This window comes from Streptomyces sp. CNT372 (genome assembly GCF_000377145.1).
This window is the reverse complement of the sequence record NZ_KB897780.1, coordinates 169,738-226,657: the sequence shown is the minus strand read 5'-3', so window position 1 is coordinate 226,657 and position 56,920 is coordinate 169,738. Positions and strand designations below refer to the sequence as shown.

47 protein-coding genes, 2 pseudogenes and 1 riboswitch (2 of these 50 running past the window's edge) are annotated in these 56,920 nt (G+C 74.1%); of the genes and pseudogenes, 31 read left to right on the top strand and 18 right to left on the bottom strand.

Annotated elements, in window-relative coordinates:
• A protein-coding gene (locus C593_RS0111425; protein ID WP_018847439.1) for a response regulator transcription factor crosses the window boundary here: on the top strand, window positions 1-402 show its 3' portion. It extends 327 nt beyond the left edge of the window; 402 of the gene's 729 nt are visible here — the last part of the coding sequence; the start codon falls outside the window, past its left edge; the stop codon is at window positions 400-402.
• A gap of 181 nt (window positions 403-583) precedes the next feature.
• On the opposite strand, the gene bla is transcribed toward C593_RS0111425, so the two are convergent.
• A complete protein-coding gene (gene bla / locus C593_RS0111420) occupies window positions 584-1,519 on the bottom strand; it encodes a class A beta-lactamase (protein WP_486591122.1) in 936 nt (311 codons plus the stop codon).
• A 171-nt stretch (window positions 1,520-1,690) separates the two neighbouring features.
• On the opposite strand from bla, the gene C593_RS0111415 reads away from it, so the two are divergent.
• Window positions 1,691-2,581, top strand: coding sequence for a LysR family transcriptional regulator (locus C593_RS0111415; RefSeq protein ID WP_018847437.1), 891 nt, complete (start codon window positions 1,691-1,693; stop codon window positions 2,579-2,581).
• On the top strand, window positions 2,578-3,660 hold the full coding sequence (locus C593_RS0111410; protein WP_018847436.1) for a serine hydrolase: 1,083 nt from the start codon (window positions 2,578-2,580) through the stop codon (window positions 3,658-3,660). The genes C593_RS0111415 and C593_RS0111410 overlap by 4 nt, the downstream gene beginning before the upstream one ends.
• Window positions 3,661-3,871: 211 nt before the next feature.
• Here C593_RS0111410 and C593_RS0111405 read toward each other — a convergent pair whose 3' ends face one another.
• Window positions 3,872-4,987 (bottom strand): NlpC/P60 family protein, encoded by a 1,116-nt coding sequence (locus C593_RS0111405; RefSeq protein WP_018847435.1) that lies wholly within the window; start codon window positions 4,985-4,987, stop codon window positions 3,872-3,874.
• Window positions 4,988-5,228: 241 nt separating this feature from the next.
• Here C593_RS0111405 and C593_RS0111400 point away from each other — a divergent pair, with 241 nt between their 5' ends.
• Window positions 5,229-5,582, top strand: a complete 354-nt coding sequence (locus C593_RS0111400) for a hypothetical protein (RefSeq protein WP_018847434.1) — start codon at window positions 5,229-5,231, stop codon at window positions 5,580-5,582.
• A 191-nt stretch (window positions 5,583-5,773) separates the two neighbouring features.
• Here C593_RS0111400 and C593_RS0111395 read toward each other — a convergent pair whose 3' ends face one another.
• The gene (locus tag C593_RS0111395) at window positions 5,774-6,964 is read right to left on the bottom strand and encodes a C40 family peptidase (RefSeq protein WP_018847433.1); all 1,191 of its coding nucleotides are present in this window, start codon (window positions 6,962-6,964) and stop codon (window positions 5,774-5,776) included.
• Window positions 6,965-6,966: 2 nt separating this feature from the next.
• A riboswitch (cyclic di-AMP (ydaO/yuaA leader) is annotated at window positions 6,967-7,129 on the bottom strand.
• Window positions 7,130-7,362: 233 nt separating this feature from the next.
• Here C593_RS0111395 and pcrA point away from each other — a divergent pair.
• A complete protein-coding gene (gene pcrA, locus C593_RS0111390; RefSeq protein ID WP_018847432.1) occupies window positions 7,363-9,846 on the top strand; it encodes a DNA helicase PcrA in 2,484 nt (827 codons plus the stop codon).
• A gap of 97 nt (window positions 9,847-9,943) precedes the next feature.
• Here pcrA and C593_RS0111385 read toward each other — a convergent pair whose 3' ends face one another.
• Window positions 9,944-11,590 carry a M23 family metallopeptidase gene (locus C593_RS0111385; RefSeq protein ID WP_018847431.1) on the bottom strand — a complete coding sequence of 549 codons (1,647 nt, stop codon included), beginning with the start codon at window positions 11,588-11,590 and terminating at the stop codon, window positions 9,944-9,946.
• 219 nt (window positions 11,591-11,809) lie between these two features.
• Complete coding sequence (locus tag C593_RS0111380; protein ID WP_486591121.1) at window positions 11,810-12,754, bottom strand: esterase/lipase family protein; 945 nt, start codon at window positions 12,752-12,754, stop codon at window positions 11,810-11,812.
• Window positions 12,755-13,179: 425 nt separating this feature from the next.
• On the opposite strand from C593_RS0111380, the gene icmB reads away from it, so the two are divergent.
• Entirely contained in the window at window positions 13,180-13,587 is a 408-nt protein-coding gene (gene icmB / locus C593_RS0111375; protein WP_018847429.1) for a coenzyme B12-dependent isobutyryl CoA mutase small subunit, read from the top strand.
• A gap of 179 nt (window positions 13,588-13,766) precedes the next feature.
• Here icmB and C593_RS0111370 read toward each other — a convergent pair whose 3' ends face one another.
• Window positions 13,767-15,401 (bottom strand): DUF5691 domain-containing protein, encoded by a 1,635-nt coding sequence (locus C593_RS0111370; RefSeq protein ID WP_018847428.1) that lies wholly within the window; start codon window positions 15,399-15,401, stop codon window positions 13,767-13,769.
• 98 nt (window positions 15,402-15,499) lie between these two features.
• A complete protein-coding gene (locus C593_RS29460) occupies window positions 15,500-16,633 on the bottom strand; it encodes a hypothetical protein (RefSeq protein ID WP_018847427.1) in 1,134 nt (377 codons plus the stop codon).
• Window positions 16,634-16,789: 156 nt separating this feature from the next.
• Between C593_RS29460 and C593_RS0111360 the strand changes: the two genes are divergently transcribed.
• The 6 genes from C593_RS0111360 (at window position 16,790) to sucD (ending at window position 24,843) form a co-directional block, all read left to right on the top strand.
• Complete coding sequence (locus C593_RS0111360; RefSeq protein ID WP_018847426.1) at window positions 16,790-17,200, top strand: MmpS family transport accessory protein; 411 nt, start codon at window positions 16,790-16,792, stop codon at window positions 17,198-17,200.
• Window positions 17,201-17,419: 219 nt separating this feature from the next.
• Window positions 17,420-18,529 carry an ATP-binding protein gene (locus C593_RS0111355; protein WP_018847425.1) on the top strand — a complete coding sequence of 370 codons (1,110 nt, stop codon included), beginning with the start codon at window positions 17,420-17,422 and terminating at the stop codon, window positions 18,527-18,529.
• The gene (locus C593_RS0111350; RefSeq protein WP_018847424.1) at window positions 18,526-20,997 is read left to right on the top strand and encodes a DUF5682 family protein; all 2,472 of its coding nucleotides are present in this window, start codon (window positions 18,526-18,528) and stop codon (window positions 20,995-20,997) included. Before C593_RS0111355 ends, C593_RS0111350 begins: the two co-directional genes overlap by 4 nt.
• Before the next feature lie 386 nt (window positions 20,998-21,383).
• Window positions 21,384-22,538 carry a VWA domain-containing protein gene (locus tag C593_RS0111345; RefSeq protein ID WP_026277586.1) on the top strand — a complete coding sequence of 385 codons (1,155 nt, stop codon included), beginning with the start codon at window positions 21,384-21,386 and terminating at the stop codon, window positions 22,536-22,538.
• Between the two features lie 217 nt (window positions 22,539-22,755).
• The gene (gene sucC / locus C593_RS0111340) at window positions 22,756-23,937 is read left to right on the top strand and encodes an ADP-forming succinate--CoA ligase subunit beta (protein WP_018847422.1); all 1,182 of its coding nucleotides are present in this window, start codon (window positions 22,756-22,758) and stop codon (window positions 23,935-23,937) included.
• A gap of 21 nt (window positions 23,938-23,958) precedes the next feature.
• Window positions 23,959-24,843 (top strand): succinate--CoA ligase subunit alpha, encoded by an 885-nt coding sequence (gene sucD / locus C593_RS0111335; RefSeq protein WP_018847421.1) that lies wholly within the window; start codon window positions 23,959-23,961, stop codon window positions 24,841-24,843.
• A gap of 191 nt (window positions 24,844-25,034) precedes the next feature.
• On the opposite strand, the gene C593_RS0111330 is transcribed toward sucD, so the two are convergent.
• Window positions 25,035-26,432, bottom strand: coding sequence for a helix-turn-helix domain-containing protein (locus C593_RS0111330; RefSeq protein ID WP_018847420.1), 1,398 nt, complete (start codon window positions 26,430-26,432; stop codon window positions 25,035-25,037).
• Window positions 26,433-26,559: 127 nt separating this feature from the next.
• On the opposite strand from C593_RS0111330, the gene C593_RS0111325 reads away from it, so the two are divergent.
• Window positions 26,560-28,206, top strand: a complete 1,647-nt coding sequence (locus tag C593_RS0111325; RefSeq protein WP_018847419.1) for a cell division protein PerM — start codon at window positions 26,560-26,562, stop codon at window positions 28,204-28,206.
• 245 nt (window positions 28,207-28,451) lie between these two features.
• On the opposite strand, the gene C593_RS0111320 is transcribed toward C593_RS0111325, so the two are convergent.
• The gene (locus C593_RS0111320; protein ID WP_018847418.1) at window positions 28,452-29,252 is read right to left on the bottom strand and encodes a hypothetical protein; all 801 of its coding nucleotides are present in this window, start codon (window positions 29,250-29,252) and stop codon (window positions 28,452-28,454) included.
• A gap of 359 nt (window positions 29,253-29,611) precedes the next feature.
• On the opposite strand from C593_RS0111320, the gene purN reads away from it, so the two are divergent.
• The 3 genes from purN to C593_RS0111305 all read left to right on the top strand — a co-directional run bounded on the left by purN (window position 29,612) and on the right by C593_RS0111305 (window position 32,549).
• Window positions 29,612-30,226, top strand: a complete 615-nt coding sequence (purN, locus tag C593_RS0111315) for a phosphoribosylglycinamide formyltransferase (RefSeq protein ID WP_018847417.1) — start codon at window positions 29,612-29,614, stop codon at window positions 30,224-30,226.
• Window positions 30,213-31,790 (top strand): bifunctional phosphoribosylaminoimidazolecarboxamide formyltransferase/IMP cyclohydrolase, encoded by a 1,578-nt coding sequence (gene purH, locus C593_RS0111310; RefSeq protein ID WP_018847416.1) that lies wholly within the window; start codon window positions 30,213-30,215, stop codon window positions 31,788-31,790. Before purN ends, purH begins: the two co-directional genes overlap by 14 nt.
• A gap of 99 nt (window positions 31,791-31,889) precedes the next feature.
• Window positions 31,890-32,549, top strand: a complete 660-nt coding sequence (locus C593_RS0111305) for a class I SAM-dependent methyltransferase (RefSeq protein ID WP_018847415.1) — start codon at window positions 31,890-31,892, stop codon at window positions 32,547-32,549.
• Window positions 32,550-32,641: 92 nt separating this feature from the next.
• Here C593_RS0111305 and C593_RS0111300 read toward each other — a convergent pair whose 3' ends face one another.
• Complete coding sequence (locus C593_RS0111300) at window positions 32,642-33,190, bottom strand: hypothetical protein (protein ID WP_018847414.1); 549 nt, start codon at window positions 33,188-33,190, stop codon at window positions 32,642-32,644.
• Between the two features lie 257 nt (window positions 33,191-33,447).
• Here C593_RS0111300 and C593_RS0111295 point away from each other — a divergent pair, with 257 nt between their 5' ends.
• The 9 genes from C593_RS0111295 to C593_RS0111255 all read left to right on the top strand — a co-directional run bounded on the left by C593_RS0111295 (window position 33,448) and on the right by C593_RS0111255 (window position 44,894).
• Entirely contained in the window at window positions 33,448-34,317 is an 870-nt protein-coding gene (locus tag C593_RS0111295; protein WP_018847413.1) for a bifunctional methylenetetrahydrofolate dehydrogenase/methenyltetrahydrofolate cyclohydrolase, read from the top strand.
• Between the two features lie 17 nt (window positions 34,318-34,334).
• A complete protein-coding gene (locus C593_RS0111290; RefSeq protein ID WP_018847412.1) occupies window positions 34,335-35,099 on the top strand; it encodes a DUF3017 domain-containing protein in 765 nt (254 codons plus the stop codon).
• A gap of 456 nt (window positions 35,100-35,555) precedes the next feature.
• Window positions 35,556-36,545 carry a malate dehydrogenase gene (locus C593_RS0111285; RefSeq protein ID WP_018847411.1) on the top strand — a complete coding sequence of 330 codons (990 nt, stop codon included), beginning with the start codon at window positions 35,556-35,558 and terminating at the stop codon, window positions 36,543-36,545.
• 192 nt (window positions 36,546-36,737) lie between these two features.
• The gene (locus C593_RS30980; RefSeq protein WP_018847410.1) at window positions 36,738-37,490 is read left to right on the top strand and encodes a hypothetical protein; all 753 of its coding nucleotides are present in this window, start codon (window positions 36,738-36,740) and stop codon (window positions 37,488-37,490) included.
• A gap of 117 nt (window positions 37,491-37,607) precedes the next feature.
• Entirely contained in the window at window positions 37,608-39,095 is a 1,488-nt protein-coding gene (locus C593_RS0111275) for an aldehyde dehydrogenase family protein (RefSeq protein WP_026277585.1), read from the top strand.
• A gap of 22 nt (window positions 39,096-39,117) precedes the next feature.
• Complete coding sequence (locus tag C593_RS0111270; protein ID WP_018847408.1) at window positions 39,118-40,680, top strand: GMC oxidoreductase; 1,563 nt, start codon at window positions 39,118-39,120, stop codon at window positions 40,678-40,680.
• Complete coding sequence (locus tag C593_RS0111265; protein WP_018847407.1) at window positions 40,677-41,768, top strand: glycine betaine/L-proline ABC transporter ATP-binding protein; 1,092 nt, start codon at window positions 40,677-40,679, stop codon at window positions 41,766-41,768. The genes C593_RS0111270 and C593_RS0111265 overlap by 4 nt, the downstream gene beginning before the upstream one ends.
• Before the next feature lie 67 nt (window positions 41,769-41,835).
• Complete coding sequence (locus C593_RS0111260; RefSeq protein WP_018847406.1) at window positions 41,836-43,824, top strand: ABC transporter permease subunit; 1,989 nt, start codon at window positions 41,836-41,838, stop codon at window positions 43,822-43,824.
• A 101-nt stretch (window positions 43,825-43,925) separates the two neighbouring features.
• A complete protein-coding gene (locus C593_RS0111255; RefSeq protein WP_018847405.1) occupies window positions 43,926-44,894 on the top strand; it encodes an ABC transporter substrate-binding protein in 969 nt (322 codons plus the stop codon).
• Between the two features lie 151 nt (window positions 44,895-45,045).
• Here C593_RS0111255 and C593_RS0111250 read toward each other — a convergent pair whose 3' ends face one another.
• The 3 genes from C593_RS0111250 to C593_RS0111240 all read right to left on the bottom strand — a co-directional run bounded on the left by C593_RS0111250 (window position 45,046) and on the right by C593_RS0111240 (window position 47,487).
• Window positions 45,046-45,636, bottom strand: coding sequence for a Uma2 family endonuclease (locus C593_RS0111250; RefSeq protein ID WP_018847404.1), 591 nt, complete (start codon window positions 45,634-45,636; stop codon window positions 45,046-45,048).
• A gap of 52 nt (window positions 45,637-45,688) precedes the next feature.
• A complete protein-coding gene (locus C593_RS0111245) occupies window positions 45,689-46,744 on the bottom strand; it encodes a hypothetical protein (RefSeq protein ID WP_018847403.1) in 1,056 nt (351 codons plus the stop codon).
• Window positions 46,745-47,037: 293 nt separating this feature from the next.
• Window positions 47,038-47,487 carry an ATP-binding protein gene (locus tag C593_RS0111240; protein WP_026277584.1) on the bottom strand — a complete coding sequence of 150 codons (450 nt, stop codon included), beginning with the start codon at window positions 47,485-47,487 and terminating at the stop codon, window positions 47,038-47,040.
• 147 nt (window positions 47,488-47,634) lie between these two features.
• On the opposite strand from C593_RS0111240, the gene C593_RS0111235 reads away from it, so the two are divergent.
• Window positions 47,635-48,498, top strand: coding sequence for a Scr1 family TA system antitoxin-like transcriptional regulator (locus tag C593_RS0111235; RefSeq protein ID WP_018847401.1), 864 nt, complete (start codon window positions 47,635-47,637; stop codon window positions 48,496-48,498).
• Window positions 48,495-48,701: a DUF397 domain-containing protein gene (locus C593_RS0111230; protein ID WP_018847400.1), complete on the top strand. Its 207-nt coding sequence runs from the start codon at window positions 48,495-48,497 to the stop codon at window positions 48,699-48,701. The genes C593_RS0111235 and C593_RS0111230 overlap by 4 nt, the downstream gene beginning before the upstream one ends.
• Window positions 48,702-48,959: 258 nt before the next feature.
• Here the strand turns inward: C593_RS0111230 and C593_RS29445 are convergent.
• Window positions 48,960-49,232 (bottom strand): annotated as a pseudogene (locus tag C593_RS29445) (isocitrate lyase/phosphoenolpyruvate mutase family protein); the annotation flags it as partial.
• 10 nt (window positions 49,233-49,242) lie between these two features.
• Window positions 49,243-49,749: a carboxymuconolactone decarboxylase family protein gene (locus tag C593_RS0111220; protein ID WP_018847398.1), complete on the bottom strand. Its 507-nt coding sequence runs from the start codon at window positions 49,747-49,749 to the stop codon at window positions 49,243-49,245.
• A gap of 46 nt (window positions 49,750-49,795) precedes the next feature.
• Between C593_RS0111220 and pdxR the strand changes: the two genes are divergently transcribed.
• The gene (gene pdxR, locus C593_RS0111215; RefSeq protein WP_018847397.1) at window positions 49,796-51,223 is read left to right on the top strand and encodes a MocR-like pyridoxine biosynthesis transcription factor PdxR; all 1,428 of its coding nucleotides are present in this window, start codon (window positions 49,796-49,798) and stop codon (window positions 51,221-51,223) included.
• Window positions 51,224-51,319: 96 nt separating this feature from the next.
• Here the strand turns inward: pdxR and C593_RS0111210 are convergent, their stop codons facing one another.
• Window positions 51,320-51,886 carry a DM13 domain-containing protein gene (locus C593_RS0111210; protein ID WP_018847396.1) on the bottom strand — a complete coding sequence of 189 codons (567 nt, stop codon included), beginning with the start codon at window positions 51,884-51,886 and terminating at the stop codon, window positions 51,320-51,322.
• Between the two features lie 229 nt (window positions 51,887-52,115).
• On the opposite strand from C593_RS0111210, the gene C593_RS0111205 reads away from it, so the two are divergent.
• The gene (locus tag C593_RS0111205; RefSeq protein ID WP_018847395.1) at window positions 52,116-53,135 is read left to right on the top strand and encodes an NAD-dependent epimerase/dehydratase family protein; all 1,020 of its coding nucleotides are present in this window, start codon (window positions 52,116-52,118) and stop codon (window positions 53,133-53,135) included.
• 405 nt (window positions 53,136-53,540) lie between these two features.
• On the opposite strand, the gene C593_RS0111200 is transcribed toward C593_RS0111205, so the two are convergent.
• Window positions 53,541-54,656 carry a sensor histidine kinase gene (locus tag C593_RS0111200; protein ID WP_018847394.1) on the bottom strand — a complete coding sequence of 372 codons (1,116 nt, stop codon included), beginning with the start codon at window positions 54,654-54,656 and terminating at the stop codon, window positions 53,541-53,543.
• On the bottom strand, window positions 54,649-55,446 hold the full coding sequence (locus C593_RS29440; protein WP_018847393.1) for a response regulator transcription factor: 798 nt from the start codon (window positions 55,444-55,446) through the stop codon (window positions 54,649-54,651). Before C593_RS29440 ends, C593_RS0111200 begins: the two co-directional genes overlap by 8 nt.
• A gap of 123 nt (window positions 55,447-55,569) precedes the next feature.
• Between C593_RS29440 and C593_RS29435 the strand changes: the two are divergent.
• Together C593_RS29435 and C593_RS0111185 are read left to right on the top strand one after the other, a co-directional pair.
• A pseudogene (locus tag C593_RS29435) lies at window positions 55,570-56,265 on the top strand (glycosyltransferase family 2 protein); the annotation flags it as partial.
• Window positions 56,266-56,852: 587 nt separating this feature from the next.
• Window positions 56,853-56,920, top strand: the 5' portion of a protein-coding gene (locus C593_RS0111185; protein WP_018847391.1) for a DUF2064 domain-containing protein. 550 nt of this gene lie beyond the right edge of the window; 68 of the gene's 618 nt are visible here — the first part of the coding sequence; its start codon is at window positions 56,853-56,855; the stop codon falls past the right edge of the window.

Sequence of the window (56,920 nt, the reverse complement as noted above, 5' to 3'; positions counted from 1 at the left end):
GCGCTCTCCGTGTCGGACGCGGCGGAGGACGTGATCGGCGTGATCCGCGGGGGCGCCCGGGGCTATGTCACCAAGACCATCACGGGCGCCGACCTGGTGGACTCGGTCTTCCGGGTCCAGGAGGGGGACGCGGTCTTCTCCCCCCGCCTGGCCGGGTTCGTCCTGGACGCGTTCGCCTCCACCGACGCGGTCCCGGTCGACGAGGACCTGGACCGGCTGACCCAGCGGGAGCGCGAGGTGCTGCGGCTGATCGCCCGGGGCTACGCGTACAAGGAGATCGCCAAGCAGCTCTTCATCTCGGTGAAGACGGTCGAGTCCCATGTGTCGGCGGTGCTGCGCAAGCTCCAGCTCTCCAACCGGCACGAGCTGACCCGGTGGGCGACGGCCCGGCGCCTGGTCTGAGGCTCCTGCCTGCCCCGGCGCCTGGTCCGAGGCTCCTGCCTGCCGCGGCGCCTGGTCCGAGGCTCCTGCCTGCCGCGGCGCCTGGTCCGAGGCTCCTGCCCCGGTGCCGGGCCGTCGCGTCCGGGCGGGGTGCCCGGGCCGTCGCGTCCGGGCCGGACGACGGGCCCGCCCTCCGGGGAGGTCAGCGGCGGCCGAGTCCTTCCAGGGCGACGGTCGCGGCCCGGGCGATCAGGGCGTCCCGGCGCTCGGCGTCCTTCTCGTCGCGGCTGGACAGCACGGTGAAGAGGATCGGGTTGCCGCCGTCGTCCGGCCACACCACGGCGATGTCGTTCCGGCCGCCGTAGCCCGCGGTGCCGCTCTTGTCGGCCACCGTCCAGTCGCGGGGGAGACCCGCCGCGATCAGGGTCTCGCCGGTGGTGTTCGTCGCCATCCAGGTGCGCAGCAGCTCCCGTTCGCGGCGCTCCAGGGCGTCGCCGAGGAGGAAGGCGCGCAGGCCGGCGGTCAGGGCGCGCGGGGTGCTGGTGTCCCGGACGTCGCCCGGCTTCCCCTCGCTGAGGTCCGGCTCGATCCGGTCCATCTCGGTGACGTCGTCGCCGAGTTCCTCCAGCACCTTCTCCAGGGCGTCGGGGCCGCCGAGCTCCCTCAGCAGCACGTTGGCCGCCGTGTTGTCGCTGTACCAGAGGGTGGCGGCGCACAGTTCGCGCAGGCTCATCCCCGTGTCGGTGAAGTCCTCGGTGACCGGGGAGTACTCGACGATGTCGGCCTCCGTGTACGTGACCACCTTGTCGATGCCGTCCATGCCGTAGGCGCGCAGGACCGCGCCCGCGAGCAGGGCCTTGAAGGTGGAGGCGTAGGCAAAGCGGCGGTCCGCGCCGTGTGCGACCTCGCGTCCGGTGCCGGTGTCCACGGCGTGTACGCCGAGCCGGGCGTCGAACTCCTTCTCCAGCGCGCGGAACCGGCGCTCGGTGGTCTTCGCGGACGGGGCGGAGGCCGCCGCCGACGCGGTGGCGGCGGCCGGGGCCGGAGCTCCGGGCGGGGCGGTCGCCTGCCCGCAGCCCGACAGCACGGCGAGGGTCAGGGCACCGGCCATCAGGGCGGTGGCCGGGCGGGTGCGCAGTCGGTGCGGCATGGCGGAATCCTCCGGATCGTCGGAACACGGCAGGGCGGAGCCGGGCCGGGCACGCCCGCGGGGCGGGTCCTCGGCGGCGGGCACCACTCTCCGCCCGGGCGCCCGCCGCCGTCCAAGACGCGCCCGCACGCTCCCATGCTGTTTTGGCATAGTGGGTGCGTGGATCTGGTCGCGGCCTGCCGGGCGTTCGTCGAGGTGAGCGAGCACGGCAGCTTCACGGTGGGGGCCGCGGCGGTGCGCACGGCGCAGTCCGTCGTGAGCCGGCGGGTCGCCGCGCTCGAACGGCATCTGGGCGAGCGGCTGCTGAACCGGTCCTCCCGCGCGGCCACACTGACCCCCTTCGGCCGCGACATGCTCCCCCTGGCCCGGCAGCTCGTGCGGCTCGCCGACCGGCTGGAACACGAGGCGGAGGCCGTGCGCCACCGCCCGCTGCGGCTCGCGGTGCCCGCCGCCCCGACCGGCGCCCTCGCCCGTCTGATCGCCGACGCCCACGCGGCGGACGTGCTGATCGACCCCCGGCCCGCCGCGCCCGCGGAACGCGCCGACCTGGTCCGGTCCGGGCAGGTGCGCGCCGCGCTCCTGGCGGCGCCCCGCGCCGAGGCGGAGTGGACCGTGCCGCTGGGCGTCGCCGCCGCCGGTGACCCCGGCGGCGGGCCCGTCCATCTGGACACCCTGCGGCCCGGCCGGGCGGATGTCGGGCGCCGGCCGCGCCGGCTGTGGCTCCAGCCGGAGGACGACGTCCCCCATGTCCGGGACCCGCTCGCGCGGCTGGGAGACGCGGTCGGGCTGCTCCCGGCGCAGCTGGCCGTGGCCCGGAGCGAGGCGGCCGCGGCGGCGGACGTGCTGAGCCGGGACGACCTGCTGCTCTGCTCGCCGGTCGAGGCGCGGGAACTCGGCCTGTACTGGCGGCCGTTGGAGGATCTGGACCGGGGCCTCGCGCGCGGGTTCGTCCTCACCGCGGCGGACGCGACGGACCCCGGCGCGGCCCGCGTCCGGGAGGTATGCGGCGCGGGCATCGCCCGCTGCCTGGGTGCGGAGGAGCGCGTATGAGCAGGACCGACCCCGCCCGTCCCGCCCCGGCGCCCGCGCCGCCCGGCGGGGCCGTGGGGTCCGGCGGGTCGGTGCGGCCGGGCGGGGCCGTGGGGTCCGGCGGGTCGGTGCGGCCCGTGGAGTCCGTGGGGTCCGCCACGACCCGGCTCCTCGCCGAGCTGCGGCGGAGCCTGCGCGACGGCGGGCTGCACGGCTCCTTCCTGGTGCGGGACCTGGACAGCGGCGAGGAACTGGGCATCGACCCGGACGTCGAACTGCCCGTCGCCTCCCTGGTCAAGGTGCCCCTCGCACTCGCCACCCTGGAACGCATCCGGCTCGGCGAACTCGACGGCGCGACGGCGGTCGAGGTGGCGCCCGGGCGGATCACCACCCCGGGCCCGACCGGCCTGAGCCGCTTCCGGCACCCCGCGCGGATCTCCGTCGACGACCTGCTCTACCTCAGCACCTGCATCAGCGACGGGGTGGCCGCCGACGCGCTCTTCGCGCTGACCCCGCCGTCCCGTGTCGCCGCGATCGTGCACGGCCTCGGGCTGCGCGGCATCTCCGTCCGGCACACCACGCGCCAGCTCAGCGAGACACCGGAGGAACGCTTCGACCGGGCCGACGCGCATCTGGCGCACGCCCTCGCGATCGACGCCGGGACCGCCGGACGCGGCCACCGGGTGCCGCAGCTCGACGTCTCCCGCGCCAACACGGGCACGGCCCGCGCCTATGTGGACCTCCTCCAGGCGATCTGGCCGGCCTCCGCCGAGGGCGCGGACCCGTCGGGCGGGGACCCGTCGGGCGGGGTGCACCCGGAGGTCGCCGCCCGGCTGCGCACCCTGCTCGCCGACAATGTGCTCCGCCACCGTCTCGCCCCGGACTTCGCCTCCGACGCCGCCACCTGGTCCTCCAAGACCGGCACCCTGCTCAATCTGCGGCATGAGGCGGGGGTGGTCGAGCACGCGGACGGGCGCCGGTACGCGGTGGCCGCGCTCAGCGAGTCCCGGGTGGCGGCAGGGACCCAGCCCGGGGTGGACGCGCTGCTGGGCCAGGTCGCCCGCCGGCTCCGCGACCGGCTGCGCGCGGGGCTGGTCTGACCGGGGCCGACAGCCAGGCGACCGCCCGCCCCGTGACGACGTCCGTACGGAACCGAGGGCCGGCAGTCCGGGCACCCTCCCGGGCACGGGCTCGTCGGCCGACTTCGGAACCCGGGTCCGGCGCCCCGCGTGAGGCGACCGCGTTCGGCGGCCCGCGTCAGGCGACCGCGTCCGGCGCCCCGCGTGAGGCGACCGCGTCCGGCGGCCCGCGTCAGGCGACCCGGGTCGCGCCGGCGAACGGCATCTCGGTGATGGGCGCGATACGTACGGGCGCACCCGGCCGGGGCGCGTGGATCATCTTGCCGCCGCCGATGTAGAGGCCCACATGGGTCACCCCCGGGTAGAAGAACACCAGGTCGCCCGGGGCGAGTTGGGAGCGCGGGATCCGCTTCCCCGCGTTGATCTGGGTGTACGTGGTGCGCGGCAGCGAGACGCCCGCAGCCTTCCACGCGGCCTGCGTCAGCCCCGAGCAGTCGTACGCCCCGGGGCCCGTCGCGCCCCACACGTAGGGCTTGCCCAGCGCCCCGTACGCGTACGAGATCGCCTGCGCCGCGCGGCCGCTGCTCGCCGGGGCGACGGGCCCCCGGGGCGCCTCGGTGCGGCCCGCGCGGTCCGGGGCGCGCTCGCCGCCGGAGGCCGGGGAGGTCCCGCCGCTCCGGTAGGCGGTGCGCTCCTCCGCGGTGAGGCGGGCGAGCAGCCGGTCCGCCGCCGCGAGCCTCTTCCGTACCTCGGTTCTGTGCCGGGAGACCTCGTCCCGCTGCCGCTCCAGCTCCCGCGTCCGGTCCGCGGCGCGGGCGCGCAGTCCGGCGAGGTCCAGGAGCCGGCGGCGCACATCGGCGACGGCGGCGGCCTGGCGGTCCCCGACCCGCTCGGCGAGGGAGGCGCGCTCCAGGTACTCCCCGGGGTCGGAGGTGAGGGCGAGCCGCAGGCCGGGGTCGATGCCGCCGGAGCGGTACTGGGCCCCGGCGAAGGAACCGAGGGCGTCACGCGAGGTGTTGAGACGCTCGGTGCGCCGGGCGGCCTCGTCGCGCAGGGCGTCCAGCTGTTCGAGGGACCGGGTTGCCCGCTCCTTCGCGCCGTTGTACTTCTCGGTCGCCGCCTCCGCCTCGCGGTAGAGGGCGTCCACTTTCGCCTTGATCTGTGCGGGGGTCTGGCGGGGCTCGGCCACGGCGGGGGAGTCCAGCGCGGTGGTGGTCGCCGCGCCCGCGAGGGCCAGGGTGGCCGCGGCCCGGACGGCCGGGCCGGTGAGCGGGCGCTGGGTGGGTTTCCGGTGCGCTGCCACGGTGGCGCCGTTCCTTCCGTCGTACTTCCGTCGTCGGTCGTGCATCCGTCGTCCGTCATCCGTCGCACCAGCCGTCGCCGGTGGTGCGTGGGGCAGGACGCTAGACCCGGAGGTCACGGGGAGGTGACGCAAGGTGAGGAACTGTCCGAACCCGCCCGGTCCTGTGCGTTCCGGTCGGGTGTTGTGACCGCTCGATGATCGGCAACCGGCGGTCCGGCGACCGGAGACGGAGCTGAGGGTTACCTGACCAGGGGGCGGTGATCCGGCCCCGCATAGGCTCCGGCCCATGGACGTACTGATCAATGTCTTCGTCGCCCTGCACATCATCGGCATCGCGTCGCTGCTGGGCGGTTTTCTCACCCAGATGAAGGCGATAGGCGCCGGCACCGCGCGCTTCACGCCGGCCATGCTGCACGGCGCCGTCACGATGCTGGTCACCGGAGTCGCGCTGGTGGGCCTGAACCAGGCGGACGACCAGACGGTGAACAACCTCAAGATCGGCATCAAGCTGGCCGTCCTGGTCGTGATCCTGGGCCTGGTCTACGTGAAGCGGGACGAGGAGACGGTCGACAAGGCGCTGTTCGGCGCGGTCGGCGGCCTGACGGTGGCCAACGTCTTCATCGCGACGCTCTGGACCTGAGCGGTCCCCGCGCCCTCCGCACCTTTCCGCGCCTCCACGCCTGTGCACCTTCCCCGCGCCTCCACGCCTGCGCCCCTCCGCGCTCGCTCCGCCCCCGCGCGCCCGTGGCGTGCGCGGGGGGGGGGGGGGGGAGAGAGGTGCGGGTCCGGTGAGCCGGCGGCCCGGTGAGGTGCGGTGAGGTCCGGTAGCGGTCAGGCCGGGCGGACGCTGCCGTGGATCGGCATGGAGTAGATGGACTCCTCGCGGACGTTCGCGCCCGGCTTGGGCGCGTGGATCATCGTGCCGTCTCCGGCGTAGATGCCGACGTGGCTGATGTCGTCGTAGAAGAACACCAGGTCACCCGGGCGCAGATCGGCCGTGGCGACCCGGGTGCCGACCTTGACCTGGTCCCACGTGGTGCGCGGCAGGTCCACGCCGGCCGCCTTCCACGCGGCCTGGGTGAGCCCGGAGCAGTCGAAGGAACTGGGGCCCGTGGCGCCCCACACGTAGGGCTTGCCGATCTGGGCACGGGCGAAGGCGAGGACCTTGTCGGCCTTGGCCGCGTACCCGCCGTCCTCCGTGCCGGAGCCGGAGCCGGTGCCCGGGGCCGTTCCGGTCCCCGTCCCCGTGCCCGTCCCCGGCTGCTGGTCCTCCTGCGCTCGGCGGGCGGCCTCCGCCTCCTCCTCGGCGCGGGCCTCCGCCTCCGCCTTGGCCTTGGCTTCCGCCTTGCGGCGGGCCTCCGCCTCCTTCTCGCGCTCGATCGCGGCGAGCCGCGCCTTCTCCTCGGCGGTCAGCCGGGACAGCAGCGAACGCGCCTCGGCCAGCTTGGTCTGCACGGTCTGCTTGCTGGTGCGCAGGGCCTGCTGCGACTCGGTGAGCGACTGGAGCCGCTTGCCCGCCTCCGCGCGCTGCTTCGCCGCGGCGGCCCGCTCGGTCTCGTAGGCCGCGATCGCCGACTGCTGCTGGTCGGTCATGCGGTCCATGAGCCGCGACTGGTCGAAGTAGTCCTGCGGGCTGTCCGCGAACATCAGGGCGGCCGTCGGGGTCACGGCGCCGGTGCGGTACTGGGCCGTCGCGTAGGTGCCGAGCGCGCGGCGGGACTCGTTGAGCTTCTCGGCCCGGTCGGCCGACTGGTCGAGCAGGGTGTCGACCTCGCGGCGCTTCTCCGCGGTCGCCTCGCGGGCCTTGTTGTACTCCTGGGTCGCGCTTCCGGCCTGACGGTAGAGGTCGTCGACCTTCTTCTGGACGTCCTCGATCGAGGGCTTCGGCTCACCGGGGGCGGCCGTCGCGCTCTGTGTCGACAGCAGTGTGACGCCGGCGAGCGCGGCCGTCGTGAAACCGACGGCGGGGGAGGGCTTGATGGTGCGTGTGCGGGTCCTGCGATGCGACGCCAAGGCCGGCATCTCCTTCTTCCGTGGACCGCCTACCGGGTTAGCTGTCGGGTTCGGGCGAACGGAAGATGCCCTACGGGCGCGAGAAACGCGGCCCGATTCACCCCGGTTGATGCGTTTTTGGGTCCCCGGTTCCGAACTGCCCTGCGAGGAGTACGGATTCGGCGCAGCCGGCCCGTCCGACGCGGTTCGCCGGGAGGGTTGCGGGCCGTCTGATCGAGCACGCTAACCAATTCGTGTGTGTGCTGTGAAGGTTGGTGTTCGATATGTCCGATACATTTTCGTGACCTTTCTCGGGGCGTGTCGTTGTGACCCCGTCCCGGAGGCGTCCGGTCACACACCGTGCACCGGCGGGCATTCCCGGAAGCGCGGCCCGGAGTGTCCGTCCCTCCGCCTAGACTCGGTAGGCGATGAGCAGCCTCTTTGACGACAGCTTCCTGACCGGCCTGACGCCTCCCGACGAGGAGCCGCACGGGGACGAGCACGCTCCGCCGCCGCCCGGGGAAGCGGCCGCGGAGCCGATCCCGGACGACCTCTTCCAGGGCGCGTACGACGTGCCGCCCGCCCGCGACGGCTACTACCGCGACGGCGCCCCCCGCCCCGCCGTGGACGCCGCCGCCCTGCTCGAAGGGCTGAACGAGCAGCAGGGCGCGGCCGTCGTGCACACCGGCTCGCCGCTGCTCATCGTCGCGGGCGCCGGCTCCGGCAAGACCCGGGTGCTCACCCACCGCATCGCCCACCTGCTGGCCGCCCGGCACGTCCACCCCGGCCAGATACTGGCGATCACCTTCACCAACAAGGCCGCCGGGGAGATGAAGGAGCGCGTCGAGCAGCTCGTCGGCCCCCGGGCCAACGCGATGTGGGTGATGACCTTCCACAGCGCCTGCGTGCGCATCCTGCGCCGCGAGTCGAAGAAGCTCGGCTTCACCTCCTCGTTCTCGATCTACGACGCGGCCGACTCCAAGCGCCTGATGTCCCTGGTCTGCCGCGACCTCGACCTCGATCCGAAGAAGTTCCCGCCGAAGTCCTTCAGCGCCAAGATCTCCAACCTGAAGAACGAGCTGATCGACGAGGAGACCTTCGCCGACCAGGCGTACGGGGGTGCCTCCCAGGCAGAAGGCTCCGGCGGAGGGTTCGAGAAGACGCTGGCCGAGGCGTACCGGATGTACCAGGCGCGGCTGCGCGAGGCCAACGCCCTGGACTTCGACGACATCATCATGACCACCGTGCACCTCCTCCAGGCCTTCCCGGAGGTGGCCGAGCACTACCGCCGCCGCTTCCGGCACGTCCTGGTCGACGAGTACCAGGACACCAACCACGCCCAGTACACGCTCGTGCGCGAACTGGTCGGCGAGGGCTACGAGGACCTGGCGCCGGCCGAGCTGTGCGTCGTCGGTGACGCGGACCAGTCGATCTACGCCTTCCGCGGCGCGACCATCCGCAACATCCTCCAGTTCGAGGAGGACTACCCGGACGCGACCACGATCCTGCTGGAGCAGAACTACCGCTCCACGCAGACGATCCTGTCCGCCGCCAACGCCGTCATCGAGCGCAACGAGTCCCGCCGCCCGAAGAACCTGTGGACCAACGCCGGCGCCGGCGCCCGGATCACCGGCTATGTCGCGGACACCGAGCACGACGAGGCGCAGTTCGTCGCCGACGAGATCGACCGCCTCACGGACGCGGGCGAGGCGAAGGCGGGGGACGTCGCCGTCTTCTACCGCACCAACGCCCAGTCCCGAGTCTTCGAGGAGATCTTCATCCGCGTCGGCCTGCCCTACAAGGTCGTCGGCGGGGTCCGCTTCTACGAGCGCAAGGAGGTCCGGGACGTCCTGGCGTATCTGCGCGTCCTGGCCAACCCCGAGGACAACGTCCCGCTGCGCCGCATCCTCAACGTCCCCAAGCGCGGCATCGGCGACCGCGCCGAGGCGATGATCGACGCCCTGGCCCTCCGCGAGAAGATCACCTTCCCGCAGGCGCTCCGCCGGGTGGACGAGGCGTACGGCATGGCCGCCCGTTCGGCGAACGCGGTCAAGCGCTTCAACGTCCTGATGGAGGAGCTGCGCACCATCGCCGAGTCCGGCGCCGGGCCCGCGGTCGTCCTGGAAGCGGTGCTGGAGCGCACGGGCTACCTCGCCGAACTCCAGGCGTCCACCGACCCGCAGGACGAGACCAGGATCGAGAACCTCCAGGAACTGGCCGCCGTGGCCCTGGAGTTCGAGCAGGACCGCGCCCAGGAGGACGGTGCGGGCACCCTCGCCGAGTTCCTGGAGCGGGTCGCCCTGGTCGCCGACTCCGACCAGATCCCCGACGAGGACGAGGACGGCTCCGGCGTCATCACCCTGATGACCCTGCACACCGCCAAGGGCCTGGAGTTCCCGGTGGTCTTCCTGACCGGCCTGGAGGACGGCGTCTTCCCGCACATGCGGGCCCTCGGCCAGACCAAGGAGCTGGAGGAGGAGCGGCGGCTCGCCTATGTGGGCATCACCCGTGCCCGGGAGCGGCTGTACCTGACGCGCTCCGCGATGCGCAGCGCCTGGGGCCAGCCCTCGTACAACCCGCCCTCGCGCTTCCTGGAGGAGATCCCGGCGGCGCACCTGGACTGGAAGCGCACCGGGCCGATGGCCGCGCCAGCCGGGCCGACGGCCGGAATCACCTCCTCCCTCTCCTCCTCCCGCTCGCGCGGCGGCGCCTCGGGCTTCGCGACCCGGCGCACCACCGACAAGCCGGTGATCGCGCTTTCGGTCGGGGACCGGGTCACCCACGACCAGTTCGGCCTGGGCACGGTCGTCGGCGTCACGGGCTCCGGCTCGGACGCGCAGGCGACGATCGACTTCGGCGACGAGAAGCCGAAGCGGCTGCTGCTGCGGTACGCGCCGGTCGAGAAGCTCTGACGGACACGGCGCTCCGACGGGCGCGACGGACACGACGGAGGGGGAGGACCGCGGGTGCGGTCCTCCCCCTCCGTCACGGGTGCGTGCGGGGTGTCCGTCAGGTCGGGTCGAGCCCGTGGCTGCGGAACCAGGGCAGCGGGTCGATCGCGGAGCCGCCGCCCGGACGCACCTCGAAGTGCAGGTGCGGGCCGGTCGAGTTGCCCGAGTTGCCCGAGTACGCGATCACGTCACCGGCCTTCACCGAACCGCTGCGGATCTTGGTGCTGCTGAGGTGGCAGTACCAGGTCTCGGTGCCGTCGGCCGCCGTCACGATGGCCATGTTGCCGTAGGCGCTGTTCCACTGGGTGCGCACGGTGCCGTCGGTGGCCGCCATGACCGGCGTGCCGTACTGGACGGGGAAGTCGATACCGGTGTGCAGGGACATCCAGTTGACGCCGGACTGCCCGTAGTAGGCGCTGAGGCCGTCCTGCTTCACGGGGAGGACGAACTTGGGGCGCAGCGCCTCACGGCGGGCCGCCTCCTCCTCGCGCTTCTTCTTCTCGGCGGCCTGGCGTTCCTTCAGGTCGATGCGCTCCTGGGTGCGGGAGGCACGGTCGCCGAAGTCGCGGGCGTCGGCGCTGAGGGCGGCGAGCTGGGTGTCCATCTTGCTGTTGGCCTCGACCGCCTTCACCGCGCCGGGGTCGGCGGCGGCCAGGCTGGTCTTCTCGTCCGCCTTCTTCTCGGTGCCGCCGAGTTCGCCGACCGAGGCGGCCGCGATACCGGCGGCGCCGAGGACGCAGGCCGAGGGGACGGCGACGGTGAGGAGGGCGGAGCGCTTCGCGGGCGTCCGGCGCCGGCCGCGGCTGCCGCCGCCGGAGCGGCGGACGGGGCGGGCGGCCGCGGAGGCGGTGGGGAGCGCGGTCATGGTCTGGGTGAGGGCGCTGTGGTGCTCGGCGCCCGCCTCGTCGTCGCCCTCGTGCGCCGGCTCGTGGGCGCCCTGGGCCTCGTGGGCGTCGTCCGCGAGGTGTGTCCCGGCGGTCTCGTAGCCCTCGTGCGCGTCACCCTCGTGCGTGTCGTAGGCCTCGTGCGCGTCGGCGGCGGGGGCGTCCTCGTCCGTGCCGCCGTTGCCGGCCGCGTAGTCGGCGTCGTACGCGGTCTCGTACGCGTAGCCGGAGTCGTAGGCGGCGGGGTCGACCTGGCCGAGGTCGTAGGCGTCCGCGTCGTAGGCCGTGGCCTCGTGGTGTACGGCCTCGTGCCCGGTGCCGTACTCGGCGGAGGTGAACTCGTGCTCCGGCGTGAACTGTTGGGGGACCAGGGCTTCCGGCGCGACCGTGTTCTCCGCGTTCCACGCGGTGGCGTCGTACGCGCCCGTCTCGAACGAGGCGTCGAGGGAGGTGGTGGCCCACTGGCCGGTGGTGCCGTAGCCGAACGCGGCGGCCGCGGCCTCGTACTGGCCGGTGCCGGTGGCCTGGTTCCAGGCGGTGGAGTCCCACTGGCCGGTGGCGTCGTACTGCGGGTACCGCTCGTACTGCTCTCCGTACGCGGCCTGTTGCTGCACCTGCTGGTACTGCTGGTGCTGCTGTTCCGACGATCCGTAGACGTCGTGTGCCGCGGTCGGGTGTGCGCCGGTGTCCCACTGGGAAGAGTCGTACTGACCGCTGTGGCCGGACTCGTAACTGCCCGGGAGGTTCCCGAAGAGCGGGTCGGATTCGTAGCTGCCGGTGGTGTAGCCGGCGTACCCGGCGTGGGCGTGCTGGTCGTTCACCAACTTCTCTCTCGCCTCGGCAGCAGGACCTGCGTCCGGGGCGGGCCGCGTGCGGAGCCCCGGGGGGAAGCAGTGGGCGCGACTGTACCCGGCGGTATGCGATGGCGACAATCTTCGGCGGTATCTCCGCCATGAGGAAACGGGCATTCGGCCGCCTTTCGGCGGACTGCGGGCGCAGCTTTGGCTCTACGTTCGATAACCGTTCGATGAACGGTTCGCCTAGGCGACCGAAATGGCGTCCCGGTGAAGGGAACCGGGCGCTGCCGGGCCGGGTGTCAGGTACTCGCGGATCCGGGCCGCGACCGCCGGGTGCACCGGCAGGGCGAGATGTCCGATCCCCTGGACGGGGACGTTCTCCACGAGCAGGTCGGGGTGGTCCAGGCGGGCCGTCTCGACCGGGACCATGATCCGGTCCAGGTCGCTCCAGAAGCTCACGAACCGGGTACGGCAGCCCGGGGCCGGCTGGCGCAGCTCCTCCATCACCGGGGAGCCGGGGCGCATCTGGCGCACGATCGGATGCACTCCGGCGAGCGGCGCGACGGCCGTTCCGGCGTGCGGGGTGCCCAGGGTGACCAGGGTGCGCACCCGGCGGTCGCCGCCGAGTCGCTGCACGTAGTAGCGGGCGATGAGCCCGCCCAGGCTGTGGCCGACGATGTCGATCTCCGGCCGCCCGGTGCGGGCGCAGACCTCTTCCACATGGCGGCCCAGCAGATCGGCGGCGGTGCGGATGTCGCAGGTCAGCGGCGAGTAGTTGAGGCAGGCGACCGGTCCCCCGCCGTGGCGCGCAAGGGCGCGGCGCAGCAGGACGAAGACGGAACGGTTGTCCACGAAGCCGTGCAGGAGGACGGTGGGGACGCCGCCGGCGCCGGCGCTCCCGCCCGCGCCCCCGTCGCCGTGGCCGGTGTCCGGCCGGAGGAGGGCGGGGACGGGCGTCCCGGGCGTGTCGGGGGCGCCGGTCCGCTGTGGTGCGGGGGTCGCGCGCGGTCTCCGCTCCGGGGCGATGCCCGTGGGGTAGAGGACGAGATGGCCCGCGAGGACCAGCAGCTCCAGCGCGGTCGCCCGCAGCACCGCGCCCGTCAGCACGGCCGGCAGGGGGTTCGGCAGGTTGGCCAGGGGTTTCGGCAAGCCGGGCAGGTTCGGCAGGCTCGTCAGGAGTGAGGGCAGCGGAGGGATGAGGGAGGGCAGCGGAGGAAAGGGGAACGGCGGAGCCTGCACGGCGACCTCCCGACCGGCGCGGCGGAGGCGGCTCTGCCCCGCGCGCCCTTGATGGGAGAAGCAGCGTGACCCGGGCCGGGGATGTGCCGTACCGCCGTGCCGTGCGGCTCTCGGCGCGGTGGTACGGCAGGCTCCGTGGACCTGCGGCGGCTCCCTCGCGCCCGTGCCGCAGGGCTCCGCGCGTGGGGTACGCGGGTCCGGCCGGTACGGCGCTCAGCGAAAATGTCCCATGTGTGATTTCCCCCTCGCAGCCCACCGCGAAACGGCGGCTTGCGGGATGCTGGACACCGGGAGATAACGTTCGTTCACTTCCGCGCCCACCCGGGCCCGCGGAACCCGTGCCGGAGGCGGCGCATCGGTAGGTGGAGGCAGTGATGGGTGTGACGGGTCCGATCCGCGTAGTGGTCGCCAAGCCGGGACTCGACGGGCACGACCGCGGGGCCAAGGTGATCGCGAGGGCGCTGCGCGACGCCGGTATGGAGGTCATCTACACGGGGCTGCACCAGACCCCCGAGCAGATCGTCGACACCGCGATCCAGGAGGACGCCGACGCGATCGGGCTGTCCATCCTGTCCGGGGCGCACAACACCCTCTTCGCGAAGGTCCTGGAACTCCTCAAGGAGCGGGACGCGGAGGACATCAAGGTCTTCGGCGGCGGGATCATCCCCGAAGACGACATCGCGCCCCTGAAGGAGAAGGGCGTCGCGGAGATCTTCACGCCGGGCGCGACGACGACCTCCATCGTGGAGTGGGTCAACGCGAACGTCCGCGCGTCGGTCTGACGCGACCGGCCCTGACCGGGGCTGCCCACCGGGTCGGCCCGGCGCTGTGCCGCGTCGACCCGGCGGCCCTGCCCGGCGTCGTCCCGGCCCCGCCAGGCGTGGGCCCGACCCCGCAAGGTGTCGACACGGCACTGCCGTTCGTCGCCCCGGGTCCCGCCCGGCGCTACCCGCGTGGGGCGCTACCCCGCGTCGGGCGCTACCCCCGCGTCGGTCGGGAGGAGCTCCGCGCGCATCGTGGCGCGCAGGCGCAGTGTGGAGACGAGGCGCTGGAACGCCTCGGACCAGTAGCCGCCCGCGCCCGGTGAGGTGTCCTCCGTCTCGGCCGGGGGCGCGGTCAGCGCCTCCAGGCGGGGGGCCTCCGCCGGGTCGAGGCAGCGCTCCGCGAGGCCCATCACACCACTGAAGCTCCAGGGGTAACTGCCGGCCTCGCGGGCGATGTCGAGCGCGTCGACCACCGCCCGGCCGAGCGGCGGGGCCCAGGGCACCGCGCACACGCCCAGGAGCTGGAACGCCTCGGACAGCCCGTGCGCGTCGATGAACGCGCCCACCCAGCGGGCCCGTTCCTCCTCGGGCAGCGCGAGGAGGAGCTGGGAGCGCTCGGCGGGGGAGGTCGTGCCGGGACCGGTGGCGGGCGGCGAGGCCGGTGCGCCGAGCAGCGCGCGGGACCAGACCGCATCCCGCTGGCGCACCGCGGCGCGGCACCAGGCGGCGTGCAGCTCCTCGGCCCAGTCGTCGCGGACCGGCAGGGCGACGAGCTCCTGCGGGGTGCGGCCTCCGAGCCGGGCGGGCCAGGTGGACAGGGGTGCCGCCTCGACGAGTTGGCCGAACCACCAGGACCGCTCGCCCCGGCCGGACGGGGCCGTCGGCACGACGCCGTCCCGCTGCATCCCGGCGTCGCACTCGTGCGGCGCCTCCACGGCTATCGCCGCCCCGGGAGCGCCGCTGCGGTCGAGCGCGACACAGGAGGCGGCGCGGGCGGCCATCCGCGCGGCGAGCGCGGAGGAGGGGAGCGCCGAGAGCAGTTCCGCCGCCGTCGCCCGGACATTGCGGCTGCGGTCGGCCAGGGCGGCTTCGAGGAACGGCTCGTCCGCGTCGGTCAGGCCCGTCCGCAGGGTGTCCAGGAACATCAGGCGGTCCTCGGCGCGTTCGGCCGGCCAGGTGGCGGTGAGGAGGGCGCGCCCGGCGGCGGGGTCGTGGGTGCGCAGCGCGCCCAGCAGGGCGGCGCGTTCGGCGAACAGGCCCTCCCGCCAGAGCAGTCGCACCGCGTCCGCGTCGGACGGGTCGGGCAGGGCCGACCCGGCGCTTCCACGGAGTGCGTAGCGCCACTCCGGGTTGAGCCGGGCGAGCCAGAGCCCACGGGGGCCGGCGAAGGCCAGGGCACCGGGCCGCAGATCGGTGCGGGCCCGGGCGGCGTCCAGCAGGGCGGGCAGCAGGGACGGCGGGGCCCGGTATCCGTGGGCGTTCGCGGCGGCCAGCCACTGCGGCAGCAGCTCGGTCAGATCGGGGGAGGAGCCCCGCCGGCCGGCCACGGCGCCGCCGGAGGCGCGGCCGGCGAGCAGCCGGCCGAGGCGCAGCCGTGCGGCGTCCGGGAGGCGGGGCCGGGGATCGTCCGGTGCGGGCTCCGGGAGGGCGGCGGCCGGGGCGGGCCGCAGACCGGCCCGGCGACGGACCGCCTCCTCGGCCGCCGCGTCCAGCAGGGCGAGGGCCGCGTCCCCGCCCGGCGCTCCGGGCCGCGCTCCCGGCGGGGGGCGCCGGTCCGTGCCCAGGAGGGCCGTGGCGACGAGCTCGTCCCAGGGATTGGTGGTGTTGTTCATCGGGGGCCTCCTTCGGGATGGATCCGGGCTTTCGGGCGCGGTGCGGTGTCGTGCGGTGCTGCTGTCTCGGGGGGTTCGTGCGGGGCGCGGGACGGGTGTCAGGTGAGCGGGACGGTCTCCGGCGACTCGGCGGACCACGCGGTGAGCGGCAGGACGCCCCGGTGCCCGACCTCGCCGAAGACGGTGACGGGGCGGCCCCCGGAGACCGCGACCAGGCGCCACAGCCCGGACCCGGCCAGGGCGGCGGGTGCCAGGGGCAGTGCCGCGCCGCCGTCCGCGTCGGCGAGCTGCCAGCCGCTGCCGGTCGGCACGGGGAGGACGCCGGACAGGGTGACCGGCCAGACGTCGAGCCACGGGTCCTCGCCGAGCGCCCTGCCGTAGGCGGCCAGCGCGCCGGCGCAGTCGGTGCCCGGCGGCGGGCTGTCCATCGGCACCGGTGAGGTGAGCAGCTCGCCGAGGTCACCGCGGAGCTGCCCCGCCCCGCCGTGGCCCACGACCTCGGCCTCGGCCATGAGGCCGACGGGCACGGTCAGTTGGGGAGCACGCCCGGCCGCGCCGTAGGACAGCAGCAGCACCGCCCGGCCGGACCCGCGCCCGTGCAACCAGATCCGCCGGGTGGTCAGCCTGCCGTCCGAGCCGTCGCTCTGCGCCAGGAACAGCCAGGTGTCCCGGACCGGCGCGCCCTCCGCGCGGGAGGGCAGACCTATCCGGGTGCGCACCGTCCGGGACAGGGCGGGCGGCAGCCCGTCGCGGCCCAGCCATGCCGTGTCCAGCAGGTGCAGCAGCGCGCACTCCTCCAGCAGTCGGCCAGGCCAGCCCGGCCCCGACCCCGGTATCGCTCCCAACTCCCGTGCTCGCGAGGCGAGCCCGGGCGCCTGCGCGTCGACCATCCGCGCGGCCGTCTCCTCCCAGGCGCCCCGGCCCGCCGCCCCGGCCGAGGCGAGCCCGGCCCGCACCACGTCGGCGAGCCGCTGCTCCAACTCCGCGGCCCCCGTGCTGATCCGCGCCGCCCGGCGGTCGGCACGACGGCGCGCGGCCACGCGATCGCCACCGGCGGCGGGCGAACCGGCGGGCGAACCGGCGGGCGAACCGGTGGGCCGGCCGGCGGGCGCGTCGGTGAACAGGCCGCCCGGCGCGGCGGCGGGCGCGGCAGTGGTGTGCGACGGATCGTCAGGTGCCGCGCCCGGCACCTGCCGACCGGAAGAGTCCCCGTTGGTCAGCAGCATGGTCACGACGTTACGACCCCCCACTGACAATCCGCCCCGACCTGCGGTTCGACCTCCTGTCCGCCTCGCGGCCGGGCGTCTTGGCCAAGGCTTTACGCTGTCCTGCGGCCGTGGACGTACTGTTCCGGCGCCCGCTTCTCGACTCGCAGGGGATCACCGCACATGAACCGAACCAGCCGTACCGCGCTCTGCGCCGCCTCGGCCGCTCTCGTCCTGGGGCTCACCGGCTGCTCGGAGGCCGTGGACGCCGTGGACAAGGCGGTCGACGAGACGTACGAGGTCACCTACGAGGTGACGGGCAAGAACGTCGACTCGATCAGCTACCACGACGGCGGCGGCAAGGCGCTCGACCCCTCGCTCGCCACCGTGGAGGCGCCCGAACTGCCCTGGAAGAAGACGGTCACCCTGCGCGGCATCATGCCCGCCGGCGTCTTCCCGGCCGCCGCGGACCTGACCGGCACCGAGATCACCTGCCGGATCACCCACAACGGCAAGGTGCTCAAGGAGGACTCCGGCGAGGGCATGGCCACGGTGGGCGGCTGCATCGCCGAGTCGCCGGTCGGCGGGGAGTAGCACCCGGCCCGGCCGAGCCCGGGCCGTCCGCCGTGCCGGCGTTCCGCCCGAACCGGTCCCGCACGCCCCGAACCGGCCCTGCCCCGGGGCCGGTCCGGGGGAACGGACGGCCCCCCTCCATTACCGCTGCGCCCCCTCCGGCCTGCGGCGACGGCCGATTGTCAGTGGCGTGGTGCACCGTGGAGCACGCAACGGATCGGACGATCTGGAGGGGGAACCATGACCGTGTCCGAAACGGTGACCGTGAGCGCCGGAGTGCTGAGGCCGCACGCGGAGGACGCGTTCGCCGCCGAACTCGCCGCGCTCGCAGCCCAGGACGACCGGCAGCGCCCCGCCAACTGGCGCCTCTCGCCCTGGGCCGTCGCCACCTATCTCCTGGGCGGCACCCTCGCCGACGGCACCGTGATCACGCCCAAGTACGTGGGCCCGCGCCGGATCGTGGAAGTCGCCGTCAGCACCCTCGCCACGGACCGCGCCCTGCTGCTGCTGGGTGTGCCCGGCACGGCGAAGACCTGGCTGTCGGAGCATCTGGCGGCCGCCGTGAGCGGGGACTCCACCCTTCTGGTGCAGGGCACCGCCGGCACCCCCGAGGAGGCCGTCCGCTACGGCTGGAACTACGCGCAGCTCCTCGCCCACGGCCCGAGCCGTGAGGCTCTGGTGCCCGGGCCCGTCATGCGCGCCATGGCCGCCGGCTCGACCGCCCGGATCGAGGAACTCACCCGCATCCCGGCGGACGTCCAGGACACCCTGATCACGATTCTCTCCGAGAAGACCCTGCCCGTCCCCGAACTGGGCGAGGAGGTCCAGGCGGTCGGCGGCTTCAACCTGATCGCCACGGCCAACGACCGCGACCGCGGGGTCAACGAGCTGTCCAGCGCGCTGCGCAGGCGGTTCAGCACGGTCGTCCTCCCGCTGCCCGCCACCGCGGAGGCCGAGGTGGACATCGTGTCCCGGCGGGTCGACCAGATAGGGCGCTCGCTCGACCTGCCCGCCGTCCCCGACGGCCTGGCGGAGATCCGCCGGGTCGTCACCGTCTTCCGTGAACTGCGCGAAGGGGTATCCGGCGACGGCCGTACCCGCCTCAAGTCCCCGTCCGGCACGCTCTCCACGGCCGAGGCGATCTCCGTCGTGACCGGTGGCCTGGCGCTCGCCGCGCACTTCGGGGACGGCGTGCTCCGGGCCTCGGACGTGGCGGCCGGCCTCCTCGGCGCGGTGGTTCGCGACCCGGCCGCCGACCGGGTGGTCTGGCAGGAGTACCTGGAGACCGTGGTCCGCGAACGGGACGGCTGGCAGGACCTCTACCGGGCCTGCCACGAGGTGGGCGTATGACCGGGCGGGCCGGGCCCCTGCTGCTGGGGGTCCGGCACCACGGCCCCGGCTCGGCGCGGGCCGTCCGGGCCGCACTGGACGCGGCCCGGCCGCCCGCGGTGCTGATCGAGGGCCCGCCCGAGGCCGACGCGCTGGTGGAGTTCGCCGCGGACGAGGGCATGCGTCCACCGGTCGCCCTGCTCGCGCACGCGGTCGACGACCCGGGCCGCTCGGCGTTCTGGCCGTTCGCCGGGTTCAGTCCCGAGTGGGTGGCCCTGCGCTGGGCCCTCGCCCGGTCCGTCCCCGTCCGCTTCGTCGACCTGCCAGCGGCGCACTCCCTGGCCCTGGGCGGGGGCGGGGAACCGGCCGCCGCCGAGGGCGCGGAGGGCGGGGTGCGGATCGACCCCATCGGCGTGCTGGCCCGCACCGCCGGTCACGACGACCCCGAGCGCTGGTGGGAAGACGTCGTCGAGCACCGCGGCCCGGCCGCGGAAGCGGCTACGGAAGAGGTCGGTGAAGAGGCCGCCGAAGGGGCCGACGCCCGGGCCCCGTTCGCCGTGCTCGCCGAAGCCATGACCGCCCTCCGGGAGGAGTACGGGCACGGCGGTCACGAGCACGACCTGGTCCGCGAGGCGCACATGCGGCTGAGACTGCGCGCGGCCCGCAAGGAGTTCGGCGACGGGGTCGCCGTCGTCTGCGGCGCCTGGCACGTCCCGGCCCTCATGGAGCGGACCACCGCCACGGCGGACCGGGCCCTGCTGAAGGGCCTGCCCAAGGTCCGCACCGAGACCACCTGGGTGCCGTGGACCCACCGCAGGCTCGCCCGCTCCTCCGGGTACGGCGCCGGAATCGCCTCGCCCGGCTGGTACGCCCATCTCTTCACGGCCCCGGACCGGCCGGTCGAGCGGTGGATGGCCCGGGTCGCCGGTCTGCTGCGGGAGGAGGGCCGCGCCGTGTCCCCCGCGCACGTCATCGAGGCGGTCCGGCTCGCCGAGACCCTGGCCGTGGTCCGGGGCCGCCCGCTCGCCGGACTCGGGGAGACGACGGACGCCGTGCGGGCGGTGATGTGCGACGGCTCCGACGTCCCGCTCGGGCTGGTCGCCGACCGGCTCGTCGTCGGCGACGTGCTCGGCCAAGTCCCGGACGGCGCCCCGGCGGTGCCGCTCCAGCGGGACCTGGCCCGGCGGCAGCGGAGCCTGCGGCTCAGACCGGAGGCCGGGGAACGCGAACTCGACCTCGACCTGCGCGGCGACCACGACACGGCCCGGAGCCGGCTGCTCCACCGGCTGCGGCTGCTCGGTGTCGGCTGGGGCGAGCCCACCGGCCGGGGCGGCACCGGCACCTTCCGCGAGTCCTGGCGGCTGCGCTGGGAGCCGGAACTGTCCGTCCGGGTCGCCGAGGCGGGCGTCTGGGGCACCACGGTGCTCGCGGCGGCCACCGCGAAGGCCGAGTCCGAGGCGGTGTCCGCGACCGCCCTCGGCGCGGTCACCGCGCTGGCCGAGCAGTGCCTCTTGGCCGGTCTGCCCGACGCCCTGCCGGTGGTGATGGCGGCCCTCGCCGACCGCGCCGCCCTGGACACGGACGTGGGCCACCTCGCCCAGGCCCTCCCGGCGCTCGCCCGCGCCCTGCGGTACGGGGACGTCCGCGGCACCGACACCGCGGCCCTCGCCGAGGTCGCCTCGGGCCTCGCGGAACGCGTCTGCGTCGGCCTGCCGCCCGCCTGCACCGGCCTCGACGCCGACGCGGCGGCCCGGATGCGCGACCACATCGACGCGGTGCACTCCGCGATCGGCCTGCTGCCCGACCCGGCGGCGACGGCCGGTCGCTGGCGGGCGGCACTGCGCCGACTCGTCGCCCGGGACGCCGTCCCCGGCGGGATACGCGGCCGGGCGGCCCGGCTGCTGCTCGACGACGGTCTGCTCACCGGGGACGAGGCCGCCCGCACTCTGGCCCGCGCCCTCTCCCCGGGCGTGCCCCCGGCCGAGGCTGCGGCCTGGATCGAGGGCTTCATCGGCACGGCCCCGGCCGGCGGCCTGCTCCTCGTCCACGACGAGCGCCTGCTGTCCCTGGTCGACGCGTGGCTGACGGGGGTCCCGGATGAGGCGTTCACCGATGTGCTGCCGCTGCTGCGGCGCACCTTCGGCTCCTTCGAGCCGGGTGCGCGGCGCGCCCTGGGCGAACTGGCCCGGCGCGGCCCGGCGCGTACGCCCGCCCCCGGCGACGCTCCGGCACCGCCTGCCCCGGGCTTCGGCCCCGGCCTCGACGAACGGCGCGCGGACGCGGCGCTGGGCGTGGTCGCCCTGGTCCTGACGGCCGGGCGCGAGCGGGAGGGCGGCCCTGCCGGGGACGGCGCTCCCGCGCGGGGTGGCGGCCGTGCACAGGGCACCGCTCCCGGGCGGCACGCCGCCCGCGCCCCGGGCACCGCCCGCGCGCACGACCCGGTGCGCGGACACGACCGCATCGACGAGCCGGCGGAGGCAGCGGGATGACACGGACCACGACGCACGGCACCCCGGCGGACGGTGCTTCGGCGCACGGCACCCCGGTGGACGCATCCGCCTCGTACGGCGCCCCGGAGGGCGGAGGCCGGGCGCAGGGGGCCCCGCATGGTGGGGGCCGGGTACAGGTTGTCCCGCTTCGCGAGGACCGGGCGGGCGCAGGCCCGGTGCTTGGCGTACCCGTGCAAGGTCCTCCGGCCGGGGGCGGTACGGCGGACGGTGCTTCGGCGCACGGCACCCCGGTGGGCGGAACCGCACCGCCCGTAACCCCGGTGGGCGGAACCGCACCGCCCGTAACCCCGGTGGGCGGAGGCCCGCCGTGCACCGCGACTGCGCGCGCCGGCGGCCCGGACGCGGCGCGCAGCACATCCGCGCCCGTGGGCCCCGCACACGACGAGCGGTTGCGCCGGTGGCGGCTGGTGCTCGGTGGTGAGGCGGCGGCCGACGGGACCGGTCGCGCGCTCGCCGGGACCGACGCCGCGATGGACACCGCGCTGTCCGCGCTCTACGGCACCCGCCCCGACGACGGGCGGGGAGCCCGGCGGGCCGGCGGGCTCGGCGCTTCCGCGCCCTCGGTGGCCCGCTGGCTCGGCGACATCAGGGCCTATTTCCCCAGCAGCGTCGTCCACGTCATGCAGCGCGACGCCATCGACCGGCTGGGGCTCGCCGCGCTCCTGCTGGAACCGGAGATGCTGGAGGCCGTAGAGCCCGACGTCCACCTCGTCGGCACCCTGCTCTCCCTCCACCAGGCGATGCCGGAGACCACCAGGGAGACCGCCCGGACCGTGGTCCGCAAGGTCGTCCAGGATCTGGAGCGCCGGCTCGCCACCCGCACCCGCTCCGCGCTGCGGGGCGCGCTCGACCGGGCCGCGCGCACCACCCGGCCCCGGCACCGCGACATCGACTGGAACCGGACGATACGGGCCAACCTCCGCAGCTACCGGCCTGAGTTCGGCACGGTCGTCCCCGAGCGGCTGATCGGCCACGCGCGGGCGGCGCAGGGCGTCCGCAAGGAGGTCGTGCTCTGCGTCGACCAGTCAGGATCGATGGCGGCCTCCGTCGTCCACGCCTCGGTCTTCGGCGCGGTCCTCGCCTCCCTGCGGTCGCTGGACACCCGGCTCGTCGCCTTCGACACCGCCGTCGCCGACCTGACGGACCGGCTGGACGACCCGGTCGACGTGCTGTTCGGCATCCGGCTCGGCGGCGGCACCGACATCAACCGGGCCCTCGCCTACTGCCAGTCCCGGATCACCCGCCCCGCCGACACCGTGGTCGTCCTGATCAGCGACCTCTACGAGGGCGGCATACGCGACGAGATGCTGAAGCGGGTCGCCGCGATGCGGGCGTCCGGGGTGTGTTTCGTCGCCCTGCTCGCCCTCTCCGACGAAGGCGCCCCGGCCTATGACCGCGAGCACGCCGCCGGGCTGGCCGCGCTGGGCGTACCGGCCTTCGCCTGCACCCCCGACCGCTTCCCGGAGATCATGGCGGCGGCGCTGGAGGGACGCCCGTTGCCGGTGCCCGCCGCCGAATGACGGCCCCGTGGGCCCGTCCGCTCTGTGACCGTAATCACCGCTCGGGTGTGAGCTGTGATTTAGGTGCCCGACCCCTGCGGGGATAACCTGCCAGGCGGACATGCCGCGCCCACGGACACCGTGTGTGCCTCCCTTGTGACAGCGCTCGTCACGTTGCCCTTCGCGGCACGCCCACGCAGACAACGAACCGCGATCTTCAGAAAAGGGACGGACGCGCGTGGACCTGTTCGAGTACCAGGCGAGGGACCTCTTCGCCAAGCACGGTGTACCGGTGCTGGCCGGTGAAGTCATCGACACGCCTGAGGCGGCGCGCGAGGCGACGGAGCGTCTGGGCGGCAAGTCGGTCGTCAAGGCGCAGGTCAAGGTCGGTGGCCGCGGCAAGGCAGGCGGCGTGAAGCTGGCCGCCACCCCGGACGAGGCCGTCGCCCGCGCGACGGACATTCTGGGCATGGACATCAAGGGCCACACGGTCCACAAGGTGATGATCGCGGAGACCGCTCCGGAGATCGCCGAGGAGTACTACGTCTCGTACCTCCTCGACCGCACCAACCGCACCTTCCTCGCCATGGCCTCCGTGGCCGGCGGCATGGACATCGAGGAGGTCGCCGCGACGACCCCCGAGAAGCTGGCGAAGGTGCCGGTCGACGCCAACGAGGGCGTCTCCAAGGAGAAGGCCGCCGAGATCGTCGCCCTGGCGAAGTTCCCGGCCGAGGTCGCCGACCAGGTCGCCGACGTGCTGGTCACGCTCTGGGAGACCTTCGTCGCCGAGGACGCGCTCCTCGTCGAGGTCAACCCGCTGGCCAAGGTCGCCGACGGCCGTGTCATCGCCCTCGACGGCAAGGTCTCCCTCGACGCCAACGCCGACTTCCGTCAGCCGGAGCACGAGGCGCTGGAGGACAAGGCCGCGGCCGACCCGCTCGAGGCCGCGGCCAAGGCCAAGAACCTCAACTACGTCAAGCTCGACGGCGAGGTCGGCATCATCGGCAACGGCGCCGGCCTGGTCATGTCGACCCTGGACGTCGTCGCGTACGCCGGTGAGAACCACGGCGGCGTGAAGCCGGCCAACTTCCTGGACATCGGCGGCGGCGCCTCCGCCCAGGTGATGGCGAACGGCCTGGAGATCATCCTCGGCGACCCGGACGTCAAGTCCGTGTTCGTCAACGTCTTCGGTGGCATCACCGCCTGCGACGAGGTCGCCAACGGCATCGTCCAGGCCCTCGCGCTGCTCGCCGAGAAGGGCGAGGAGGTCACCAAGCCGCTGGTCGTCCGTCTGGACGGCAACAACGCGGAGCTGGGTCGCAAGATCCTCTCCGACGCCAACCACCCGCTCGTCCAGCGCGTGGACACCATGGACGGTGCGGCCGACAAGGCCGCCGAGCTCGCCGCTGCGGCCAAGTAAGGGAAGAGGGACTGTAGAACCATGGCTATCTTCCTGAACAAGGACAGCAAGGTCATCGTCCAGGGCATGACCGGCGCCACCGGCATGAAGCACACCCGTCTGATGCTCGGCGACGGCACCAACGTCGTCGGCGGTGTGAACCCGCGCAAGGCCGGCACGACCGTCGACTTCGACGGCACCGAAGTCCCGGTCTTCGGCTCCGTGGCCGAGGCGATGGAGAAGACGGGCGCCAACGTCTCCGTCCTCTTCGTGCCGCCGGCCTTCGCCAAGGCCGCCGTGGTCGAGGCGATCGACGCCGAGATCCCCCTCGCGGTCGTCATCACCGAGGGCATCGCCGTCCACGACTCCGCCGCCTTCTGGGCGCACGCGAAGGCCAAGGGCAACAAGACCCGGATCATCGGCCCGAACTGCCCCGGCCTCATCACGCCGGGCCAGTCCAACGCCGGCATCATCCCGGGCGACATCACCAAGCCCGGCCGCATCGGTCTGGTGTCCAAGTCCGGCACGCTGACCTACCAGATGATGTACGAGCTGCGTGACATCGGCTTCTCGTCCGCCGTCGGCATCGGTGGCGACCCGGTCATCGGCACCACGCACATCGACGCGCTCGCCGCGTTCGAGGCCGACCCCGAGACCGACCTGATCGTCATGATCGGCGAGATCGGCGGCGACGCCGAGGAGCGTGCGGCGGACTTCATCAAGGAGAACGTGACCAAGCCGGTCGTCGGCTACGTCGCGGGCTTCACCGCGCCCGAGGGCAAGACCATGGGCCACGCCGGCGCCATCGTCTCCGGCTCCTCCGGCACCGCGCAGGCGAAGAAGGAGGCCCTGGAGGCCGCGGGCGTCAAGGTCGGCAAGACCCCGACCGAGACGGCCAAGCTGGCGCGCGCGATCCTCGCGGGCTGACCCGCGAGATCACGCACGCCGCACTGCTGAGGCCCGCCCCGGAACGTTTCGTTCCGGGGCGGGCCCTCGTGTATGTCGCGCATATATGGGCTGAGCCTGTGTGGCGCGGGCCTGTGTGGACTCGGCCTATAACCCCCCCACCCACGTGGGCGTGACCTGTGTGGGCCGGCCCTGTGTGGGACGCGCCCCGGTCAGCCGGGGCCCGGCTGGAGGCGGGCGGGGCCGGCGGCGGGGGCGTCCCGCAGCTTGTCGCGCAGCTTCTTGGCCTCCTTGCTCAGCCGCTCGGGGCCGCTCTGCGGCGGCGGGACACCCTCCACCTGCTGCGTCGGCGGCATCGGCGGTTCGTACCCCCGGGGCGAGGTCAGCAGGGCGAGCGCCGTCGCCGCCACGATCAGGGCCGTCGCCACGACGACGATCCGGGTCCACCGCTCGGCACGCCGTTCGCAGCCGGTGCGCACCGCCTCGGCGGGGGTGGGCCGCGGCGCCGGTCCCGAGGCCGTCAGCTCCCGCAACTCCCGTCGCAGCAGCTCCGTGTCCGCGAGGTCGGGCAGCTGTGCGGCGACGGCCTCGCGTGCGTGGAGGACGCGGTTGGCCGTGGCGGGGGTGGTCGCCTCGGTCTCGGCCGCCGTGTCGGGCAGGTCCAGGCCCAGGCCGTCGTAGAGGAGCAGGGTGCGGCGGTGGGGTGGCGGCAACTGGTGCAGCACGCTGAGGAGTTCGCGGCGACGGGGCTCCTCCGGCGGGTCGTCCGGGTGCCGGTGGGCGGGGCGCAGCCGGTTCCAGGGGGACATCGCGTACTCGTACGCCGCCGCCCGGACCCAGCCCGCGGGGTCGCGGTCGACCGCGACGTCCGGCCATCTCTGCCAGGCGAGCTGGAAGGCCCGTTCGACGGCCTCGTGGGAGAGCCGGCGGCGGCCCGTGAGCACATGGGTCTCGCGAACGAGTGTGGCGGCAACCTGTGTGTAGAGGAGGTCGAACGCCTCTTCGGGGGTGAGTGGGGGAGGCGCGAGGGGCGCGAGGGGGGCGAGTGACGCCGCGGGGGCGGCGTCCGGTGCGGGCGCGGGCCTCTGGTCCGGCGCGCGCCCCTGGTCCGGCTCGGGCCTCTGGTCCGGCTCGGGCGCGGGCCCGACGCGTGCCGTCCCGGGCGGGGTTGCCCCCTCGGGGGCGGGCGCCTCGGGTGACTCCTGCGCCTCGGGCGGCTCGGGAGACTTGTCGAGGACGACGGGCGGCGCGGCGGGGGCCGTAGCGGGGGTGGCCGGCGTGGAGGTGGCCGGTGGCTCCGCGGCGGGCTTCCGTTCACGCGTGGGCTCCGGGGCCTGCTTCGGTTCACGCGTGGGCTTCGGCGCCTGCTTCCGCTCCTGCCGCGCGCGCGCCTCCGCCGCGAACTCGGCCAGCAGCTTCGCGTACAGCTCCCGCCTGCGGCCCCGGGGCTCGGTGCGGCCGGTCTCCCAGGAGCGGAGCGTGGACTTGGTGACGCCGACGACCGCGGCGAGCTGTGCCTCGGTCAGCGCCTTCGCCTCGCGGAGCCTGCGCCGTTCCTTGGGAGGCGGCAGGGGGGACCCGGACGCGGACGGTGCGGTGCTCTGAGTCATACGGGGCGTCATACGGGCTCCATGCGGCGCAGCGTCAATCGGAAAATGGCATGAAAGTATCTTGAGCGACACATCGGCCATTCGCCCGTTACACGCATAAAGCGCGTGTCGTTGGCAGCATGGCCGCGTGACCCAGACAACCGAGCAGAGTCCGTCGCTGCCGCAGACCCAGGTCGCCGTCCGAGCAGGCGCGTCCGGCGCCGTCGCCGCGTTCGTGCGCGGTGCGACGGCGGCGGGGCTCGGGCTCGGCGCCCTCACCGTGCTCGTGATGGTGCTGTGGATCAGCTCCCCCTTTCCGGACAGCGGTTCCGGCGGCGCCCTGCACACGGCCGTCGTGCTCTGGCTGTTCGCGCACGGCGCCGAACTCGTGCGCTCCGACACGCTCTCCGGGGCCCCGGCCCCTCTGGGCGTGGTGCCGCTGCTCCTGCTGGTGCTGCCGGTGTGGCTGGTGCACCGGGCCGCCCGGGAGGCGACGGAACCGGGCGAGGGCCGGCCGCGCGCCCCCGCGCGTGTGGCCGTCCCGGCCGTGGCCGCCGGCTATCTGCTGGTCGGGGGGCCGCTGGCGGTCTACGGGGTGCGCGGTGAAATCGCCGTGGCGCCGGTCTCCGCGGCGGTGCATCTGCCGCTCCTGGTCCTCGTGGCCGCCGCGTCCGGGGTGTGGGCCGCGCACGGCAGGCCGACCGGGCCGCTCCCCGGGTGGCTGCCGCGCGGGGTGCGCGTGGCGCTGGCCCGGTCGCGTGTCGCGCTCGCGCTGCGTTCGGCGTGCGGCGCGGCGCTGGTGCTGCTCGGCGGCGGGGCGGTGGTGGCGCTCGCGTCCCTGGTGTGGCACGGCACGGCGGCGCAGGAGTCCTTCCTCGCCCTCGCCGGTGACTGGTCGGGCCGGATCGCGCTCGCCCTGCTCGTCCTCGCCCTGCTGCCGAACGCGGCCGTCTGGGGCGCGGCGTACGGTCTCGGGCCGGGTTTCTCGCTCGGGACGGCCGCGACGGCGACGCCGCTGGCCTTCACCGGGACGCCCGCCCTGCCCGAGCTGCCGTGGCTGGCCGCGCTGCCCGGCCGGGGGCCGGGGATGCCGCTGCACTGGGCGGTGGCGGCGGTTCCGCTCGTCGCCGTGCTCCTGGTCGCGTGGTGGACGGCCGAGGCCGCCGCCCCGCGCTACGGGGACCCGGAGGAGGCGTGGACGGCGGGTGGCACGGTGCTGACCGTGCTGCTCGCGGCGCTGGGCTGCGGGATCGCCGTCGCCGCGGCGGCCGCGCTGGCGGGCGGGCCGCTCGGCACGGGACGCCTCGCCGAGTTCGGTCCGGTCTGGTGGCTGACGGGGGCCGCGGCGGCGGTCTGGACGGTGACGGTGGCGACCCCGGCTGCCCTGGCGATCCGCGGGTGGCGGGTCCTGCGGGCCCGGCGCACGGCCGGGGGCGGGTCGGCCGAGGAGACGCCGGTCGTGCGGGAGCCGTCCGCTGCGCCCGCCGCGGGGGAGCCGGCCCGGGCCCAGGTGCTGGAGCTGGAGCTGGACGACGGTGACTTCGACGCGTACGACGTCGAGCCGTACGACTTCCTTCCGGCGGACGCGTGGTCCGCCCGGACCCCCCCGCCTCCCGCGGCGGCCCCGGGGGCCGGGTCCGCGGAGACCGCCGCGCCGGTCGCCGCGACGCGGGAGCCCACGGCCGAAGCGCCGGAACCCGGCGCCCGGCCTCGCCCGGCCGCCTCCGCCCCCACCGAGCCGCCGCCCTCCAGCGGGCCGCCGCTCCCCACCGAGCCGGCACCCTCCGCCGACTGACCGCCCCTTCCCGGCGACGGCGGCCCCGGCCACGCGTGGGCCTGGCAGGCAGGGTCCCGGCATGCGTGGCCGCGACATACGTGGTCCCGGCACACAAAGTCCCAGCACCCAGGGTCCCGACACACGTGGCCGCGCCACACGTGCCCCCTCGACCCCCATGGGCCGACCGACCTCATGTGCCCGTACGGCTGTGGCCCGAACCCCGCTGGGGGTTCGGGCCACAGCCGTACGGGCGCGCCCCAGGACTACTCCTGGACGCCCAGGACGTCCCGCAGGGGCTCCGGCAGCAGGTCGTTGCAGGCGACCTGGCCCGACTTGGTCAGGGCGTCGTTCACGCAGGTGTAGTAGTCGCGGTAGACGAGCTGCGCCGCGAACGACGCCGCCACGATCAGCAGCGCGAGGCCGGCCATGACCAGGCCGCTCACCGAGGCCGTGATCTGCTGCTTGTTCGGGCTCTTGCGCACGGCCGGTGCGGCCTGCGCAGCGCGCGGCTCCCCGTCGGCCGAGCCCCGCCCCGCCCCGGGTGCCCCGCGCAGGGAGCTGATCGCCCAGTAGACGGAGAGCGCACCGAGGAGGAGCGCGACCTCCGGGAGGTCGAACAGCGAGAAGAAGAACGCCCACATACCGCCGAGGAGCGCATACCGGGCGCGCCGCTGGGCCGGGTCCGTCGGGTCCCAGCGCAGGCCGCTGCCCGGCCCGTCCTGGCCGTTCTGCCCGCCGCGCGGGCCGCTCGGGCGGCCGCCGAAGCCCCCGCCGGACGAGCGGCCGGGCTGGCGGCTGCTCCACTGGCTGCCCCAGTTCGACGAACCGCCCGACGAGCCGCTCGACGACGAACCGTCCGAGCGCCCGTCCCCGCTCCCGCTGCCGTTTCCGTCGCCGTCCCGCCCCGAGGAGCCGGAGGAGGACGAGCCGTCGTTCGAGGGGTGCCGCGGCTGCCACGGCTGGTCCGGCCGGCCCTCGGGCGGCGGCGCGAACGGATTGTCGTCGTCCGTGGACTGGCGCTCCCGCGGCAACAGGAGGTCCGTACGGTGGCGTCGGTCCGGCATGTGGTGAACGTCTTCCCCTCGTCGAGCCCTTCGTCGAGCCCGCCCGGGCGCGGGCTCTGCCCCCAGACGCTACCTGTCGGCCACGCCCCCGTCCCGTGGGGGCCGTGCTGTGTGCCGGTATCGTTGCTGACGGTCGGCCCCTTCGTAGAGTTCCCCGTATCGGGAGCCTCGAAGTATTCGTACGACCATACAAAGCCGCACGGCCATGCAAAGCCGCACGACCGTACAAGCCGCACGGCCCGGCAGGCGCCGCACGGCAACCGCACGCACACCCCCGCAGACCCCACACCCGCAGCAAGCCCACAGCAAGCCCCACAGCAAGCCCCACAGCAAGCAACGCAACGCGAAAAGAGTCACCCGTGGCTGCCGCCCGCCTCGTCGTCCTGGTCTCCGGATCGGGGACCAACCTCCAGGCCCTGCTCGACGCCGCCGCCGACCCCGAGGGGTTCGGCGCCGAGGTCGTCGCTGTCGGAGCGGACCGGAGCGGCATCGCCGGTCTGGAGCGCGCCGAGCGTGCCGGGCTGCCCACCTTCGTGTGCCGGGTGAAGGACTACGCCACCCGCGAGGAGTGGGACCGCGCCCTGACCGAGGCGATTGCCGCCCATGAGCCCGACCTCGTCGTCTCGGCCGGTTTCATGAAGATCGTGGGCAAGGAGTTCCTGGCCCGCTTCGGGGGGCGCACCGTCAACACGCACCCCGCGCTGCTGCCCAGCTTCCCCGGTGCCCACGGCGTGCGGGACGCGCTCGCCTACGGGGCGAAGGTCACCGGGTGCACCGTCCACTTCGTCGACGACGGCGTCGACACCGGCCCGATCATCGCCCAGGGCGTGGTCGAGGTACGGGAGGCGGACGACGAAGACGCTCTCCACGAGCGCATCAAGGACGTCGAGCGGTCGCTGCTCGTCGAGGTCGTGGGACGGCTCGCCCGCCACGGCTACCGCATTGAGGGACGAAAGGTTCATGTCGGTGAATAACTCCGGTACGCCCGGGACCAAGCCCATCCGTCGCGCGCTGGTCAGCGTCTACGACAAGACGGGGCTGGAGGAGCTCGCCCGCGGGCTGCACGAGGCCGGCGTCGAGCTCGTGTCCACCGGCTCGACCGCGTCGAGGATCGCCGCCGCCGGTGTCCCCGTGACCAAGGTCGAGGAGCTGACCGGCTTCCCCGAGTGCCTGGACGGCCGCGTCAAGACCCTGCACCCCCGGGTCCACGCGGGCATCCTGGCCGACCTGCGGCTGGACGCGCACCGGGAGCAGCTCGCCGAGCTGGGCGTGGAGCCGTTCGACCTGGTCGTCGTGAACCTGTACCCGTTCCGGGAGACCGTCGCCTCCGGCGCGACCCCCGACGAGTGCGTGGAGCAGATCGACATCGGCGGCCCCTCCATGGTCCGCGCCGCCGCCAAGAACCACCCGTCCGTGGCCGTGGTCACCAGCCCCGACCGGTACGCGGACGTCCTCGCCGCCGTGCGCGGCGGCGGCTTCGACCTGACCGCCCGCAAGCGGCTCGCGGCCGAGGCGTTCCGGCACACCGCCGCCTACGACGTGGCCGTGGCCTCCTGGTTCGCCTCCGACTACGCGCCCGCCGACGACTCCTCGTTCCCCGACTTCCTGGGCGCCACCTGGGAGCGGGAGAACGTCCTGCGTTACGGCGAGAACCCGCACCAGGGCGCCGCGCTGTACGTCTCCGGCGCGGGCGGCGGCCTGGCGCGGGCCGAGCAGCTGCACGGCAAGGAGATGTCGTACAACAACTACACGGACACCGACGCCGCGCGCCGGGCCGCGTACGACTACGACGAGCCGTGCGTGGCGATCATCAAGCACGCCAACCCGTGCGGTATCGCGATCGGCGCGGACGTGGCCGAGGCGCACCGCAAGGCGCACGCCTGCGACCCGCTCTCCGCGTTCGGCGGGGTGATCGCGGTGAACCGCCCGGTGTCGGTCGCGATGGCGGAGCAGGTCGCCGAGATCTTCACCGAGGTCATCGTGGCGCCCGGCTACGAGGACGGCGCGGTCGAGGTGCTGGCCCGGAAGAAGAACATCCGGGTGCTGCGTGCCGAGGGCGCCCCGGCGGACCGTTTCGAGCTGAAGCCCGTCGACGGCGGTGCGCTGCTCCAGGTCGCCGACCGCCTCCAGGCCGACGGCGACGACCCGGCGAACTGGACCCTCGCCACGGGCGAGGCGCTCTCCGCCGGGGAGCTGGCCGAGCTGGCCTTCGCCTGGAAGGCGTGCCGCGCGGTCAAGTCCAACGCGATCCTGCTGGCCAAGGACAGCGCCTCGGTCGGCGTCGGGATGGGCCAGGTCAACCGGGTCGACTCGGCGAAGCTCGCGGTCGAGCGGGCGGGCGAGGAGCGGGCAAGGGGCGCGTACGCGGCCTCGGACGCGTTCTTCCCGTTCCCGGACGGGCTGGAGATCCTCACCGCGGCGGGCGTGAAGGCCGTGGTCCAGCCCGGGGGTTCGGTCCGCGACGAGCAGGTCGTCGAGGCGGCCGAGAAGGCGGGCGTGACGATGTACTTCACCGGGACGCGCCACTTCTTCCACTGAGCCGTCAACGGGCGTGTTCCACCTGGTTCCACCTGGTTCCACCTGGTTCGGCCGGAGGCGGTCGCGAGCTGCTCGGGGACGGCCTAGAGTCCCGGGCTTGTGACCGCCTCCACTCCGCGCTCCGCCGCGACCACCCATCCGACGGCGACGGCGACCGCCGACGCCTATGACGCCGTCGCCGTCCGCTATGCCGCCCTCGACCGGAGCGAACTCGACAGCCACTCGCCGGACCGGGCGGTGCTCGCCGCCTTCGCGGAGCTGGTGCGGGCGGCCGGCCCCGGGCCCGTCGCCGAACTCGGCTGCGGGCCGGGGCCGGTGACCGCGCACCTGCGGGACCTGGGGCTGGACGTCTTCGGGATCGACCTGTCACCCGCGATGATCACTCTCGCCCGCGCCGCCTACCCGGACCTGCGGTTCGAGGTCGGTTCCATGGCGGCCCTCGACCTGGCGGACGGCGTACTGCGGGGGATCGTGTCGTGGTACTCGGTCATCCACGTCCCGCCGGGCGAACTGCCCGCGTACTTCGCCGAGTTCCGGCGGGTCCTGGCGCCCGGCGGCCAACTGGTGCTCGCCTTCTTCGAGTCGGAGGGCGGGCCGGTGTCCGCCTTCGACCACCAGGTGCTCACGGCCCACCGGTGGCCGATCGACGAGCTGGCGGCGCTGGCGCGGGCGGCCGGTTTCACCGAGGTCGGCCGGCTGCTGCGCGCGCCGGGGGAGGGGGAGCGGTTCCGCCGGGGGCATCTGCTGCTGGCCGGCTGACCGTACGTCCTTCCCCGCACAGAACGAAGGCCGTGCCGTCCGCGGTGGGCGGAGGGCACGGCCTTCGGCGTACGCCGTGAGGGCGCGGGTGGTCAGACGCGCGGGCGCTGGAACCAGGCGGCGCCGTCGGACTTGCCGACGAACACGGCGACCAGGATGGCCAGAACGGTGTGCACCAGGCCGATCAGGACGAACGGGTAGATACCGAGCACCGCGGTGATGATGCCGAAGACCAGCGCGGCCACGCGGATGCCGTTGCCGCCGCTGCCGAACTTGGCGCCCAGTACGATCGCGAAGACACCCCAGCCGAGGATCAGCAGGGTCACGAACCACACCGCGCCGACGGACATGTCGGCGAGCTGCTGGAACTGGACGTCGTCCTTCAGCGCCGGGTCGTCCTGCGCGGCACCGATGGCGAGGGCGCTCAGACCGGCGAGGACGGCGCCGATCACCTGGAAGCCGGCGATGACGAACAGCATGACGCGCGCGGCCTTGACGCCACCCGGCATCTCGGTCGGGCCCGCCGGGTACCCGCCGCCGCCGTAGGGCTGGACCGGCGGGGCCTGCGGGTAGCCGTAGCCGGGCTGGCCCTGGGGCTGACCCTGCTGGGCGTAGGGGTTGTTCGGGTCGCCGAAGCTCATGTCTGGGATTCCTCCGTTGAAAGTGCGGGGACGACGCGGTCCGAGCGGAGGATCTGCGCTTCTCTGCCGTTTTGCCCCCCGGCACTGCCCGCGGCACTGCGCGGCTCATCGTCGTATCAACGTCGACTTTTTGTCCAGTCGTTAAGCACAGGTGTTGTGCAAGTGCAACCTCCCCGTGAGCAGGTGGAAAGTTCACCTGCCGGGACGGCGCCGGTCCGGATTGGTACCGGGGCGGGTCCATCCGGGAGGATGGGGCCATGACTGCCCAGATTCTCGATGGCAAGGCCACCGCAGCCGCGATCAAGACCGATCTGACCGCCCGCGTGGCGGCCCTCCGGGAGCGGGGGATCACCCCGGGGCTCGGCACTCTGCTGGTCGGCGACGACCCGGGCAGCCGGTGGTACGTCAACGGCAAGCACCGCGACTGCGCGCAGGTCGGCATCGCCTCCATCCAGCGGGAGCTGCCCGCCACCGCCACCCAGGAGGAGATCGAGGCGGTGGTCCGGGAGCTCAACGAGAACCCGGAGTGCACCGGCTACATCGTCCAGCTCCCGCTTCCCGAGGGCATCGACGCAAACCGGGTCCTGGAGCTGATGGATCCGGCCAAGGACGCGGACGGGCTGCACCCCATGAGCCTCGGCCGGCTGGTGCTGGGCATCGAGGGCCCGCTGCCCTGCACCCCGTACGGCATCGTGCAGTTGCTGCGCCACCACGACGTGCAGATCAAGGGGGCTCACGTGGTGGTCGTGGGCCGGGGCATCACCATCGGGCGGCCGATGCCGCTGGTGCTGACCCGCAAGTCGGAGAACGCGACGGTCACGCAGTGCCACACCGGCACCCGGGACCTCTCCTCCCACCTGCGCCGGGCGGACATCATCGTGGCCGCCGCCGGTGTGCCGCACCTGGTCAAGCCGGAGGACGTGAAGCCGGGCGCGGCCGTCCTGGACGTGGGCGTCAGCCGGGACGAGAACGGCAAGATCGTCGGCGATGTGCACCCGGGTGTCGCCGAGGTGGCGGGCTGGGTCGCCCCCAACCCGGGCGGTGTGGGCCCGATGACCCGGGCGCAGCTGCTGGTCAACGTGGTCGAGGCCGCGGAGCGCGCGGCCGCCGCCGGGTCCGAGGGCTGACGGAAGGAGCCGGGGCCATGGGCGCAGGCACGAACGAGCATCCCGGAGTGGACGCCACCGCGCCGGCGCCGGAGCGCGCGCCGGAGGACGCCGGGGCCGGCGTAGCGAAGGGTTCCGGCAACCCCGGCGGGACGCCCGGGCCCGGCAACCCCGGTGGTGCGACGGCCGACTCGGGGCGGAAGACGGCCGGTTCGGACGGGGCGGCAGCCGACTCGGGCCGGACGACGGCCGATCCGGACGGGACGGCCGGGCGCGGCAACCCCGGCGGTGCGGCAGCCGACCCCGGCAGGACGACGGCCGGGCGCGGCAACCCCGGCCGCACGGCGGCCGGTCCGGGCGGCACCCTCGTGACGGACGGCGACGACAGGGCGGCGGGCTCCGGGTCCGGCTCCCGCCGCCCGCCCGCCGTCACCCTGGACACCGCCCGCCCGGAGGGCGGGGGCCGGGCCGCGCCGGGTGACGCCCCCGCGCCCGCGCGCCAGTGGCCGCTGCTCACCGTCCTCGGCGCGACCGGCGTGGGGCTGCTGATCATCGGTACGGCCGCGTTCGCCGACGCGTTCCGGGTCGGCGCCATCGTCATCGGGGTCGCGCTGCTGACCGGCGCGGTCCTGCGCCGGGTGCTCCCGTCGGTGGGGATGCTCGCGGTCCGGTCCCGTTTCACCGACATGATCACGTACGGGGTGCTGGGCGCGGCGATCGTTCTGCTCGCGCTGGTGGCGCAGCCCGAACCGTGGCTCGACATCCCGTTCCTGGAGGACGCGGTCCAGTTCACGGTCCGCTAGCAGGCCGCCCGACGGCGTACGGGGAGTGGGGAGCGGCTCCGACCTGCCCGACGGCGTACGGGGAGCAGCTCCGACCTGCCCGATCGCCCGGCCCTCGCAGGTGGGCGGCGCCCGTCCTCTCCCCCGAGGGAGGACGGGCGCCGTCGTGTGTCCAGGGTCATGGACGCGCCAAGGGGCTTCAAGGGGCGGCCGTGCGCTGTGGCACGGAAGTGACCATTCCGCCATCGTGTGATCGTTCGGCCACCGGGCGCGCCGCCCGGCGCGCGGACACCCCGGGCCGCCGGGCCGCCCCGCACCAATGAGCCGCACCACCCGGGGGCGCGGGCGACCACCCCGCCGTGTCGGATAGCCTGACCGCTGGAAGTCTCTTCACGTCAAGATTCAGGTGGCGTGGACCGGACATCCCGTACGAGGGGCAGCGCTGCCCCCACCGCCAGCCTGCATACGGAGATCGCCATGACCCGCACTCCCGTCAACGTCACCGTGACCGGCGCGGCCGGCCAGATCGGCTACGCGCTGCTCTTCCGCATCGCCTCCGGACACCTGCTCGGCGCGGACGTGCCGGTCAAGCTGCGTCTGCTGGAGATCCCGCAGGGTCTCAAGGCCGCCGAGGGCACCGCGATGGAGCTCGACGACTGCGCCTTCCCGCTCCTCAAGGGCATCGACATCACCGACGACCCGAACGTGGCCTTCGACGGCGCGAACGTGGCCCTCCTCGTCGGCGCCCGCCCCCGCACCAAGGGCATGGAGCGCGGCGACCTGCTCTCCGCCAACGGCGGCATCTTCAAGCCGCAGGGCAAGGCCATCAACGACAACGCGGCGGACGACATCAAGGTCCTGGTCGTCGGCAACCCGGCCAACACCAACGCCCTCATCGCCCAGGCCGCCGCGCCGGACGTACCGGCCGAGCGCTTCACCGCGATGACCCGTCTCGACCACAACCGCGCCATCTCGCAGCTCGCCGCGAAGACCGGCGCCGACGTGGCCGACATCAAGCGCCTCACCATCTGGGGCAACCACTCGGCGACTCAGTACCCGGACATCTTCCACGCCACGATCGCCGGCAAGAACGCCGCCGAGGTCGTCAGCGACGAGAAGTGGCTGGCCGACGAGTTCATCCCGACCGTCGCCAAGCGCGGCGCCGCGATCATCGAGGCCCGTGGCGCGTCCTCGGCGGCCTCCGCCGCCAACGCGGCGATCGACCACGTCCACACCTGGGTCAACGGCACCGCCGAGGGCGACTGGACCTCCATGGGCATCCCGTCCGACGGCTCCTACGGCGTCCCGGAGGGCCTGATCTCCTCCTTCCCCGTCACGACCAAGGACGGGAAGTTCGAGATCGTCCAGGGCCTGGACATCAACGAGTTCTCCCGCGCGCGCATCGACGCCTCCGTCAAGGAGCTGGAGGAGGAGCGCGCGGCCGTCCGCGAGCTCGGCCTCGTCTGACGCACCGCGCACGTCGCGGCCAACCGCGTACGTACGTCCCGCCCCCGGCGGCCTCTTCGGCTGCCGGGGGCGGTGCCGTTTCCCGGCCCGGCGCGACTGGACGGCGAACACCCCGACCGCCACTGTGAGTTCGCCGTGCCGGGAGTCCCCGGCCGGGGCAACGGTTCGACGGGACGACGGTGGGAGCGCAGGGTGGACGGTGGGACGGCGGGTTGCGAGGCCCAGGCCGAGGTCGTGGTGCGTGGTGCCGGGGAGGCGGACCGGGCGGTGCTGGAGCGGCTGTGGCAGCTCTTCCGGCACGACCTCGCCCCGTACCAGGGCGGGTTCCCGCCCGGCCCGGGCGGGACCTACGGCACCGAGCGGCTGGACGCGGCCTTCGGGAACCCGGACCGGGCGCTGTACCTGTTCCTGAGCGGCCCGAGTCCGGTCGGCTTCGCGCTGGTCCGAGGGCTGGCCGAAGGCGCGGGCGTGTCCGGGTCCGAGGACGTGGCCCTGTCCGAGCGCGCGGCCGGGGCCGAAGGTGTGGCCGTGTCCGGGTCCGAGGACGTGGCCCGTTCCGAAGTCATGTCCGGGTCCGAGCGCGCGGCCGGGGCCGAAGGTGTGGCCGTGTCCGGGTCCGAGGACGTGGCCCGGTCCGAAGGCGTGGCCGGAACCGGGGCGGTGATGAGCGCCTTCTTCGTGGTGCGCGGGCTGCGCCGGGGCGGGGTCGGGCTGCGGGCGGTGCGGGAGGTGCTGGCGGACCGTCCCGGCCGGTGGGAGATCCCGTTCCAGGAGGCGAACACGGCCGCGGCCCGGTTCTGGCGGCGGCTCGCGGAGAGCGTGGCTCCGGGGGAGTGGACGGAGGAGCCCCGGGGCGTGCCGGTCCGGCCGGAGGCTCCGCCGGACCGGTGGATCACGTTCCGTACGGACCCGCGCGGACCGGCCGGCTCCGGTACCCGAACGTGAGGAGGACCACTTTCGGTCAATCGTTGCGCATGGACTTTCGCTCCTGGGGCAGGTGGCCGAGCCGCTGGGTCCACGCCCGGCCGGGGGACGTAAAGGAAACGAAAGGCCATAAGCGACGTGTCGGCAGCACAACAGACCATTCACGTGGGCGGAGAGTGGCGCGCAGCCGCCTCCGGAGCCACGCGCGAGATCATCGACCCCGTCGACGCGACCGTGTTCGCCGTCGTCGCCGAGGGTGATGTCGCGGACACCGACGACGCGGTGGCCGCCGCCCGCGCCGCCTTCGACGACGGCTCCTGGCCGCGCACCCCGGTCGCCGAGCGCGCCGCCCTGCTGCGCCGCGTCGCCGGCCTGCTGGAGCGCGACCGCGAGCGGATCGGCGCCCTGGAGAGCCAGGACGCGGGCAAGACCCTGGAGGAGGGCCGGGTCGACGTCGACTGCGTGCGCGACGCCTTCCTGTACTTCGCCGACCTCGTGATGAACGAGAGCGGTGGCCGGGTCGTGGACGCCGGTTCCGAGGAGATCCACAGCGTCGTCGTGCACGAGCCCGTCGGCGTGTGCGCCATGATCACGCCCTGGAACTACCCGCTGCTCCAGGCCAGCTGGAAGATCGCGCCCGCGCTCGCCGCCGGCAACACCTTCGTGATCAAGCCCAGCGAGATCACCCCGCTGACCACAGTCGCCCTGATCGAGCTGCTGATGGAGGCCGGTCTTCCGCTGGGCGCCGCCAACATCGTGACCGGCCCCGGCGCCACCGTCGGCGCCCGCCTCGCCGAGCACCCCGACGTCGACCTGATCTCCTTCACCGGCGGGCTGGCCAGCGGCACCAAGGTCGCCAAGGCCGCCGCCGACACCGTCAAGAAGGTCGCCCTCGAACTCGGCGGCAAGAACCCCAACGTCGTCTTCGCCGACGCCTGCGCCACCCCCGAGGGCTTCGACACCGCCGTCGACCAGGCGCTCAACGCCGCCTTCATCCACAGCGGCCAGGTCTGCTCGGCCGGCTCCCGGCTGATCGTCGAGGAGTCCCTGCGGGACCGCTTCGTCGCCGAACTCGCCCGCCGCGCCGAGAAGATCCGGCTCGGCCGGGGCACGGACGAGGGCGTCGAGTGCGGCCCGCTGGTCTCCGCCGCCCAGCTCGCCAAGACCGAGGACTTCGTGGCCTCCGCCCTCAAGGAGGGCGCCGTGCTGCGGGCCGGCGGCGAGAAGCCCGAGGGGCCCGGCTACTTCTACCGGCCCACCGTCCTCGACCACTGCCACCGCGGGATGCGCGTGGTCCGCGAGGAGGTCTTCGGCCCGGTCCTCACCGTCGAGACCTTCACCACCGAGGACGAGGCCGTCGCCCTCGCCAACGACACCGAGTACGGCCTCGCCGGGGCCGTCTGGACCTCCGACGCCGGCCGCGCCCGCCGCGTCGCCGGCCGGCTGCGCCACGGCACCGTCTGGATCAACGACTTCCACCCCTACCTGCCGCAGGCGGAGTGGGGCGGCTTCGGGAAGTCCGGCACCGGCCGCGAACTGGGCCCGACCGGCCTCGCCGAGTACCGCGAGGCCAAGCACATCTACCAGAACCTCGCTCCGCGCCCGGTGCGCTGGTTCGCGGGCTGAACGGGGAGAGGGACAAGCGCACATGAGCACCACGCACACACAGCACCCGCATGCCGGAGCGGAGCACCCCGAGGTCTACGACTACGTGGTCGTCGGCGGCGGCACCGCCGGTTCGGTGATCGCCTCCCGGCTGACCGAGGACCCGGAGACCACCGTCGCCGTCATCGAGGGCGGCCCCAGCGACGCCGGCCGCGACGACGTACTGACCCTGCGCCGCTGGATGGGCCTGCTCGGCGGCGAACTGGACTACGACTACCCCACCACCGAGCAGCCGCGCGGCAACTCGCACATCCGCCACAGCCGCGCCCGCGTCCTCGGCGGCTGCTCCTCCCACAACACCCTCATCGCCTTCAAGCCGCTGCCCTCCGACTGGGACGAGTGGGCCGAGGCGGGTGCCGAGGGCTGGGACGCGGCCTCCATGGACCCGTACTTCGCCCGGCTGCGCAACAACATCGTCCCGGTGGACGAGACCGACCGGAACGCCATCGCCCGCGACTTCGTCGACGCGGCGCAGGCGGCGCTCGGCGTGCCGAAGGTGGAGGGCTTCAACCGCAAGCCGTTCCACGAAGGCGTCGGCTTCTTCGACCTCGCCTACCACCCCGAGAACAACAAGCGGTCCTCGGCCTCCGTCGCCTACCTCCACCCGTTCCTCGACCGGCCGAACCTCCACATCGCCCTGGAGACATGGGCGTTCCGCCTGGAGCTGGACGGTACCCGGGCGACCGGCGTGCACGTGCGCACGAAGGACGGCACCGAGCACGTCGTCCGGGCCCGCCGCGAGGTGATCGTCTGCGCGGGCGCCGTGGACACCCCGCGGCTGCTGATGCACTCCGGCATCGGCCCCCGCGCCGACCTGGAGCGGCTGGGCATCCCGGTGGTGCACGACCTGCCGGGCGTCGGCGAGAACCTGCTCGACCACCCCGAGTCGGTCATCGTCTGGGAGACCCACGGGCCGATCCCGGAGAACTCCGCGATGGACTCCGACGCGGGCCTGTTCGTCCGCCGGGACCCGGAGTCCGAGGGTCCGGACCTGATGTTCCACTTCTACCAGATCCCCTTCACCGACAACCCCGAGCGCCTGGGCTACGAACGGCCCCCGCACGGCGTGTCGATGACCCCCAACATCCCCAAGCCGCGCAGCCGCGGCCGCCTCTACCTCACCAGCGCCGACCCCGAGGTCAAGCCCGCCCTCGACTTCCGGTACTTCACCGACGAGGACGACTACGACGGCCGCACCCTCGTCGACGGCATCCGCATCGCCCGCGAGATCGCCGCCCGCGAGCCGCTGGCCGGCTGGCTGAAGCGCGAGGTCTGCCCGGGGCCGGAGGTCACCTCCGACGAGGAGCTGAGCGAGTACGCGCGCAAGGTCGCGCACACCGTCTACCACCCCGCCGGCACCTGCCGGATGGGCGCGGCCGACGACGAACAGGCTGTCGTCGCACCGGACCTGACGGTCAGGGGCCTCGAGAACATCCGCATCGCCGACGCGTCCGTCTTCCCGAGCATGACCGCCGTGAACCCGATGATCGGCGTCCTCATGGTCGGGGAGAAGTGCGCGGACCTGCTGGGAGGCACCACCCGATGAGCACCACGACCGCCCCCGCCGCACCCGGGGCAGACGCGTTGGACGCGCCGCCCGTCTTCTCGGTGCGCAACCTGTGGAAGGTCTTCGGTCCCAAGGCCGACCGCGTCCCCGCAGACGCGGACCTCACCGCCCTCGACGCCGCCGAACTGCGCGAGCGCACCGGCTGCACCGCCGCAGTCCGGGACGTCTCCTTCGACGTCCGCAAGGGCGAGGTCTTCGTCGTCATGGGCCTCTCCGGCTCCGGCAAGTCCACCCTGGTGCGCTGCCTGACCCGGCTGATCGAGCCCACCTCGGGCGAGATCGCGATCGACGGAGAGGACGTCCTCTCCATGGACGCCGGGCGCCTGCGCGAACTGCGCCGCCACCGCGCCTCCATGGTGTTCCAGCACTTCGGACTGCTGCCGCACCGCTCCGTCCTGGACAACATCGCCTACGGCCTGGAGATCCAGGGCGTCGGCCGTGCCGAACGCCGCGAGCGTGCCGCCGAGTTCGTCGCCAAGGTCGGCCTGGAGGGCATGGAGCACCGCCGCCCCGGCCAGCTCTCCGGCGGGCAGCAGCAGCGCGTCGGCCTCGCCCGCGCGCTCGCCGTCGACCCCGAGGTGCTGCTCTTCGACGAACCGTTCAGCGCGCTCGACCCGCTCATCCGCCGCGACATGCAGGAGGAAGTCGTCCGCCTGCACCGCGAGGAGGGCCGGACGATGGTCTTCATCACCCACGACCTCAGCGAGGCGCTGAAGCTCGGCGACCGCATCGCGCTGATGCGCGACGGCAGGATCGTCCAGCTCGGCACCCCCGAGGAGATCGTCGGCTCGCCCGCCGACGACTACGTCCGCGACTTCGTCCGGGACGTACCGCGCGAGCAGGTCCTCACCGTACGCAGGGCCATGCGGCCCGCCGGCGGAGACGAGGCCGCCCAGGGGCCGGCACTGGCCCCCGAGGCGACCGTCTTCGAGGCGATCGAGGCCGTGGCTCGCACCGGCCAGACGGCCCGCGTCGTCGAGGACGGCCGCTGCCTCGGTGTCGTCGGCCACGTCGACCTGTTGCGGGTCGTGGCCGGCACGTCCGCCGTCCCGGAGGTCGCCGCGTGATCCGCAGAAACCCTTCGGCACCGCGCCGGACCACTGACGGGCAAACCACCGAGGGGCGGTGCACCCGATGACCGCCACCGTGTCCGCTCCCGCAACGGAGAAGCAGAAACCGTCCGCCCCGGCCCTCCGCGAGGCGTTGAACCACCCCGTGCAGCGCAAGCTGCTGGTGCTCGCCGTGATCGCGGCCGTGCTCGTGCCGGCCGGGATCGTGCTGGGGGGCAGCGGCGGCTGGCCCGCGGCGCTGCACGTCGACATCTCGCAGCCGCTGGACGACGTCAACCGGTGGGTCGTCGACAACCGCGACTCCCACCCGCTGTTCCTCTACTTCCTGCTGCATCTGTCGAACACCGCCACCGACGCCGTCCGCGGTGTGTACGACCTGCTGCACTCCCTGGGTTGGCTGGGCGTGCTCGCCCTCGGCGTCCTGGTCGCCTGGCGCGCCGCCGGTCTCGGCCGCGCCGGCGCCAAGGTCGCCGCGACGGCCTTCGCCGCGTTCGCGCTGTGCGGGCTGCTGGGCATGTGGGACGCCACCCTGCTGACCATCGCGCTGATGGTCGTCGCCGTCCTGCTGGCCGCCCTGCTGGGAGTGCTGATCGGCCTGGCCGCCGGCCTGTCCGACCGGGTCGACCGGGCGCTGCGGCCGGTGCTCGACACCATGCAGGTCCTCCCCGCCTTCGCCTACCTGCTGCCCTTCGTCCTGGTCTTCGGCACGGGCACCCCCGCGGCCCTGTTCTGCACCGTCATCTACGCCGCCCCGCCCATGGCCCGCCTCACGGCGCTCGGGCTCCGCGGCGCCGACCCCTCGGTGATGGAGGCGGTCACCTCGCTCGGGACCAGTCCGTGGCAGCGTCTGCGGACCGCCCGGCTGCCGCTGGCCCGCCGGCAGATGCTCCTCGGTCTGAACCAGACGATCATGATGGCCCTGTCCATGGTCGTCATCGCCGCGCTCGTCGGCGCGGGCGGCCTCGGCGAGGAGGTCTACTCGGCGCTCTCCACCGTCGACGTCGGCAAGGCCCTGACCGCCGGCATCCCGATCGTGCTGATCGCCATCTGGCTGGACCGCACGACGGCCGCGGCCGGCGACCGCATCGGCGCCGGCGCCCCGGGCGGCGGACTGCTGCACGGCCGTTCCGCATGGGCCCTGGTCGCGGCGGGCGTCGCGGCGGCCGTCGCCGCACGGCCCGTGATCGGTGCCGCCTGGCCCGCCGACTGGACGGTCGGCATCTCCACCCCGGTCAACAAGGCGCAGAGCTGGATCACCGAGAACCTCTCCTCGGGCATCCCGGTGCTCGGCGGCACCGAGACCTGGTCGGAGCACTTCACCCTGTGGGTCCTCAACCCGCTGCGGGACAGCCTGCTCGGGCTGCCCTGGTGGTCGGTCCTGCTGCTCGTCGCGGCCCTGGCCTGGATGGTCGGCACCTGGGCGACCGCCTTGACGGCGACCCTCGCCATGGCGACGATCGGCGTGCTCGGCGTGTGGACGAAGTCGCTGGACACGCTCTCCCAGGTGCTCGCCGCGCTCATCGTCACCCTGGTCCTCGGCGTCCTCATAGGCGTCGCGAGCGCCCGGGCCGGGCGGCTGGAACGCGGGCTCAGGCCCCTTCTGGACGCCATGCAGACGATGCCGCAGTTCGTCTACCTCATTCCGGTCGTGGCCCTCTTCGGCGTCACCAGGGCGTCGGCGATCATCGCCGCCGTCGTGTACGCGCTGCCCGCCGTCGTGCGGATCACCGCACAGGGCCTGCGCGAGGTCGACCCCGCCGCCATGGAGGCGGCCCGTTCACTCGGCGCGTCGTCCCGGCAGCAGCTCTTCCAGGTGCAGCTGCCCCTCGCCCGTCCGGCGCTGCAACTCGCGCTCAACCAGGGCGTCGTGCTCGTCCTCGCCGTGGTCGTCGTGGGCGCGCTCGTCGGCGGAGGAGCGCTCGGCTACGACGTGGTCAAGGGCCTCTCCCGCGGCGAGATGGGCCTCGGCATGACCGCCGGCCTGGCGATCGTCTGCCTCGGTCTCGTCCTCGACCGGGTCACCCAGCCGACCACCGCCCGCAAGCGTCACTGACCGTCCGCACGGAAAACCCGACCCCGTCCCGGAAATCCCGACCCCGCCCGCCCCGGAACCCACCCCCGACGTCCTCGTCACGAAACAGCAGGAGCACCCTCATGCGCACCACCACCAGAACCCTCCGTACCGCCACCGCCGTCGTCGGCGCCCTGGGCGTCCTGTCCCTCAGCGCCTGCGGGGCCGCGGACACCGGCAAGAACCAGGACGCGAGCGCCGGGGACAAGACCGTCAGGCTGACCGTTCCCTCCTGGGTCGGCGCGCAGGCCAACACGGCCGTCGCCGCGTACATCCTGGAGAAGGAGCTCGGCTACACGGTCAAGTCCCAGCAGATGGGTGAGGTCCTGGCCTGGGACGCGCTCTCCAAGGGCGACGTCGACGCCATCATGGAGGACTGGGGTCACCCCAAGGAGGAGAAGCGGTACGTCGAGGAGAAGAAGACCGTCGTCAAGGGCGGCGACCTCGGTGTCACCGGCCACATCGGCTGGTTCGTGCCCAAGTACTTCGCCGACAAGCACCCCGACGTCACGGACTGGAAGAACCTCGACAAGTACGCCAAGGACTTCGCCACCGCCGAGAGCGGCGGCAAGGGCGAACTCCTGGAGGGCTCGCCGGACTACGTCACCAACGACGACGCGATCATCAAGAACCTCGGCCTGAACCTGAAGACCAACTACGCGGGTTCCGAGGCGGCGCAGATCACGGCCATCAAGAAGTACGTGAAGGACGAGAAGCCCTTCCTCACGTACTGGTGGACCCCGCAGTGGCTGAACGCCGAGGTCGAGCTCGTCGAGGTGAAGCTGCCGGAGTACAAGGAAGGCTGCGACGCCGACCCGGAGAAGGTCGCCTGCGCCTACCCGAACACGCCCCTCCAGAAGTTCCTCAACGCGGACTTCGCGAAGAACGGCGGCGAGGCGGCGGAGTTCCTCAAGAACTTCAAGTGGACGACCGAGCAGCAGAACGAGGTCGCCCAGATGATCGCCGGGGAGAAGATGTCGCCCGAGGCCGCCGCCGAGAAGTGGGTCAAGGCCAACGAGTCGACCTGGAAGGCCTGGCTGCCGAAGAAGTGACCTGACCTGACCTGACCTGACCTGACCTGACCTGACCTGACCTGACCTGGCCTGACCGGCCCGGCCGCCGTGTACCCGTACGCCCACCGCGCGTACGGGTACACGGCGGACCTGCGTCGTCGCCGCCGGGATCAGGGGCCGTACAGCGGGATCAGGGACCGTACAGCGGCAGGCCCTCGGACGGAATCGCCCAGTCGCCGATGGTGACCTTCTCGCCGTACACGAACTCCTTGCGCGTGGCGTACCGCGGGCCCGCCGGCGTCGTGTGGATGTCGCTGAACACGGCCCCGGTGCCGGTGCGCGGGTCGAAGAGCGCGTAGACCGGGATGCCGAGCAGAGGGTAGTCGCGCATCTTTCCCACCCAGTCGTTGTCCGGGTTCGACCGCGACACGACCTCGACGGCCGCGAGGACCGTGTGCGGGTCGAATGAGCCCTCGCCCTCCATGTCGGCCTCGGCGATGACGATCACGTCCGGGTGACGCATGACGCCCTCGCCCGCGTGCTCCACGTCGGGAGTGCCGGTGTGCGCGACCAGGCCCTCCGGGAGGACGGCTTCGAGGCGTTTGCGCACCCGCAGCACGGTGAGCTCGTGCGGCCTCGCGGGCGACATCATGTCGTGGACGATCCCTTCCTTGGTGATCTCGAACTTGCCGGGAAGGGTGTCGTCCATGGACTGGACGAACTCACGCATGACCTCGTACTGGCGCGCGTCGTGCTGAGCGTCGTCCGGGGCGATGGTCATGGGGCTCGCTCCTCGTCGTCCGTACCCGGCGGCAGGGGTCGTCCCCCTCATGCTAGGCGGCCGCCGCCCGCTCGCTCCGGCAGTCGCGGCACAGTTCTCCCTCCGGCGCGCGGATGCCCCGCTCGCAGCCGTCGCAGGTCCGCATGGCGCGGGGTCGCGGCGCCGGTGCGGGCAGAGGTGGGGGCAGGAGGGCAGCGAGCCGGTGGGCGAGGAGCCCCGAGGGCCGTCTGAGCGGGCCGGGCAGACCGCTGGTGAGGGCCAGGCGGACGGCGTCGGGGTGCACTTCCCGTTCGAGCCACGCGGACACGGCGGGGGCCAGGCGGCGCACCTCGTGCTCGGAGAGCAGCAGGCGGATGTCGTCCCGTCGCAGCCCGGCGAGCAGGTCCACGGCGATCCGGTGGCGGTCCGGGTCGTGCACGGCGGGCTCCGGCAGCCGGGCCGGGGGAGGGGCAGCGGGGGCAACGGTGGGCGTCCCGCGCACGGGTGCCACGGGACCGGGCGGCTCGGGCGTCGGTGGCGGCGTGGGAACGACGGGTTCGGGCACGGGGAGGACGGGCTCCGGCGCGGGATCGACGGGCTCCGGCACGGGAACGACGGGCTCCGGCACGGGAACGACGGGCTCCGGCGTGGGCGCGGGCCCGAGGGCTTCCCGGCCCCGAGCGGGCTCGGGGCCTTCGGGGGTGACGGCCGGCGGGGCCGCCCCCGCCTCGCGCCGTGGCACGGGCGCCGCCGCGTCCTGTACCGCCTCCGGCCGGGCGTAGCAGACCGTACGGGTGACGACCTTGCCGGACGGAAGCCGGTCCAGGAAGCGCCGCAGGTAGCGGTGGGTCTCCAGCTCCCGCAGCGCGGCGGCGATGCGCGCCTCGCTCTCCGGGAAGCGGTCGGCCAGCACCTTGACGCCGACCTTCGCGCCGTCCGGCAGCGACAGGATGTGCACCGCGAGGCCGATCGCGGTCAGCGACAACTGCCCGTGCTGGGCGAGGTGGTTGCCGACGATCGTGAAGCGCTCGGTGTGGATCGCGTGGACGTGGACGACACCGAAAGCGGTGACACGGGCCGGAACGCGGGACGAGGCGCGCGGGGGCGCGCTAATCTGCTGGGTATCCATCGGGAAGGGCCTAACTTCCTCGGTGGTCAGGCCCTCGATCGGGATTGGGAGTCCCGGCCGGGGGCCGACGCATGTCTGTGGTTGTCGCGGCGAGCATATGCCCGCCAACCCGCGCGAAATCCAGTCCGATTGGACAAAGTCACCCGCGAGGGTGACGGGGGTTCAGGTGGTGAACGGGTGGGTGGGGTGGGGTGGTTTCCCGGTTCTTTTCCCGGTACTTACAAGCTTTTGCGTCCCAGGTGCCCGCGTCGCGGAAGACCGGGTCGCGGGTAGCCGCGATCCGGTGCCACCAGTCACGGAACGAGGTCGAGCTCCGCCCAGACGGTCTTCCGGGGCACCGTCCCGGCGGCGACACCCCAGCGGTCGGCGAGCGCCTCCACGATCAGCAGCCCGCGCCCGGACTCGCATTCGGCTTCGGGGACGTGGGGTGTGCCGGGGGCGGGCGGGAGCCGGTCGCCCCGGGTGTCGGTGACGGCGATCCGCAGCAGCTTCCCGCCGTCCTCGACGGCGAGTTCCAGCCGGAAGTCCCGGCCGGGCACGCGGCCGTGGGTCATCGCGTTCGCCGCCAGCTCGGCGACGATCTGCGCTGCCGCGTCCGCGGGCGCGTCGGGCACGTCCCAGGTGGCGAGCTGGGCGGCCGTCAGCAGTCGCGCGAGCCGCGCGCCCCGGCGGGTGGGGGAGAGCAGGACCGTGAACTGCCGCACGGGAGCGGAGGATTCGGTTCGGGTGATTTTCTGGGTCACGTCACTCAGAGTGGTCATTCCGTGCCTACTCTGGACAGAGCGCCGCGTGTACGGACCGTGACTGTCCCGGTGTTGTCCGGGCCTGTCCACCCATGTCCGGCGGTGCGCCGACGACACGAGGGGACGACGGGCGGAGGCGGGTGTCGTATGACGAACGGGAGCGCCGCGGCGGGGGCGGACGAGCCGGGCGAGGACGTCGAGTGGGACGACGACGACTCGGGCGCGGTCGTCGCTGCGGTCGGACGCCAGATCAGGCTGTGGCGGGAGGCGGCGGGCCTGCGCGCGGCCGAGCTCGGCGCCCTGATCGGCTACGGGGAGAACCAGGTCTACAAGGTCGAGACCGGCAAGCGCATCCCCAAGCCGGAGTTCCTGGACAAGGCGGACGAGGCCCTGGGCGCGGGCGGCAAGATCTCCGCGATGAAGGAGGACGTGGCGGAGGCGAGGTACCCGAAGAAGGTCCGGGACCTGGCGAAGCTGGAGCGCAACGCGGTGGAGCTCGGCGCGTACAGCAACCACAACCTGCACGGATTGCTGCAGACCGAGGAGTACGCCCGCGCACTGTACGAGATGCGCCGACCACCCTTCAGCCCCGATGAGGTAGACCGGCACGTCGCCGGTCGCCTCGGACGGCAGAGGATCCTGGAGCGAAAGCCGGTCACGACGCTCACCTTCGTGCTGGAGGAGGTGACGATCGCGCGCCCGCTCGGAGGCAGAATGGTGGTGCGTCGCCAGCTCGAACACCTGCTGGACGTAGCCCGGTTACGGCACGTCGAGATCCAGGTGATGCCCACGGACAGGGAGGACCACGCGGGGATGGGAGGCCAGTTCCAACTCCTCAAGCTCCACGACGGTACGGCGGTCGCGCACTGGGAGGGGCAATTGTCGAGCCGCATGATCTCCGACCCGAAGGAGGTCCGGATCATCGAGCTGCGCTACGGAATCCTCCGGTCTCAGGCTCTCACCCCACGGGAGTCTCTGGCCTTCATTGAGAAAGCGTTGGGAGAGAGATGACCCCCAGGACCTCAAGCGAAGCCGCCCCCGCCCTCGTCTGGTTCAAGAGCAGCTACAGCAGCAACGACGGCCCTGAGTGCGTCGAAGTCGCCACGCAGGCCGAAGCGGTCCACGTCCGGGACTCAAAGAACGTGCCGGGCCCCGCGCTCGGGTTCACGTCGGGCGCGTGGGCGGACTTCGTCGCGCACACCGCCGGGAACTGATCTCCGGGTCCCCGGGCCCGGCTGCGCCGCCGCGCAGCCGGGCCCGGGGACCCAAGGCGCGCAGACGCGCTACGCCGCCCCGCCCGGCCCCCGTCCTCCACCGACCCGGTCGTACGCGCGAGTTCGACCGCGCACCTGGGACATCGGAGCGAGTGCCGAAGCGGAGGCAGGGGCCGGCCATCCTCGCCAAGGCCAAGGCGCGCGGACCTCCGCCAGTCAGTCCGCGTGCCGCCCGGGGGCCTTGAGCGCCGTCGTCGTGCCGTCCGAGTCCTCCACGTCCGCGCTCACGGGTACGTCGACGGCCCGGGCGATCCGGGCGACGGCCGCGAACATCTCCGCGGCGGGGGCGTCCCCGTCCGCGTACCCCAGCGACGCCGCGACCCCCGTGCCCGGCGTCGTCAGGGCGGGGAAGCCCGCGTCCGCGAAGGCGCGGGCGCTCGCCGCTTCCCGCGGTCCGGGGAGGACGAGCGGCTCGTCCGCCGCGCGGCCGTGGTGCAGGGCGCGGAACGTCCCCACCGCGCACCTGGCCATGCCGCCCGCCTCAGTGCTTCAGTGAACCGGGCTTGTAGTGGCCCGGGACGAGGCGGCCGGTCACCGAGAAGCGGTTCCACACGTTGATGACGGTGATCGCGGCGATCAGCCGGGCGAGTTCGGCCTCCTCGAAGTGGGCCGCCGCCTTCTCGTAGACCTCGTCGGGGACGAAGCCGTCGGTCAGGACGGTCACCGCCTCGGTCAGCTCGATGGCCGCGAGCTCCTTCTCCGTGTAGAAGTGCCGCGACTCCTCCCAGGCGCTGAGCTGGATGATCCGCTCCACCGTCTCGCCCGCCGCCAGGGCGTCCTTGGTGTGCATGTCCAGGCAGAAGGCGCAGTGGTTGAGCTGCGAGGCGCGGATCTTCACCAGCCCCAGCAGGAACGGGTCCAGCCCCTTCGCGGCGGCCGTGTCCAGCTTGACCATGGCCTGGTAGACGTCGGGCAGCAGCGCGGCGACGGAGATGCGCGGGGTGTGCTCGGGGGCGAGGTCACCGGTGGGGTGTGTGTGCGTTGTCATGCCTCGACCGTACGGCCTCTGTGGCACCCCGCTATGGTCCAGTTCCATGACCGAACAATGGGCCACTTTCGGCGCCGACCTGCACCTGGAACTGCGCGGTCCACGGCTGCGCACCGGTCTGACGGACGCCCTGCGCGAGGCGGTGCGCGGTGGCAGGCTCGCGCCCGGAACCCGGCTGCCGTCGTCCCGCACCCTCGCGGCCGACCTCGGCATCGCGCGCAACACGGTCGCCGACGCCTACGGCGAACTCGTCGCCGAGGGCTGGCTCACCGCCCGGCAGGGCTCGGGCACGCGCGTCGCCCAGCGGTCCGCGCCGCCGCGCGTGACGAGGCGAGGGCCGGCCCCGGACCGGGCGGGGGCCGGCGCCCGGTCCGCGTACAGCCTGATGCCCGGCCGCCCCGACCTGGCCTCCTTTCCGCGCGCCCAGTGGCTGGCGTCGGCCCGGCGGGCGCTGAACGCCGCGCCGGACGAGGCGTTCGGCTACGGCGGCCCGCACGGGCGCGTCGAACTGCGGAACGTCCTCGCCGACTACCTCGCCCGGGCGCGGGGCGTACACGCGGCTCCCGAGCAGATCGTGGTGTGCGCGGGCTTCGTGCACGGCCTGCGGCTGATGGGCGCGGTCCTGCGGCGGCGACGCATCCGGGAGGCGGCCGTCGAGTCGTACGGGCTGGACATCCACTGGGACCTGCTGACGGGCGCGGGGCTGACCACCGTCCCGCTGCCGTTCGACGAACGGGGCACGCGCACCGAGGCCTTGGCGGGGACGCGGGGCGCGGGCGCGGTCCTGATGACGCCGGCGCACCAGTTTCCGCTCGGCGGCGCGCTGCACCCGGACCGGCGGGTCGCGGCCGTCGACTGGGCGCGTCGCACCGGCGGTCTGGTCCTGGAGGACGACTACGACGGCGAGTTCCGCTACGACCGCCAGCCCGTGGGCGCGCTCCAGGGGCTCGACCCGGACCGGGTGGTGTACCTGGGGACGGCCAGCAAGTCGCTCGCTCCGGGGCTGCGGCTCGGCTGGATGGTGCTCCCGCCGGACGTGGTGCCGGAGGTGCTGGCGGTCAAGGGCGTCGAGGAGTGGGCCTGCGGGGCCCTGGACCAGCTCACCCTGGCGGACTTCATCGCCTCGGGCGCGTACGACCGGCATGTGCGCGGGATGCGGCTGCGCTACCGGCGCCGGCGCGACGAACTGGTGGCGGTACTGGCCCAACGCGCTCCGCGGGTCCGGGTGAGCGGGATCGCCGCGGGGCTGCACGCGGTCCTCGAACTCCCGCCGGGCACCGAGCAGGCCGCCCTGCGTGCCGCGGCCTGGCAGGGCCTCCGGGTCGAGGGCCTGGCCCGCTTCCGCCATCCGTCCGCCCCGGCGGACCTCCCGGCCCCCGAGGGGCTGGTCGTCGGTTACGGCACCCCGTCCGACAGCGCCTGGGCGGGCACGCTGGAGGTGCTGTGCGAGGTGCTGCGGGCGAGCGGGCGTTGAGGCACGCCGGGGGCGCCGGACTTCGTACGCGACCGGCCCGCCCCGGTTGTACGCGACGGGCCCGCCCCGGTTGTACGCGACGGGCCCGCCCCGGTGTCACACCGCCCCGGTCAGCTCCGCCGCGCCGAAGGAGACGTCGAAGCGGTCGCACCAGATGCTGACGCTGCTGTAGGCGGCCAGGTCGATGCCCTCGGGTACGCGGTAGTTCTGACTGCCCTTGTTGCCCTTGAGCTTGCCGAGGCTGACGTGCTTGCCCTGGTCGAAGACGTGCCAGCCGGCCTTGCCCTCCTTGACCGGGGCGTCCGTCAGCAGGACGCGCAGGTCCGGGCCGTTGCTGGTGTCCAGGTTCTCCAGGCGGACGACGTGGGAGCCGTCGGCGAGGCGGACGAGCTTCACCGCGCCGGTCGTGGTGTGCTCATGGCTGATCAGCTCGCCGCCCGCGAGCGTCCGGGGCCCGGTGTCCTGGGCGGGCGCGTCGGGCGTGCCGGACGCGGCGGGCGCCGGGGTGCCCGTCGCGGCGGGCTCCACGACCCCGGCCAGGGACTCGTCCACCCTCGTGTCCTGCCACAGCTTCCACGGCTGGAACCAGTACAGCCCCGCTCCGATGACCAGGACGGCGGCCGTGCCCAGTGCCGTCCACCATCCACGTCGTCTGCCTGCCATGCCGGTGCTCCTTCGTGCGTCTGCTGCGGATGCCCCCATTCAACGCGAGGCGGAGCCGGGAACGGGCCGGGGCGGGATGACGAAACCCTTACGCCGGTGCCGGTGCCGGTGCCGGTGCCGTGCCGCTACCGCCGGTGCCGGTGCGGGTGCCACCGCCGCTCCTTACCGGGTCGTGACATCCCGGCCGGGCTCAGCCGCAGGCCGTCGCGCCATTCCTAGGGTGGGGACCATGCGAGTACTGGTCACCGGCAGCGCCGGTTTCATCGGGTCCCACGTCGTCGAGGCCCTGGCGGAACAGGGCCACGAACCCGTGGCGTTCGACATCCGCACGGACGCGACGGAGGACGTCAGGGACCACCGGGCGGTCGCGAAGGCCCTCGGCGGTGTCGACGCCGTGTGCCACCAGGCCGCCATGGTCGGGCTCGGTTCCGGCTTCGCTGACGCGCCGGACTACGTCTCCCACAACGACCTCGGCACGGCCGTCCTGCTGAGCGCCATGGCGGAACGGGGCGTCGGCCGGCTGGTGCTGGCCGGCTCGATGGTGGTGTACGGGGAGGGGCGGTACGAGTGCGGGCGCCACGGTACGGTCCGGCCGGGCCCCCGGCGGGCGTCCGACCTCGACGCGGGGCGTTTCGAGCCCCGCTGCCCGGTGTGCGGCGACGCCCTCGCCCCGGGCCTCGTCACGGAGGACGCGCCGGTGGACCCCCGCAACGTGTACGCGACGACCAAACTCACCCAGGAGCACCTGGCGGCCGCCTGGGCCCGTGCCACCGGGGGCGGCGCCGTCTCCCTGCGCTACCACAACGTCTACGGCCCCCGCATGCCGAGGGACACGCCCTACGCGGGAGTGGCGTCGTTCTTCCGCTCCGCCCTCGCCCGGGGCGAGGCCCCGCGCGTGTTCGAGGACGGCGGGCAGCGCCGGGACTTCGTGCACGTGCGGGACGTGGCGGCGGCCAACGCCGCCGCGGTGACCGCGACCGGGTCCGCTTCCGCCGACGGGCTGCTGCGCGTCTACAACACGGGGAGCGGCGAGCCCCGCACGGTGGGGGAGATGGCCCGGGAACTCGCGGAGGCCGCAGACGGCCCGCTCCCGGTGGTCACGGGCGAGTACCGGCTCGGCGACGTCCGCCACATCACGGCCGACTCGTCCCGTCTGCGGGACGAACTGGGCTGGCGTCCGCGCGTCGGCTTCGCCGAGGGCATCGCCGAGTTCGCGGGGGCGCCCCTGCGGGGGGACGAGGACGTCTGAGCCCACCGGCGGCGCGCACCGCCCGTGCTCCCGGGCCGTGCCCGTGGCCGTTCCCGTGCTTGCGCGCCCGTGCCCCCGTGCCCGTGGCCGTGCTTGCGCGTCCGTGCCCCCGGGCCGTGGCCGTGCCCGTGCTTGCGCGCCCGTGGCCCTGCTCCGGGACTCGTGGCCAAGCTCGTGGCCCTGCTCCCGGGCCCGTGGCCCCGGGCCCGTGCTCCCGTGCTCGCTCCCGCCCCCGTGGGGCACGTGGGACGCGCGCCGCCGGTGCGCGGGCGTCCCAACCGCCCGCCCGCGCGGGGCCAACAGCCCGGGTCGGGAGAGCCCCTGGCGCGCGGCCGGGCCGTCCGTCCGCCCCGCGGCCGCCCGCCCGTCAGCGCGCATCCGCCCGCCCCGCACGGGACCGGCCGCTCACCCGGCGGCGGCCGGCAGCGTGATCTCGAAGCGGCAGCCGCCGGGGACGTTGCGTACGCTCGCCCGCCCCCGGTGCGCCTCCACGATCCCGCGCACGATCGCCAGGCCGAGCCCGGCGCCGGCCGGCGGGGTGCGCGCGTCACTGCCCCGCCACCCCGTGTCGAAGACACGGGGGAGGTCGTCCTCGGGAATCCCCCCGCATCCGTCGCTCACGGTCAGGACCACCGCACCGTCGCCTCCCCGTTCCGCCGCCACGGCCACCGTGCCGTCCTCCGGGGTCCGGTGGATGGCGTTGACGAGGAGATTGCCGAGGACCCGGCTCATCTCCCGGCTGTCCACCGTCACGGGCAGCGTCTCGTCACAGCGGCCCACGAGCCGGACGCCCCGCTTGCGCGCCAGCGGGTCGGCCCCGGCCAGCGCCTCCTCCACCAGGTCGTCGAGCGAGACGCGGACGGGCGCGAGCACGAGCGCCCCGGCGTGGATGCGGGACAGTTCGAAGAGGTCGCCGACCATGCCGTTCAGGCGCTCCACCTCCAGCCGTATCTGGCGCAGATAGCGGTCGGGGTCCGCGGCGACGCCGTCCTCCAGCGCCTCGGCCATCGCCCGTAGTCCCGCCAGTGGAGTGCGCAGGTCGTGCGAGATCCACGCGACCAGCTCCCGGCGCGAGGACTCCAGAGCCTGCTCGCGGGCCCGTGACGCGGCCAGGCGCTCACTGGTGGCGCTGAGTTCGGCGCCGAGCGCGGCCAGCTCGGCGGTCATGGGGCCGGCGGGCGTCTCGAAACCGCCGTCCGCGCCGAAGGACCGGGCCGCCCGGCGCAGATCGTGGCTGCGGGCCACCACCCAGCGGCCCAGCAGAAGTGCCGTGGCCAGGGACACCACGGCCGCCATAGCGACGACGGTCGTGACCACGGCGAGGTCGTGCGGCGACAGGAACATCGCCCAGCAGACGCTGAGCGTGCCCGCGAGCATCGCGGCCACCGCGACGGCGGTGACGACGGCCAGCGAGGCGGTCAGCGACCGACGGCGCAGCGGAACCAGGGCCAGTGTCCCGGCCGCCCCGGCGGCGCCGGCGCCCAGCAGGGCGTACAGGGCGATGAGGAGGATGTCACGCACGCCGTTCCCCTTCCACCCGGCCGCCGCGCGGACGTTCGTCCCCCTCGGCGTCGTCCCCGTTCGCGGCGTGTTCGGCGGCGGCGGGCTCGAAGCGGTAGCCGACCCCCCAGACCGTCCGGATCAGGCTCGGCCTGGCCGGGTCGTCCTCGATCTTGCCGCGCAGGCGGCGCACATGGACGGTCACCGTGGACAGGTCGCCGAAGTCCCAGCCCCACACCGCGCGCATCAGCTCCTCCCGCGAGAAGGCCCGGCCGGGATTCCGCAGGAAGAACGCGAGCAGGTCGAACTCGCGCAGGGTCAGGGCGAGCCGCGCGCCGTTCCTGGACGCCGTCCGTGCGGCGGTGTCCATGTGGATACCGGTGGAGGTGAGCGGCGGGGCCGTGCGCGGCGGGAGGGACCGCCGCAGCACCGACCCGACGCGGAGCGTCAGTTCCCGCGGGCTGAACGGTTTGGTCACGTAGTCGTCGGCGCCCACTTCGAGGCCCAGGATCCGGTCCTCCTCGTCGCCGCGGGCGGTGAGCATGACCACCGGCACCGGGGCCCGGCCGCGCAGCCGCCGGCAGACCTCCAGGCCGTCCATGCCCGGCAGCATCAGGTCGAGGACCACCAGATCCGGCCACCGGACCCCGGCGCTCTCCAGTGCCGCGGGCCCGTCGGCGGCGAGGTCGACCGCGTAGCCCGCGCGGGTGAGGTAGCCGGCGACCACCTCCGCGACGGTGGGGTCGTCGTCGACGACGAGAACCCGGGCGGGACGGTCGGGATCCGTGGCCGGGGCGAGGGGCTGCTCCATGGCCTCAGCCTCGCACTCCCCGCGCGGTGGCGGACCGCCGCGTCGCTCCGAGACCGCCGACGTCCTCGTTTCGTAAGCACGCCTGGCCCGATTTGTCCGGATCTGATTCGTAGGGTGAGGCGGGTGACGATCCACTCCGTACCTCCCGCAGACATCGTGCTGCCCTGTCTCGACGAGGCCGCGGCGCTGCCCTGGGTCCTCGACCGGGTGCCGGAAGGCTGGCGCGCCATCGTCGTGGACAACGGTTCCACCGACGGTTCGGCCGGCATCGCCCGGGACCTGGGCGCCACGGTGGTGCACGAGCCCCGGCGCGGCTTCGGAGCCGCCTGCGACGCCGGTCTCCGTGCCGCCCGCGCCGACGTGGTCTGCTTCTGCGACTGCGACGCCTCGCTCGATCCCGCCCTGCTGGTCCCGTTCGTCGAGGAGGTACGCGCGGGGGCGGCCGACCTCGTCCTCGGCCGCAGGCGCCCCCAGGGCCGTGGTGCGTGGCCCGTGCACGCCCGGGTGGGCAACCTGGTCCTCGCCCGCATGCTGCGGCGCCGCACCGGGCTACGGCTGCACGACCTCGGCCCGCTGCGGGCGGCCCGGCGGGAGCCGCTGATCGCCCTGGGGCTCGACGACCGGCGCAGCGGGTATCCGCTCCAGATGGTCGTCAGGGCGGCCGACGCCGGCTGGCGGATCGCCGAGCACGACGTGCCCTACCGGCCCCGGGCCGGGTCGTCGAAGGTGACCGGCACCTGGCGGGGCACCTGGCACGCGGTGCGGGACATGCGGCGGGTGCTCGCCGAGCCCGCGCCCGCCACCGGCCCCCGCGAACCGGCTCGGGGCGCGGGGGCCGGCGGGCGGGCGGCGCCGGAGCCCGGGCCGCAGCGGGAAGGCGACCCCGGGCCCGAACGCGGTCCCGGGCCTGAACGCCGTCCCGGGCCGGAACCGGGGCCCGGGCCGGATCGCGACCCCGGGCCTGAACGCCGTCCCGGGCCGGAACCGGGGCCCGGGCCGGATCGCGACCCCGGGCCTGAACGCCGACCCGGGCCGGAACCGGACCCCGAGCCGGAACCGGCGCTGAACCCCGGCTCTCCGGGCACGGCGGCCGCCGGGCGGCCGGAACCGGGCCCCGGGCCCGAGCGCCGCCCCGGGCCCGATCGCGGCCCCGGGCCTGAACGCGGCCCCGGGCCTGAACGCGACTCCGGGCCTGAACGCCGTCCCGGGCCGGAACCGGGGCCCGAGCCGGAACCGGCGCTGGACCCCGGGCCTCCGGGCACGGCGGCCGCCGTGCGGCCAGCTCCGGAGCCCGGGCCGCAGCCTGAACGCGGCCCCCGGCCCGAGCGCGGCCCCGGGCCGGAACCGGGGCCCGGCCCGGGTCCTGCGCCGCGTCCCGGTCCGGGTGCGGCGCGGGGAGGCAGCCGGTGACGACACTTCTCGTGATCGCGAAGGAGCCGGTACCCGGCCGGGTGAAGACCCGGCTCACCCCGCC

Coding starts and splice junctions, on each gene's coding strand:
- C593_RS0111410 (WP_018847436.1), top strand. CDS start 2,578: ATGAGCAGGACCGACCCCGCCCGTCCCGCCCCGGCGCCCGCGCCGCCC.
- C593_RS0111405 (WP_018847435.1), bottom strand. CDS start 4,987: ATGCACGACCGACGACGGAAGTACGACGGAAGGAACGGCGCCACCGTG.
- C593_RS0111400 (WP_018847434.1), top strand. CDS start 5,229: ATGGACGTACTGATCAATGTCTTCGTCGCCCTGCACATCATCGGCATC.
- C593_RS0111395 (WP_018847433.1), bottom strand. CDS start 6,964: ATGCCGGCCTTGGCGTCGCATCGCAGGACCCGCACACGCACCATCAAG.
- pcrA (WP_018847432.1), top strand. CDS start 7,363: ATGAGCAGCCTCTTTGACGACAGCTTCCTGACCGGCCTGACGCCTCCC.
- icmB (WP_018847429.1), top strand. CDS start 13,180: ATGGGTGTGACGGGTCCGATCCGCGTAGTGGTCGCCAAGCCGGGACTC.
- C593_RS0111370 (WP_018847428.1), bottom strand. CDS start 15,401: ATGAACAACACCACCAATCCCTGGGACGAGCTCGTCGCCACGGCCCTC.
- C593_RS0111360 (WP_018847426.1), top strand. CDS start 16,790: ATGAACCGAACCAGCCGTACCGCGCTCTGCGCCGCCTCGGCCGCTCTC.
- C593_RS0111355 (WP_018847425.1), top strand. CDS start 17,420: ATGACCGTGTCCGAAACGGTGACCGTGAGCGCCGGAGTGCTGAGGCCG.
- C593_RS0111350 (WP_018847424.1), top strand. CDS start 18,526: ATGACCGGGCGGGCCGGGCCCCTGCTGCTGGGGGTCCGGCACCACGGC.
- sucD (WP_018847421.1), top strand. CDS start 23,959: ATGGCTATCTTCCTGAACAAGGACAGCAAGGTCATCGTCCAGGGCATG.
- C593_RS0111330 (WP_018847420.1), bottom strand. CDS start 26,432: ATGACTCAGAGCACCGCACCGTCCGCGTCCGGGTCCCCCCTGCCGCCT.
- C593_RS0111320 (WP_018847418.1), bottom strand. CDS start 29,252: ATGCCGGACCGACGCCACCGTACGGACCTCCTGTTGCCGCGGGAGCGC.
- purH (WP_018847416.1), top strand. CDS start 30,213: ATGTCGGTGAATAACTCCGGTACGCCCGGGACCAAGCCCATCCGTCGC.
- C593_RS0111300 (WP_018847414.1), bottom strand. CDS start 33,190: ATGAGCTTCGGCGACCCGAACAACCCCTACGCCCAGCAGGGTCAGCCC.
- C593_RS0111295 (WP_018847413.1), top strand. CDS start 33,448: ATGACTGCCCAGATTCTCGATGGCAAGGCCACCGCAGCCGCGATCAAG.
- C593_RS0111290 (WP_018847412.1), top strand. CDS start 34,335: ATGGGCGCAGGCACGAACGAGCATCCCGGAGTGGACGCCACCGCGCCG.
- C593_RS0111285 (WP_018847411.1), top strand. CDS start 35,556: ATGACCCGCACTCCCGTCAACGTCACCGTGACCGGCGCGGCCGGCCAG.
- C593_RS0111270 (WP_018847408.1), top strand. CDS start 39,118: ATGAGCACCACGCACACACAGCACCCGCATGCCGGAGCGGAGCACCCC.
- C593_RS0111265 (WP_018847407.1), top strand. CDS start 40,677: ATGAGCACCACGACCGCCCCCGCCGCACCCGGGGCAGACGCGTTGGAC.
- C593_RS0111260 (WP_018847406.1), top strand. CDS start 41,836: ATGACCGCCACCGTGTCCGCTCCCGCAACGGAGAAGCAGAAACCGTCC.
- C593_RS0111255 (WP_018847405.1), top strand. CDS start 43,926: ATGCGCACCACCACCAGAACCCTCCGTACCGCCACCGCCGTCGTCGGC.
- C593_RS0111250 (WP_018847404.1), bottom strand. CDS start 45,636: ATGACCATCGCCCCGGACGACGCTCAGCACGACGCGCGCCAGTACGAG.
- C593_RS0111245 (WP_018847403.1), bottom strand. CDS start 46,744: ATGGATACCCAGCAGATTAGCGCGCCCCCGCGCGCCTCGTCCCGCGTT.
- C593_RS0111235 (WP_018847401.1), top strand. CDS start 47,635: ATGACGAACGGGAGCGCCGCGGCGGGGGCGGACGAGCCGGGCGAGGAC.
- C593_RS0111230 (WP_018847400.1), top strand. CDS start 48,495: ATGACCCCCAGGACCTCAAGCGAAGCCGCCCCCGCCCTCGTCTGGTTC.
- C593_RS0111220 (WP_018847398.1), bottom strand. CDS start 49,749: ATGACAACGCACACACACCCCACCGGTGACCTCGCCCCCGAGCACACC.
- pdxR (WP_018847397.1), top strand. CDS start 49,796: ATGACCGAACAATGGGCCACTTTCGGCGCCGACCTGCACCTGGAACTG.
- C593_RS0111210 (WP_018847396.1), bottom strand. CDS start 51,886: ATGGCAGGCAGACGACGTGGATGGTGGACGGCACTGGGCACGGCCGCC.
- C593_RS0111205 (WP_018847395.1), top strand. CDS start 52,116: ATGCGAGTACTGGTCACCGGCAGCGCCGGTTTCATCGGGTCCCACGTC.
- C593_RS29440 (WP_018847393.1), bottom strand. CDS start 55,446: ATGGAGCAGCCCCTCGCCCCGGCCACGGATCCCGACCGTCCCGCCCGG.